Genomic DNA, 52,222 nt, shown 5'->3' on the forward strand with positions numbered 1-52,222 from the left:
TGGCCAGCGCCGCGCCGCGCCCGAACGCCTCGATCTCGCTGATCTGGCCGGCGGCCGGCAACGTGGTCCGCTCGTTCGACGGCGGCAGCTCCAAGGGGATCGATATCGCGAATGCGGCCGGCACGCCGGTGGTGGCCGCGGCGGCCGGCACCGTGGTGTATGCCGGCAACGGGCTGCGCGGCTACGGCAACCTGCTGATCATCAAGCACGACGCGGACTTCCTGACCGCCTATGCCCACAATCGCACGTTGCTCGTGAAGGAAGGCCAGGCCGTCACGCAAGGCCAGAAGATCGCGGAAATGGGCGATACCGACAACGACCGCGTGGCGCTGCATTTCGAGCTGCGCTACGGCGGCCGCTCGATCGACCCGTCACGCTACCTGCCGGCGCGCTGAGGCGCGAATGCGGCCGACTCGCCGGCGCGTGCACGCGCGCCGGCCGCGACCCGAACGGCCGTAAGCGAAAAGAAGATTGCTCAGCGCTTGCGATAGCGGCCGCTGACGCGGCCGGACAGCGGATCGACGCGCGTCGCGAACAACACGACGGCGCCGATGCCCAGCAGGCTGAACCCCGTGGCAATCCAAAGCCAGACCATGTTTCACTTCAAATCGTTGAACTTGCGATAGTACGCGCGATTCGGCGCGGCCGCCGCGCAACCCATGATCGCGGCCCCGACTATCGCGTAGGCCCATGACGATACGGTGTAATCTCGTCGGAAACCATCACGCGCGATGTCGCGAGGAGCGCCGATGCTGCCCGATGCCGACGATTACCCTGCCCTGCTCGAGCGCTTCGCCTGGCGCATTCCCGAGCGCTACAACATCGGCGTCGACGTCTGCGATCGCTGGGCCGACGGCAGCGGCCGCCTGGCGCTGATCGACGAACGCGAGGACGGCTCCGTCACGCACTATACGTTCGACGACTTGAAGGCGGCCTCCAATCGCCTCGCCAACAGCTTCGCGCGCGCCGGCATCGGGCGCGGCGAGCGGATCGGCATCTTCATCCCGCAAGGCCCGCAAACCGCCATCGCCCACCTGGCCGCCTACAAGGCCGGCGCGATCGCGGTGCCGCTGTTCGCGCTGTTCGGCGCCGACGCGCTCGAATTCCGCCTGGCCGACAGCGGTGCCAGCGCGCTGGTCACCGACCGCGCCGGCGCCGCCAAGATCGCGCCGCTGCGCGCGGCGCTGCCGGCGCTGCACACGGTCTACTGCATCGACAGCGGCAGCGACGACGCGCCCGAAGGCACGCTGCCCTTCGAGGCGGCGCTGGCCGCCGAATCCGAGCACTACACGCCGGTCGACACGCTCGCCGAGGACCCGGCCGTGATCATCTACACCTCGGGCACCACCGGCAAGCCGAAGGGCGCACTGCACGCGCAGCGCGTGCTGCTCGGCCACCTGCCCGGCGTGGAGATGTCGCAAAACGGCTTTCCACGCGGCGCGCGCGTGTTCTGGACGCCGGCCGACTGGGCCTGGATCGGCGGCCTGCTCGATGTGCTGCTGCCGGCCTGGCATCACGGCGTGACGGTGCTCGCGCGCCGCTTCGAGAAGTTCGACGGCGAGGCCGCCTTCGCGCTGATGGCGCGCCACGGCGTGACGCACGCCTTCCTGCCGCCGACCGCGCTGAAGCTGATGCGAAGCGCGCAGCGGCCACCGCAAGCGCAGGCGCTGCGGCTCGTCTCGGTCGCCAGCGGCGGCGAGTCGCTCGGCGCCGGCCTGCTCGACTGGGGCCGCGAGGTGTTCGGCGTGACCATCAACGAGTTCTACGGCCAGACCGAGTGCAACATGGTGCTGTCCTCGTGCAGCCGGCTGTTCGCGCCGCGCGCCGGCGCGATCGGCAAGGCCGCGCCGGGCCATCGCGTCGAGATCGTCGACGCGGCGGGGCAGCCGGTGCCGGCCGGCGTGGAAGGCAATATCGGCATCCGCGCGCCCGATCCGGTGATGTTCCTCGGCTACTGGCGCAACCCCGGCGCGACCCGCGACAAGTTCGCCGGCGACTACCTGCTCAGCGGCGACCGCGGCGTCGCCGACCCTGACGGCTTCATCCGCTTCGTCGGCCGCGACGACGACGTGATCACCAGCGCCGGCTACCGGATCGGTCCCGGGCCGATCGAGGACTGCCTGCTCAAGCATCCGGCGGTGCGCATGGCGGCCGTGGTCGGCGTGCCCGATGCGACGCGCACCGAGATCGTCAAGGCCTTCGTGGTGCTGCAGCCCGGCGCCGAGGCCGGCGCGGCGCTGGTCGGCGAATTGCAGCAGCATGTGCGCACCCGCCTGGCGGCCCATGAATACCCGCGCGCGATCGCCTTCGTCGACAGCCTGCCGATGACGGCGACCGGGAAAATCATCCGGCGCGCGCTGCGCGAGTCGTGAGCCGGACGGGCGAGACGGCGGATCGGCTAGAATCGCGGCTGATCCCGTGGCCCGCGATCCCCGCGATCCGGCACCGATGGCGTCCCGACGGCGGCGAAACGTTCCCAGGCTCCCGGGTTCGTATCTTCGAGCACCGCGAGGCGCGCCACCGCCACGGCCATTGCCCCCAGCCTCCATCACCATGAGTTCACCGAATCCTCCCGCGGCCGGCGCAGCGCCGAGCGCGCTCTATACCCAACTGCTCGGCGAGACCGCCAAGATCGACTGGTGCGACCTCGAGCGCTTCTTCGCGCAGGGCAAGCTGTTGTCGGTCGCGCGCGAGCTCGACCTGGTCAGCGTGGCCGAGGCGATCGCCGCCGACCAGGCCGAGCAGGTCGCGAGCTGGCTCGCCGCCGGCCACGTCGCGCGCATGCCGAGCGAGACCGCCCAGGACTACGCGAGCCGCAATCCCGAGCTGTGGGCGGTGGTGGTATCGCCCTGGGTCTGCGTGCAGGAACGCGCCTGAGCCGCGCGATGCCCGCCTCCCCGCCTTCCCCCTCGCACGCCGCTGCCACGCACGCCGGCGCCGCGCCTGAGCGGCCGCCGATCAGCCATCGCGGCGTGCTCGGCCTGGCGGTGCCGATCGTGCTCGCCAACCTGACCCAGCCGATCCTCGGCGCGGTCGACACGGCCGTGGCCGGCCATCTCGACGGCCCGCAGGTGCTGGGCGGCGTCGCGCTGGGCAGCGTGTTCTTCGGCTTCGTCTACTGGGGTTTCGGCTTCCTGAGGATGGGCACCACCGGGCTGGTGGCGCAGGCCTTCGGCGCGGGCGACCTGGCCGGCGTGCGGCTCAACCTGCTGCGCGCGCTGGCGCTCGCGGCCGCGCTCGGCCTGGCCGTGCTCGCGCTGCAGGGGCCGCTGAGCTCGATCGGGCTCGGCCTGCTGGGCGGCAGCGAAGCGGTCCGGGCCAATGCGCAGGCCTATGTGGCGGCACGCATCTGGGCCGCGCCGTTCGCGCTCGCCAACTACGCGATCCTCGGCTACCTGCTCGGCCTGCAGCGCGTGCGGCTGGGCCTGCTGTTGCAGGCCCTCATCAACCTGGTGAACATCGCCGCGGTGCTGCTCTATGTCTATCGACTCGACGGCGGTGTCGCCGGGATCGGCGCGGCCACCGCCACCGCCGACCTGGCCGGCTTCGTGTTCGGCGCCGCGCTGCTGGCCTGGCGCCGCACGCGCGGGCTGGGGCTGCCCAGCCGCGCCGAATTCTTCGAGCGCACGGCCCTGAAGCGGCTGGTGGCGCTCAACCGCGATATCTTCGTGCGCACGCTGTGCCTGCTGTCGGCCTTCGGCTGGTTTGCCCATCTCGGCGCGCGGCTGGGCGACGCGACGCTGGCCGCGAACGCGCTGCTGCTCAATTTCCAGACCTTCATGGCCTATGCGCTGGACGGCTTCGCGCACGCGGCCGAGGCGCTGGTGGGCGCGGCGGCCGGCGCGCGCGATCGCGCCGGCTTCCGGGCCGCGGTGCGCGTGACGCTGCAATGGGCGATCGGCTGCGCGCTGGCCTTCTCGCTGGCCTATGCGCTGGGCGGCGGCTGGATCGTCGCGCAACTGACCGACCAGCCGGCCGTGCGCGAGATCGCCGGCCACTTCCTGCCCTGGGCGGCCGTGATGCCGCTGATCTCGGTGTGGGGCTTCCTGCTGGACGGCGTGTTCATCGGCGCCACCGAAACGCGCACGCTGATGGTGGCGATGGCGATCTCGTTCGCGGTGTTCGTCGCCGCCACCTTCGCGCTGGCCGGCCCGCTCGGCAACCACGGCCTGTGGCTGGCGCTGTCGATCTTCATGATCGCGCGCGGCGTGACGCTTTCGCTGCGGATGCCGGCGCTGGCGCGTCGTATCGGCGGCTAGACGCGCCAGCGCCGAAGCCTGGAGCTTCGACTCACCGGCCCGCGCATCGGCACTTCGGCCGGGTCGGCCGGCTTACTGCGATGCCGGCGCGGCCGGCGCTTCCAGCATCGAGGGCGGCGTCATGTCGGTCGGCACGCCGTGATAGTCGGCCGGATCCTGCGGCGGCGGCTTGTGATGATTCGCGCCGGAAGGATTGGGATCGCCCACGCAGCCGGCGAGCATCGCCGCGACCAGCGCGGCCAGAATGAAACGGGACATCCGTCACCTCGAAAAAGTCGGAACGGCACGATGCAGCCGCATCGCGCGATCGACGGAGTCTAGCGGAAAGCAGCGGCCGGCGTCGGACCCTGCCCGCCCGCGCCGGCGGATTGACTATCATGAAGACATGGCGCTGAGCATTTCCAGGAGGGCTGCCATGAACGTCGAATCGATCGCCGGCCTCGTCGGCCTGGGTATCGGCCTGATCATCCTGATCGGGCTGTCCATCTTCGAATCGCGCGAATACCGCCGCGAGCATCATGGCGAGGGCCGGATCCATCACTGGCTCGCCGCGCATCACCTGCTCGACTGGCGGCACCGCCACTGATCTAAATCGCGCCCGCCGCCCGGCAATCGGCGCACCACAAAAAACAACGGCACGACGATCGTCTCGTCGTGCCGTTGCTTGCGGCTTGCCGCCGCTCGCGCGGACCGGCTGGCGAACGCTCAGGCCAGGAAGTGGCGGGCGTAGCGCGCGTTGATGTCCGACAGGCGGAACAGCGTCAGGAAATCGGCGCAGTTGAAGTCGGGATCCCAGGCCGGCGCGCCGCAGATCTTCGCGCCCAGGCGCAGATAACCCTTGATCAGCGGAGGCGGTGCGACCTTGGTGCCGGTCTGCAGCTCGTCCACCGGCAGCGGCGTGTGCGCAAAGGCGTGGTACTCGGGCGCCGTCAGCGAACCGCCGAGCGACTGGTAGAGGTTGGCCGCGTAGTGGCCGCCGTCGGCCATCGACACGCTCGCGCAGCCGAGCATGGTCTCGTAGCCGTTCTGCATCATGTAGGTGCCCAGGCCGCCCCAGAGCGCCATGATCACGGCGCCGCTGCGGTAGTCGCGATGCACGCAGGAGCGGCCCACCTCGACCATCTTCGAGCGCAGGTGCGCCAGGCGCGACAGGTCGAACTCACCTTCGGCGTAGAGGCGGCCGATGCGAGCGGCCTGGTGCGGCGGCAGCACGCGATAGGTGCCCACCACCTTCAGCGTGTCCAGGTCGCGCACCAGCAGGTGGTCGCAGTAGGCATCGAAGGGATCGACGTCGAGACCGGCCGGGCCGCTGACCGCGGCGCCCATCTCGTCGGCGAACACGCTGTAGCGCAGGCGCTGCGCCTCGCGCAGTTCGTCCTCGGTACGCGCCCAGGCGGCGCGCAGGCGGAATTCGGAGGTGACCGTTTCGGCCGCGCGCGGCAAACGGCGACGCGACTGGTCAAGCGGGAGCGAAGCAAATGGGAGCGTAGGCGTCGGCAGATCTCGCATCAGGCTTTCCTGGTCGTAAGGAATGGAACGACATGGTCGCCAATGTAGTAACCGGCCGTGACGCTTGCGTGGCGAATCGGTGTCAATTGGGTGACATGTCGTCCAAATGACTTTAGCAGAAAGTCGGAAGAAAGATACTTTGGCTCTCTCAGACCAGCTCGGGCGATAGTGCGGCACGCAGGCTGGCCTGTCCGCCGCCCTCGCGGGAACGACTCTGCAGCCAGATCAGGCCGCCCTTTTTCAGCGACCAGCTGTCGTCGCTGCCGGCCAGCAGGCGCGCGGCGACCGCGCCGAGCGTCGGCTGGTGGCCGACCACCACCACCGTGGGCGCGATGCCCTCGGGCCAGCCGGCGGCGGCCAGCACTTCGGCCACGCCGCCGCCCGGCGCCAGCTCGCGCACGGTGCGGTACTGGTCGGTCAGCGCCTCGACCGTCTGCACGGTGCGCACGGCCGGGCTGGCCAGGATCACCGCGCTGCTCTCGAGCCGCAGCTTGAGCCATTTCGCGACCGCCTGCGCATCGCGGCGCCCGCGCGCGGTGAGCTGGCGTGCCAGGTCGCTGGCGGCGTAGTCCTCGGCTTCGGCATGACGCCACAGAATCAGGTGCATCGCGATGCCTCCTTGCGGGGTTGCCAAAGGTCCATGCTAGCGCGGCTTCGATGACATCTGTACGAGGGATTGACCCGAGTGCGCCGATGATGCACAATCTCTGGCTCGTCGGAGCGTAGCGCAGCCTGGTAGCGCATCTGATTTGGGATCAGAGGGTCGTAGGTTCGAATCCTATCGCTCCGACCAAAGGAATCAAGGGGTTACATGCCACAAGCGTGTAACCCCTTTTTCTTTTCCGACTTCGTGTAGGCGCTGTGTAGGCATTTCCATTCAACTCAAATGCCACTCGCCACAACATCATCCCCTGTAGCGTCGCGCGCGATTTGGCACCGAGCCGACCGAGCGCTTCGCAGGCTATTTGGCCCGCCCGGCTGCCGCCTCAATCTCCTCCGTATCCCAATGACCCCGTCGCATCGCCTCGGCCAGCATTCCAAGCGTCAGTGGCATCCGCTCGGGGCCGCGCGCACGCTTTGAGAACAGCCCGACGAAGAATCCAGCGACATCAAGGCTCTCCGGCCCAAAATATCGGCTGTAGGGGAACTCCTTGACAGAGATATCAAACCGCTCCACCCACTTATCGATAAATTCGACAGCATCCAGGCCAGTCATGCGCAGGTCCGCGTCGAGCGTCGTTTCGGGCCGAAGCGTCAGCTTCCCGCCTAAAAGCGGTCGCCCCAGCTCCTCGCGGGCGAAGTCTTCGAGTTGCTGCCAGTTGGGATCCACCATGTCAAAGCACCCGATCTTCCGGTTTCACAATGTGGTTATCGGTGGATACGGAACGCTCCATGATCAAAAAGACGTCCCGAGCCAATAGGACAGTCCCGACGACCGGTACCGCTCGGCCGACGAATGCGCCGGCACTCCTCGTCATTGCAATGCGGACTCCAAGGGCTCCGCCCTTCGTCAACGTTGGCAAACGCCGCGCGAGCCGTAATGGGAGCAGTTTCCGCGCAGCGAGGGATGCGACTGACGTTCCTTCTACCGCGCCACCGACTTTCCCCGAGACGGGGACGTCGTTCTGGCCGAGCAAGATGGCCGCAGCCGACGCGAGATCGTCCAGCCCGAGTTGTTTGCGGGTTTCGTTCAACGCGATCCAGACGAATACTTCCGGGGGTGAAAGATTCTGTCGATGGTCGTATGTGTATCGGTTTTCGCTCATTGACCTTCTCTGAAACAGCGGGACGTTGCTCTCTCAACGTGTGCCAAAACTCCCGCGAAGCCGATACTTTAACGCACCGCCCAGAACAAACCGCCGCTGCAACCCGCATCCCAATTCGTGATCTTCTGCAGTGGCCTATCCTTTGCCGGCACGCGCCCACAAAGCGAATCGGCGAAAGCCTGGTCCTCTATGTCGACGAACGTCACCTCGACGGGCTCGTCGCGCAGTACGGCCACAACGGCCTCACGCCGGCAAGATAGGCGACCGAGTACCGTCGCAGCATATCGGCGGTGACCTTGGCAGCAGACCCCAGCCGGCCGCTGCCACGCCCTCTCATCGATCCGGTTTCATCCGAATCAATATTCGCCTTTCAAAACAGATGCGGATCGACTTCCGACATCCATCAATTTGAAAGAAAGAATCTTTCCAAATCGCCGCTGAAGCCCGCCGTTCCAAGCGCGAATATTATGTTTTTCATCGCGAATTGATACGTTATATCATCTCGATCCCGAACATTAAGAACTCGCTGCCGGTGCGCGCCGTGCCGCACACCAGTGCCCGCCATCCATGACCACACCGACTCCGATCTCGCGTGCCGTGCTGCTCGCTTTCCTTGCATTCGCCTCTCTCGATGCCAACGCGCAGAGCCCGACCGGCACCGTCGACAATGGCACGCTCCCGGACGCGGCAAACACGGCGCCGGCCACCGAGCAGAAACTCTCCGTCGTCAACGTGACGGCGAAGCGGCTCGACGATGCACGCAATGGCCTGCTACCGGAAACCGGCAGCAGCGTCTACCGCATCACGAGCGAGGACATCGATGCGATGCCGCAAGGCGCGGACACCCCGCTCAACCGCGTGCTGTTGCAGGCGCCGGGGGTGGCCAACGATTCATACGGACAACTGCACGTTCGCGGCGATCACGCGGACCTGCAGTACCGTATCAATGGCATCCTGATCCCTGAACCGATCAGTGGCTTCGGCCAGGCGCTCGACACACGCATCATCGACCACGTGAACCTGCTGACGGGCGCCCTGCCGGCTGAATACGGCTACCGCACCGCCGGCATCGTCGACATCCATACGAAATCGGGCGACGAGCTCGGCAATGGCGGGTCGATCGACGTGTTCGGCGGAAGCCACCAAACGCTGAAGACCAGCGCCGACGTGTACGGCACGAAGGGCGCTCTGAGCTATTACTTCACGGGCTCGCTGGGCGTGAACAATCTCGGCATCGAATCGCCCACCTCGTCATCCAGCCCGCTTCACGACCACACGCGCCAGGGCGATGCGTTCGGGTACCTGTCCTACGTGCTCACCCCACAAACGCGTTTGAGCCTGATGTTCGGCACCACCTCGAATCAGTTCGAGATTCCGAACACGCCCGGACTGACGCCCAATTTCTCGCTGGCAGGCAACTCGGGCTTCAATTCGGCCAACCTGAATGAAACGCAGTCCGAACTGAACAACTTCGCCGTGGTCGCCCTGCAAGGCACCAACGGCGCGGCGCTCGACTACCAGGTCGCATTCTTCACGCGCTACACACGCACCCAGTTCAACCCCGACCCGATCGGCGACTTGCTCTACAACGGGGTGGCCTCCCAGGATTTTCACAGCGACGTGGCCAACGGCATTCAGGCCGACACCACCTACCGCCTGAGCGATCACCATACGCTGCGCGCGGGCCTGTTCCTGCAGCAGGAGCACGCGCAATTCCGCGACAATGTCTCGGTGTTCCCCGCCGACGACGACGGCAATCAAACCTCCGACGTACCCTTCTCCGTTGCCAACGCGAGCGGCAAGACCGGCTACCTGTATAGCGCGTACCTGCAGGACGAGTGGAAGATCAATTCGCGCCTGACGATCAACTACGGCGTGCGATACGACGGCATGGACCAGTACGTCACCGCCAACCAGTTGAGCCCGCGCATCGGCCTGGTGTTCAAGGTCGCCGATGGCACCACGCTGCACGCCGGGTATTCTCGCTACTTCACGCCCCCCTCGTTCGAACTCGTGTCGAGCTCGACGATCGGCAGCTACGCAGGCACCACCAATGCCAGCGCCGTCACACAAAACGACCCGGTGCAGCCGGAGCGCGACGATTATTTCGATCTTGGCGTGATCCAGCAGGTGGGTTCGGACCTCACGCTCGGTATCGACGGCTACTACAAGAAGGCCCATAACCTGCTGGACGAAGGACAGTTCGGCAGCGCGCTGATCTACACGCCGTTCAACTACGAGTACGGCCGCGTGTACGGACTCGAGCTCACGGCAAACTACAGGCATCGCAACCTGTCCGCCTATCTGAACGTGGCCTTGAGCCGCGCAATGGGCAAGAACGTCACGTCGGCGCAGTTCAATTTCGATCCCGACGAACTGGCTTACATCTCGAACCATTGGGTCAACCTCGATCACGACCAGCGTGTGACGATCTCGTTCGGCAGCGCCTATACATGGCACCAGACGACCTTTTCGTTCGACGGCATTGTCGGCAGCGGCCTGCGCGAGGGCTTCGCGAACACCGGCAAGCTGCCGTGGTACGAGCAAGTGGATCTGTCGGTGTTGCAGCGCATGAACCTGCCGTGGATCGGCAAGGTGGATGGACGTGTCGTGCTGGTCAATGCGTTCGGCGATTCGTATGCGTTGCGCGACGGGTCGGGCATCGGGGTCTTCGCGCCGCAGTACGGCCCGTACCGTGCCGTCTACGCAGGCTTCACCAAGTACTTCTGACGCGACAAGCCGGCCGTTTCGATGCGGCGGCATTCCTTGCGATTGTTCCGGGACGCAAGCTTCCCGGATCCGGTCCCATGCGAGCGGCGCTCGGCGTGATCGAGCGGGCTCGCTGACTCCAGCGCAGCCACCCGGCTGACCTGTCCTCAGGGCAGCGGTGCTGCTCCCGCCACGTCACGGGCCGTTGCGGCCCGCCTCCCCCCGCGGATCAGTTCGACCCTGTCGACGCTCGGCATGGCCAGGTCCGATTCGTTCGACCGACCGATTTAAGCGCTATGCTGTCACGCCGCCAGGAGCGCCGCCGCGCCCCGGCGCTTGATCCATGCCCCCCAGGACCTTCCATGCCGGACACCGCTCCCCGCGCCGCTCGCATCACCCCGCTGCTGGCCCTGCTCCCCTTCCTGCGCCCCTACGCGGGACGCTGGGCGCTGGCCTTCCTGGCCCTGGTGACCTCGGCCGGCGCGACGCTGGGGCTGCCGGTGGCGTTCCGCTACCTGATCGACCGCGGCTTCGCGAGCGGCGAGCGCGTGCATATCGACCGCTACTTCATCGCGCTGTTCGTGGTCTCGCTGATCCTCGCCGCCGCCACGGCTCTGCGCTTCTACTGGGTCTCCTGGCTCGGCGAGCGCGTCACGGCCGACCTGCGCCGCGCCGTGTACGACCACGTGATGCGCATGAGCCCGCAGTTCTTCGAGACCACCCAGACCGGCGAGGTGCTGTCGCGCCTCACCACAGACACCACCCTGATCCAGGCGGTCGTGGGCAGCAGCCTGTCGCTCGGCCTGCGCAACCTGCTGCTGGCGGTCGGCGGGGTGGCGATGCTGGTCACCACCAGCCCGGTGCTGTCGGCCTACATCATCGCCACCCTGGTCGTGGTGGTGGTGCCGATCATCACCTTCGGGAGGCGCGTGCGCAAGCTCTCGCGCGCCAGCCAGGACAAGGTGGCCAATGCCAGCGCGCTGGCCGGCGAGGTGCTCAACGCGATGCCTACGGTGCAGTCCTACACGCAGGAGATCCACGAGGCGCAGCGCTTCGGCGCGGCGGTGGAGAGCGCCTTCGATACCGCGCTCACGCGGATCCGGGCGCGCGCCTCGCTGACCGCCGTGGTGATCGTGTTCGTGTTCGCCGCCATCGTGTTCGTGCTGTGGCTCGGCGCGCAGGCGGTGCTGGCCGGGCGCATGACGGCCGGCCAGCTCTCGCAGTTCATCCTCTATGCCGTGTTCACGGCCGGCGCGGTGGGCGCCATCGCCGAGGTATGGGGCGACCTGCAGCGCGCCGCCGGCGCCACCGAGCGGCTGCTGCAGTTGCTGGCGGCGCGCTCGCCGGTCGAGCAGGCGGCCGAGACGACGGCGCTGCCCGCGCGCGGCGCCGGCATCCGCTTCGACGCGATCGGCTTCTCCTATCCCTCGCGCCCGGGCACCGCCACGCTGGCCGACTTCACGCTCGAGGTGCGCCCCGGCGAGCATGTCGCGCTGGTCGGGCCGTCGGGCGCCGGCAAGACCACCCTGTTCCAGTTGCTGCTGCGCTTCTACGATCCGCAGTCGGGCCGCATCCTGATCAACGGCGTGCCGACCAGCCAGGTGCCGCTGGTCGACTTGCGCCGGGCGATCGGCATCGTGCTGCAGGAATCGGTGATCTTCTCGGGCAGCGTGCTCGACAACATCCGCTACGGCCGGCCCGACGCGAGCCTGGCCGAGGTGCAACGCGCCGCCGGCATGGCTGCCGCCGCCGGCTTCATCGAGCAGTTGCCGGAAGGCTATGACACCTTCCTCGGCGAGCGCGGCGTGCGCCTGTCCGGCGGGCAGCGCCAGCGCATCGCGATCGCGCGCGCGATCCTCAAGGATCCGCCGATCCTGCTGCTGGACGAGGCCACCAGCGCGCTCGACGCGGCCAGCGAGCGCCTGGTCCAGACCGCGCTGGACAACGCCGCGCAGAATCGCACCACCCTGGTGATCGCGCATCGGCTCGCCACGGTCCAGCAGGCCGACCGGATCGTGGTGCTCGACCACGGCCGCATCGTCGCCCAGGGCCGGCATGCCCAGCTGCTCCAGCACTCGCCGCTCTACGCGCAACTGGCGGCGCTGCAGTTCGGCGCGACGCCGCTGGACGAGAACCGCGAGCCACCGCCGGCCGAAACGGCGCCCGCATGAATCCGCGGCGCCAACGCGCCCGGCGATTCAGGGCGTCTGGATCCCCCGCGCATTGACGCGGATCCGGTACAGCGAACTCGAGGCCGCGATGAACATCTCGTCGCGATTCACGCCGCCGAAGGTCAGGTTGGCGACCTTCTCCGGCACCGCGATCAAGGCCAGCTTCGTACCATCCGGATGAAACACCTGGATGCCGATCGCGCTGCTGGTGAACACCCAGCCCCGGCTGTCCAGGCGGAAGCCGTCGGCGAGCCCCTCGCCCTCGGCGATGGTGGCGAAGATGCGCGGCCTGACCAGCGAGCGCCCGTTCACCACCTCGAACACGCGGATGTTGTGGAAGCCCTTGTCCTCGTAGGGAACCATCGAGGTGTCCGATACGTAGAGCAGCGACTCGTCCGGCGAGAAGGCCAGCCCGTTCGGGCAGATCAGCAGGTCGGTCATCACGTCGAGGGTGCCGTCGCGCGGATCGAAGCGGAACACGTAGCGGCCCGGCAGCTCCTGCTCGGCCTGGTGGCCCTCGTAGTCGGACAGGATGCCGTAGGGCGGATCGCTGAACCAGATGGTGCCGTCGCGCTTGACCACCACGTCGTTGGGCGAATTGAGGCGGCGGCCGTGATAGTTGTCCACCACGATCTCGTCGTGCGTCTCGCTCAGGTCGCGCCCGAAGCGCGTGCGCACCAGCGCGCGCTGGCCATGCGAGCAATGCAGCAGGCTGCCGTCGGCCTCGCGGAAATGGCCGTTGGTGTATTCGACCTGGTCGCGCCACACGCTCGCGCCCGTCTCGGGATGCCAGCGCATCATGCGGTTGTTGGGGATGTCGCTCCACAGCACCGAGCCGTCCTCGTGCATCCAGACCGCGCCCTCGGACCAGATGCAGCCGCTGGCCAGTTGCTCCAGCTCGGCGCCCGGCGCGAGCAGGTCGCGCGCACGTTCGTCGTAGATCTCAATGACTTCCTGTTTCATCGGCTTTCCTAGAGAGATTTGCGTTTTTCGGTCAGGGCCACCACCGCCACGATGATGATGCCGGTCAGCACGGTGCGCAGCCCGGCGCTGGCGCCGGCCGAATTCAGCAGCGCGACCAGCAGGAACATGAACAGCGCCGCGCCCCACACGCCGCCCAGCGAAGCCCGGCCGCCCGACACCGAGGTGCCGCCGATCACCACCACCGCCACCGTCAGCAGCAGGTACTCGTTGCCCTGGTCCAGCGAATTGCCGCCCGAGAAGGTCGCGATCAGGCAGCCGGTCAGCCCGGCCAGCGCGCCGCAGATCACGTAGGTCAGCCAGACGTGGAAATCGGTCCTGACGCCGGCCAGCCGCGCGGCATTGGTGTTCTGGCCGAGCGCGGCGAGCGCGCGGCCGTACAGCGTGCGCGTGAGCAGCAGCCAGGCCAGCAGCGTGAGCGCGATCGCGAAGATCGAGAACAGCGGCAGCCAGCCGATGCGCACCACCATCATCTGCGCCAGCAGCGCGGGCGGCGGCGTGCGCACGCCGCGCCCGTAGGCGATCGCGCAGGACAGCACGATCAGCGCGCTCGACAGCGTGGCGATGATGGGCGGAATCCGCAGGAAGCGGATCAGCACGAAGTTGAAGCCGCCCACCACCGCCCCCGACAGCAGCGCCACCGCGATGCCCGGCACGATCATGCCGTTGGCGCCGTTCATCACGCTCATCGACAGCGCCCCCGACAGCGCGATCACCGAGGGAATCGACAGGTCGATGTTGCCGGGGCCGCTGGTGATCACCAGCATCTGCCCCAGCGAGACCAGCACGGTGAAGGTCGAGAAGCTCAGCGCGGTGCTCAGCAGCGGGCCCAGGCTCGGGCCGCCCTTGCCGGCGTTGAACAGGGCGGTGGCGACCAGCACCAGCGCGGTGGCGATCCAGGCGCTGAGCCAATGCCGGCCGCCCGGCGCGCGCGGCATCTTGCGTTGCACGGTATTCATGCCGGCCTCCCCGGGCGCGCGACCACGGTGCGCAGGCTCAGGGCGACGATCAGGATCACGCCCTGCATCGCCACCTGCCAGTCCGACGACACCTCGTAGAAGTTCAGGAACGAGGTGGCCAGGGTCATGCTGAGCGCGCCGAACACGCTGCCCAGCGCGAACACCTTGCCGCCGACGAATTCCCCGCCGCCCAGGATCACGCCGGCGATCGAGATCAGCGTGAAGCCGGAAGCCTGGTTGGCGTCCGCCGAGGTGGTCTGGCCCAGCATCAGCAGGCCGGCGACGATGCCGAACAGGCCCGCCAGCGCATACACGCCCATCCGGATCGCCAGCGCCGAATGACCGCTGCGCTGGATCACGCGCGGATTGCCGCCGAGGCCGCGCACGATGGTGCCGAACACGCTGACGTTGAAGATGAAATAAGCGATCAGCGCGCCGACGATGGCTACCAGCACCGGCAGCGGAATCAGCGGCGAATGCCAGGACAGCAGGTCGACCAGGGCCTGGGGCGCCTCGCCGCCGGGGCTGGGCACCAGCAGCAGCGCGCAGCCGAGCCAGACGAAGGACATGCCGAGCGTCACCACGATCGCCGACAGCCGGCGCAGCTCGATCAGCGCGCCGCACAGCGCGTAGGCGGCGATCGCCAGCAGGTAGAGCAGGATCGCGAGCCAGGGCGAGGACGGCAGCACGATCGCGCCGATCGCCGCGTTCATCGACACGAAGGGGCCGATCGACAGGTCCAGGTCGCCGATCGAGATGAACATCATCTGCGCGAGCGTGGCGAAGATCAGCGGGATCGCCGAGCCCAGCAGCAGGGTCAGCCCCATGTAGGACAGCGACATCGGCTGGTTCCTGACGATCAGCGCCAGCAGCACCACGAAGGTCAGGGCCGACAGCAGCCGCGACGCGGGAAAGTGAATGCGTTTCATGCGGCCGCCTTGAAGGAAAGACGCAGCACCTCGGCCTCGCTCAGCTCGTCGGCCGAGATCTCGCCGACGATTTCGCCCTCGTTCATCACGTAGATGCGGTCGCAGTGGTACAGCTCCTCGAACTCGGTGGTGTACCAGAGGAAGGTGCGCCCCTCGTCGGCCTGCGCGCGGACGATGCCGTAGACCTCGTGCTTGGTGCCGATGTCGACGCCGCGCATCGGGTCGTCCATCAGGATCACCGAGGCGTCGGTGCCGAGCGCGCGCGCGAACAGGATCTTCTGCTGGTTGCCGCCCGACAGCGAGTCGATCGGCAGGCTCGTGTCGGGCGTCTTCACCTTCAGCGTGTTCACCCATCGCGCCACGCGCCGCTCCTCCTCGCGAAACGAGATCAGGCCGCCGCGCACGCAGTCGCCGAGCCAGGACAGGCTCATGTTGCGCGCGATCGACCACAGCCCGAACACGCCGTCTCCCTGCCGGTCGCCGGCCACGAAGGCGGTGCGCGCCTGCCGCCGGTTGCCCTGCCGGTCGGCGCGGCCTTCGCGCAGCGCGTGGATCAGCTTGAGCAGGCGTGTCTGGCCGTGCCCGGCCAGGCCGGCGAGGCCCACCACCTCGCCCTCGAAGGCCTCCAGCGCGGCGCCGCGTTCGCCGAGCCGCGCCTTGATGCGCGGCACGCCCGAGGCGGCCGCCGCGCGGCTCGCGCGGGCGCCGCGCTCGACATGCCCGAGCTCGTGCCCCATCGCCGCGACCAGCCGCTCCACGCTGGTCTCGGCGGTCGCGCTCTCGTAGACGAGCCTGCCCTCGCGCATCACCACCACGCGATCGCTGCGCTCCATCACCTCGTGCATCTTGTGCGAGATCAGGATGCAGATGCCGCCGCCCTGCACGAAGCTGCGCAGGTAGTCGAGCAGTTGCGTGGCCGAGTATTCGTCGAGCGAGGAGGTCGGCTCGTCGAGGATCACCAGCCTGAGCGGGTAGTCGCCCGGCGTGAAGGCCATCGCGATCTCCACCATCTGGCGCTTGGTGATCGGCAGCGATTCGATCAACTGGCCGGGCGCGAGGCCATGGCGCGGGAAGATCCGGTCGAGCGTCTCGATCAACTGCCGGCCGGCGGCCACGCGCCAGCGCAGGCCCTTGCTGCGTGCCGCGCGCAGGCGCATGTTCTCGGCCAGGCTCAGGTTCGGGCACAGCGACAGCTCCTGGAACACGCAGCGGATGCCGTGCCGCATCGCCTCGTGGGTGTTCCATTGCGCTCCGATCTGCTGGCCGTCCACGTACAGCGTGCCCGCGTCGTTGCGGAACACGCCGGCCAGGATGTTCATCAGGGTCGACTTGCCGGCGCCGTTGTGCCCCATCACCCCGACGCACTCGCCGGGATGGAACGACAGCGTGGCGGCGTCGAGCGCGCGCACCACGCCGAAGGTCTTGCCCAATGCCTCGGTGCGGATGAATGCCGTTTGCGCAAGGGAAACCATGCGTTCTCCATTCGCTGGACCGGCGCCGCGCGCGGCGCGCGCAGGCCGATCCTCGGTCGCGGACCGATCAGTTGGCGGCGTGCTGCCTGACGTAGTCGAGCACTTCCTGGCGCGTGAAGGTCTGGTCGTAGACGCCGCCCTTGGGCGTGGCCGCCAGCGATTTCTCCAGGTCGCCCTGCGAGACCACCGCGATCGGCAGGCTCACCTCCTTGGGCAGCTTGTTGCCGGCCAGCAGTTGCTGCGCGTACCAGAACGCGAAGGTCGCCACGCCCGGCACGATCGAGGCCGACTGCGTCTCGTAGCCGTTCTTGTCGTGCTCGCTCTTCCAGAGCGCCAGCTCGTCGTAGCGATTGCCCATGTAGATCACCGGCAGCTTGCGCCCCGCGTCGAGGAAGGCGCGCGCGGTGCCGGCGCCGTCGCCGCCCTGGGTGGTGACGGCCACCACCTCGGGCAGGGTCGGCAGCAGCCCGGCCACCGCCTTCTGCGCGACGGTCTGCGTGTAGTCGCCGTTGACCGAGCCCACCACCTTGAATTCGGGGTATTGCTTGAGGCCGTCCGTAACGCCTTCGTGGATCTGGTTGTCCACCACGAAGCCGGCCAGCCCGCGCACCTCGAGCAGGTTGCCCTTGAGCTTGCGATTGTGGAAGTAGTCGAGCTCCATGCGGCCCATGCGCTTGAAGTCGATGCTGATGCGATAGGCGCAGGGCTCGGTGACGGTGCCGTCGAACGAGACCACCACGATGCCGGCGCTGCAGGCCTGGCGGACCGCGCCGTTGACGGCGCTCGGCGAGGCCGCGTCGATCACGATCGCCTGGTAGCCCTGGAGGATCAGGTTGCGGATCTGCTGGGATTGCTCGGTGGCCTGGTTCTGCACCGTGGTGAAGCTCGGCGCGGCCGCCACCAGTTTGTCGGCCACTGCCTGCTTGCTGACCTTGTCCCAATCCTGCAGCATCTGCTGGCGCCACGAATTGCTCGCGAACGAGTTCGAGAAGGCGATCTTCATGCTGCCGGTCGGCTTGCTCTGGGCCAGCGCCGCGCCACCGAACAGCATTGCGCCCGCGCCGAACAGGCAGGCGACCCATCGAGTCCTGTTGATTCCCATCGTCCGTCTCCGATATGTCGGGAAACGTGCGCGGGCCCGATTCGATGCCCGCTCGTTTCCGCTTTGCTTGCGTTTCAGAACATGTTCAGCATCGCTCGTCATCGCCGGCCGACGAAGTCGGGTCGACATGACGATCATGGACAGGAAGGTCGTTTGCCGCTGTCTCCACCATTTGCCCTTCCTGTCACGGCCATTCACCGTGGGGCATCGCATCCGGCAGGCTTGCAATCGAATCCGCCTTCACGCGGATTCGATTGGACATCAACCGAGAATTAATCGGTTACCGGTATCCGATTCGGGTGAGCCGAATGTAGCATGGGGTCAATGTGCGGACAAGACGGGATTTGCATGGCGCCTGGAGAATCTTTCCGAAAGGTCGAAAGCCGGTGGGCGCAAGCTTTCGGACTGCTATGGACAGCACGCGGGATGCGGCTGTTGTCCGAGCTTGCCCGCGTCGCGGCGCTTCGCTCGGGGAGCGCGTCGCGATGATCGCGGACGCCGATCGACGCGACGAGACGGAACGGTCCGGCCCGGTGTCAGGCGCGGGCGAAAGCGGCCGGCGATGGCGCGCGGCCACCGCCTGGGGCCCCGGCCTGCTGGCCGCGATCGCCGATACCGACGCGGGCAACATCGTCGTCGCCGCGCAATGCGGCATGCAATGGGGCTACCGGCTGCTGCCCGTGGTGCTGCTGTCGATCCCGGTGCTCCATGTCGTGCAGGAACTCGCGGCGCGGCTCGGCATCGCCACCGGCCATGGCCCTTGCGGGCTGATCGGCAAACACTTCGGGCGCGGCTGGGCGATCCTGGCAGCCGCCATGCTGGCGCTGGTCACCGCCGCCACGCTGATCACCGAGCTGACGGCCGTGGCCGGCATCGGCGAGATCCATGGCGTGGCGCGAGGGATCAGCGTGGCCATGGCCGCTGCCCTGATGACGCTGCTGGTGCTGTCGCGATCCTGGCGGCGCGTGGAGCGAATCGCCCTGGCGATCGGCTCGCTCGAGCTGGCGTTCTTCTACCTGGCCTGGCACAGCCATCCCGCGCTGGGCACGCTGGCCCGGCAGGCGATCGACTGGCATCCGGCCGGCCCCGGATTCGGCTGGGCGGCGGTGGCGCTGCTCGGCGCGATCTTCAGCCCGTCGATGCTCTTCTATCAACAATCGGCGATGAAGGGACGGTTCCGGCGCTGGGACGCCCTGCGCCAGCAGCGCCGGGAAACCCTCGTCGGCGCGGTGCTGACGCAATCGCTGACCGGCGCGGTGCTGGTGGCCAGCGCGGCCGTCGCGCAAGGCACGGGCGGCATTCGCCCGCTCGATTCGATCGCCGACATCAGCGCGATGCTGGCCTCGGCGCTGGGCCCGGTCGTCGGGCAGGCGGTGTTCGGCGCGGGCGTGCTGGCTGCCTCGATGGTGGCCGCGATCGTCGCCTCGCTGGCGATGCTGTCCGGTACCCGGGAATGTTTTGGACTCCACGGCAAACCGCGCAGCCCGGCGCCGGTCGCGCTGTACCTGGCCTGCCTCGCGGCCTGCGCCTGGTTCGTATGGCGTGCCCCCGATCTCGTCTCGCTGACGATGGACATCCAGGTCGCGACGGCCCTGACGCTGCCCCTGATCTTCGCCGTCCTCGCCCGGCTGGCGGTGACCGCCCTGCCGCCCGCGCTGCGCCTGTCGTGGCCGAGACGACTCGTGATCCTGACGATCCCCGCCCTGACCTGCCTGCTGGCCGTCATGGCCTGCCTGGCGCCCTGAGGCCGCGAATCGGCACGGCCCGCGTGCCGCGAACCCGATGCGGGTCGATCAGCGACGCCCCGGCGCGTGCTCCGCCAGCTCGGCCTCCACGAAATCGACGAAGGCCCGCACCTTGGCATTGAGCGCGGCGCGCTCGGCCACGCAGGCATAGATCTCCATCGGCTCGGATTCGGCCCAGGCGCGGCTGCGCGAGCGCGCCTCGAACAAGGGCAGCAGCTTGCCGGCGTCGATCAGCGGCTGCGCGACGAAGCTGGCGAGCCGCGCGATACCGCCGCCGCTGACGGCGATCTGCGCGAGCATGTCGATGTCGTCGCAGATGAAGGCCGGGTTCACGGTCGCCTCGAAACGCCGCCCGTCGCGCACGAAGCCCCATGGCAGGAAACGTCCGTCGGTCGGGTAGCGCAGCACCAGGCAGGCGTGTTCCTCGAGATCCTCGGGCGCGGCCGGCACGCCGGCGCGCGCCAGGTAGGCGGGCGAGGCGCAGAACACGAAGGGACGCGAGGCGATGCGCCGGGCCACCAGTCGCTCGTCGAGCTGCGCGGCGATCCGCAGGCTGAGATCGATGCCTTCGAGCCGGTGATCGATACGGCGGTCGGTGCTGATCAGCTCGACCGCGATGCGCGGATAGGCGGCCTGGAAGGCCGGCATCAGCGGCGCCAGCAGGTGGCGCCCGAAGGCGGCCGTGGTCGCCACGCAAAGCGGGCCGCGCGGCGCCAGCGCCTCGGTGGCCGCCGCCTGCGCCAGGTCGAGATCGCGCGGGATATGGCGGACCTTCTCGTAGTAGTGCGTGCCGCTTTCGGTCAGCGCCATGCTGCGCGTGGTGCGCGAGAGCAGGCGCACGCCGAGGTGGGCCTCGAGGCGCGCCAGGTTCTGGCTCACGGCCGCCGCGCTCATGCCGAGCGCGCGCGCCGCCGCCGCGATGCTGCCGTTCTCCACCACGCGGATGTAGCAATGGATCAGGCCGAGGAGATTGATCGCCATGCGCTTGTCGTCCCGGGAATCGATTCGTAATTTTCCCTTACGGATGAATCCGCTACAAGCCGGCTAGTGGCGCTGCCGCGCGCTTGCTACGCTGGCGCTTCCCTGAAACCCGACACGACGAGACCGCTTCGATGATTCCCGGCACGACTCCCGACATCGCACCCAAGACCTATCGTTTCCGCTTCCCCCGCCGTTCCACGCCCTACGTGTTCGCGCTCTACATGGCGACCATCATGGCCTTCCTGATGTGCCTGGTGATCACCTTCGCCGAATTCGGCCTGGACGCGCATTACATGGAAAACGTGAAGAATGCCTATCGGGTGGCGATGCCCTCGGCCTTCGTCTGCGTGCTGATCGTGAGGCCGCTGGTGGCGCGGCTGGTGGGCTGGACCGTGCATCCGCATTGAGGCGGTACCCCTCGCCCGATATCCCGTCCCATCAGCCGCTGCTGGCATAATTCGCCTGCAACCGCGCAATATCGATGGGACGTGACGAGACATGAACAGACAGGAAATGGGCGATCGAATCGCCGCTCGCCTCAGGCAGCATCTCGAGGCCTCGCGCCGGCAATGGCAGGCATCCACGCCGCTCAATCATTTCCACGTCGACGAGATACTGCCCGACGAAGTGGCAATGCGGATCCGCGAGGCGTTCCCGGCATCCTCGTCGATGATGCTGCGCAAGAGCCTGCGCGAGTTGAAATACGTCACGTCGCAGATGAACGAGCACGCCCCGTTGCTGGAGGAAATCACCTTCGCGTTCCAGCAGCCGGCGGTGGTCGAGGTGATCACCGAAATCACCGGCCTGCGCTCGCTGCAACCGGACGAGCATCTCTATGCCGGCGGCATCTCGATGATGGGGCACGGCCACTTCCTCAATCCGCACCTGGACAATTCGCACGACAAGGACCGGCAGCGCTACCGCGTGCTCAATCTGCTCTATTACGTTTCACCGGACTGGACCCTCGAGAAGGGCGGCAATCTCGAACTCTGGCCGAACGGCACCAAGGCCGAGCCGGTGACCGTGGTGAGTCGCTTCAACCGGCTGGCCGTGATGGTGACGAACCAGTATTCATGGCACTCGGTCTCGAAGAATCTCAGCGACGAGGCACGCTGCTGTGTCTCGAACTACTACTTCTCCGATCATCCGGTCGGCGACGACGACTACTTCCACCCGACCTCGTTCCGCGGCCGCCCCGACGAGCCGCTGCGCGACGTGGTGCTGCAAGCCGATGCGGCCCTGCGAGGAATGGTGCGCGCGGTGGTGCCCAAGGGCGTGGCCAGGACCAAGCACGTCTACAAGAAAGACTGACGCTCCCGGGCGATGGCCGCGATGGTTTTCATGCCATCGCGGCCCCCGCGAACGCGGCGCGCCGCAACGCCGCGATACCCGGGCTCAGGCCGCCTTGCCGCGATAGAGCCCGATGATCGAGGAGAAGTCCAGCCCACCCGAGCCCGCGGCGCTGTGCGCCTGGTACAACTGCTGCGCGAGCGAGCCGAGAAAGGCCGGCTGCCGTACCGACTTCGCGGCATCGGTGGCGAGCCCCAGGTCCTTCAGCATCAGGTCGGTGCCGAAACCGCCGGCATAAGCGCGCGAGGCCGGCGCCGTCTCCACCACGCCCGGGAACGGGTTGTAGGTGTCCGAGCTCCAGCAGCGCCCGGTCGAACGGTCGACGATGCCGGCCAGCACCTTCGGATCGATGCCGAGCGCCTCGCCCAGCGCCATCGCCTCCGAGACGCCCGCCATGCTGATGCCGAGGATCAGGTTGTTGCAGATCTTCGCCACCTGCCCCATCGACACGCCGCCGCAATCGATGATGTTGCGGCCCATCGCCGCCAGCAGCGGCTTCAAGGCCTCGAACTGCGCCCCTTGCGCGCCGACCATGAAGGTCAGCGTGCCGGCCGCCGCGCCGCCCGTGCCGCCCGATACCGGCGCGTCGACGAAGCGGTTGCCGCGCGCCTCGGCCGCCTGCGCCATGGCCTTGACGGTGGCCGGGTCGATCGTGCTGCAGTCGACGATCGTCACGCCCGGCGCGATGCCGGCCAGCACCCCGTCCTCGGCGCCGATCACGTGCCGCACGTGGGCCGCCGCCGGCAGCATGGTGATCACGCATTCGACGTCGCCGGCCGCTTCGCGGGGCGAGCCCGCGGCGCGCGCGCCGGCATCGACCAGCGCCTGGACCGCCGCCGCGTCGAGGTCGAACACGCGCAGCGCGTGCCCGGCCTTCAGCAGGTTGCGCGCCATCGGCGCGCCCATGTTGCCGAGCCCGATGAATCCGATCTTCATGATGTGCCTTCCTCGTGCCGGGCTCAGCGCAGGCTGATGGTGGTGTTGACGCCGTCGTTGACGGTGGCGTCGTCGAACCAGCGCGCGGTGACGGTCTTGGTCTGCGTGTAGAACTGCACCACCTGCTTGCCGTAGGGGCCGAGGTCGCCGAGCTTGGAGCCGCGCGAGCCGGTGAAGCTGAAGTACGGCACCGGCACCGGGATCGGGATGTTGATGCCGACCTGGCCGATGTCGATCTCGCTCTGGAACTTGCGCGCCGCCGCCCCGCTCTGCGTGAACAGGCCCACGCCGTTGCCGAACGGATTGGCGTTGACCAGGGCGATGGCCTCGTCGAGCGTGTCGACCGCGATCACCGCCAGCACCGGCCCGAAGATCTCCTCGGTATAGATGCGCATGTCGGTCTTCACGTCGGCGAACAGCGTCGGCCCGATGAAGTTGCCGGCCTCGTAGCCGGGCACCTTCACGTCGCGGCCGTCGAGCAGCAGGCTCGCGCCCTCGCTCAGGCCGGATTCGATCAGCTCCAGAATGCGCGCCTTGGCCGCCTTCGAGACCACCGGCCCGACATCGGTGCCGGCCTCGTGCCCGGCGTTCACCTTCAGCGTGCGCGCCTTGGCGGCCAGGTCGTGCACCCAGTCGCGCGCCGCGCCCACCAGCACCACCACCGAGGTGGCCATGCAGCGCTGGCCGGCCGCGCCGAAGCCGGCGCCCACCAGCGCGTTGAGGGTCTGCTCGCGATTCGCGTCGGGCAGCACCACCGCGTGGTTCTTGGCGCCCATCATCGACTGCGCGCGCTTGCCGTGCTCGCTGGCGAGCCGGTAGACGTGCGTGCCCACGCCGGTCGAGCCGACGAAGGACACCGCCTTCACGTGCCGGTGCGTGCAGAGCGCATCGACCGCCTGCTTGCCGCCGTGCACCACGTTGAGCACGCCCTTGGGCACGCCGGCCTCGATCGCCAGCCGGACCAGCTCCATGGTCGACAGCGGATCCTGCTCGGAGGGCTTCAGCACGAAGGTGTTGCCGCAGACGATCGCCATCGGGAACATCCACAGCGGGATCATGGCCGGGAAGTTGAACGGCGTGATGCCGGCGCATACGCCGATCGGCTGGCGCAGCGTGTAGGTGTCGACGCTGCCGGCCACGTTCTCGGCGAACTCGCCGAGTTGCAGCGTGCCGATCGAGCAGGCGTGCTCGACCACCTCGAGACCGCGGAAGATGTCGCCCTCGGCATCGGGCAGGGTCTTGCCCTGCTCGGCCGTCAGCACCTTCGCGATGCGCGGCATGTGCTCGCGCACCAGCGCCTGGAAGCGCAGCATCACGCGCACGCGGGCGCCCAGCGGCGTGTTCTTCCAGCTCGCGAAGGCCGCCTGCGCGGCCTCGATCGCCGCGTCGATCTCCTCGGCCGTGGCGAAGGGCACGCGCGCCAGCACCTGCTGCGTGGCCGGGTTGACGATATCGCGCCATTGCGTGCTGCGCGATTCGACGAACTCGCCGTCGATCAGCAGGGGCACGGTCTGCACGGCTGCTACGGGTTCCTGAATGACTGCGTTCATGCTCGACTCTCTCGGGTTGTCGGCGCGTCGGTTCGCGCCGGATGAGGGTTGTGCCGGGCCGGTATGCGCCGGCCGCGGCACGCTTATTCCTTGCCGTCGCGCAGGCAGGCGGCGCAGGCCAGCGCGATCACGCCCAACGCGATCATGTAGGCCACCACGTAGCGCGGGTCGCCCGCGCCCATCGCCAGCAGCGCGGTGGCGATCATCGGCGCGATGCCGCCGCCGAGCACGCCGGCGGCCTGCACGGACACCGAAATACCGCTGTAGCGCACCTGCGGCGGGAATTGCGCGGCGAAGAACTGCGATTCGGGCGCATAGAGGATCGGGAACACCACGCCGACGCCGAGCACCATCGCCCACCAGACCGTGACCGCGTGGCGCGTTTCCAGCATCAGGAAGAACGGCGCCGAGAACAGGCACATCAGCACCAGGCCGATCATGAACAGGCGCTTCTGCCCGACGAAATCGCTGACATAGCCGGCCAGCGGCATGGTGACGATCGACAGCGCCGCGCCGGCCGTGATCGCGTGCAGGATCTGCGGCTTGGGAATCGCCAGCTGGTTGGCGGCATAGGACAGCGCGAAGGCCACCACCAGGTAGAACCAGGTGTTCTCGGCGGTGCGCGCGCCGATGATCGCCAGCAGCGCGCGCGGATGGCGCGCGATCACCGTCACCACCGGCGACTTCACGCGCGCGTCGTCCTGCTTGAGCCGCTCGAAATCGGGCGACTCGGGCACCCGCGCGCGGATGTACCAGCCCACCACCAGCAGCACGAAGCTGGCCAGGAAGGGCACGCGCCAGCCCCAGGACAGCAGCGCCGGCTCGGGCAGGGTCGCGACCACCGCCATCGCGCTGGACGAGAGGATCAGGCCGAAGCCCACGCCGGTCTGCGGCAGGCTGCCGAACAGGCCCTTCTTGCCCGGCGGCGCGTGCTCGACCGCCATCAGCGCCGCCCCGCCCCACTCGCCGCCCACCGCCATGCCCTGGATGAAGCGCATCGCCACCAGCAGCCCCGCCGCCCAGTAGCCGATGCTCTGGAACGAGGGGATCAGGCCGATCGCCATGCTGGGGATGCCCATCATCAGCAGGGTGGCCATCAGCATCGACTTGCGGCCGATGCGGTCGCCGAAATGCCCGAACACGATGCCGCCCATCGGTCGGCCGATGAAGCCCACGCCGTAGGTGGCGAAGGCGGCCATGGTGCCGAGCAGCGGGTCCAGCGTCGGGAAGAAGATCTTGTTGAACACCAGCGCGGCGGCGGTGCCGTAGAGGAAGAAGTCGTACCACTCGATGGTGGTACCCGCCATGCTGGCCCAGCCAGCCACGACGTAGTCCTTCGCGGTCCGGCGCGTGGCCGGTGGCGCCGCGACGGCGCTCGAATGCAGGTCCATGGTGTCTCCGGTCTTTTGTCCAATCAGGGGAATCCCTATTGGGCGTCGCGCTTGGCGGCGACGTCCGGCCGAGTATAGTTCTTTGATTTTCCACACGAAATAACGCTAAAAGCCCATCCGTTATGCAAAAATCCACAAGCGAAATGCGCCGGATCAATTGGGACGACCTGCGCTATTTCCTGGCGGTGGCGCGGCTGCAGACGGCCAGCGCCGCGGCCAGGCGGCTCGGCGTCGATCACACCACGGTGGCGCGCCGCGTGCGCGAGCTGGAAGCGTCGCTGGAGGCGGTGCTGTTCGAGAAATCGCGGGCGGGGGGCTTCGTGCTGACCTCGGAAGGCCAGCGCCTGCTGGCCTATGCCGACGAGATCGAGACTGCCGTGCAGTCGGCCAGCGAGCAGTTCAAGGGCGGCGCGAACCTGCTCTCGGGGCATGTGCGGATCGGCTCGACCGAGGGTTTCGGCTCCTTCTTCCTGGCGCCGCAACTGGCCCACTTCGCGCGCGCGCATCCGGAGATATCGATCGACCTGCTGCCGGTGCCGCACTTCGTCAGCCTGTCCAAGCGCGAGGCCGACATCGCGATCCTGCTGGAGCGGCCCGAGCGCGGCCAGTACGTGCACACCAAGCTGTGCGACTACCGGCTCCAGCTCTACGGCACGCGCGACTACCTGCGACGCCACCCGGTCTCGCCGCGGCTGGCCGAGCTGCGCGAGCACGCCTTCCTCAACTACGTCACCGACCTGGTGTTCAGCCCCGAGCTGCTCTACCTGGAGCGGACCATCCCGGGCGCCGGGGCCAACCTGTCGACCACCAGCATCGTCGCGCAATACCACGCGGCCCTGCAGGGCACGGCACTGGCCATCCTGCCCTGCTTCATGGCCGCGAACGACGAGCGGCTGGTGCCGGTGTTCCCGGGCGAGGTGGCGATCACGCGCCACTTCTGGCTGTGCTGCCGCGAGGACATCCGCAACCTGCGGCGCATCTCGGCGCTGTGGGACTTCCTGCGCGAGTCGGCCGTGCTGAACCGCGAGTTCCTGCTCGGGGAGGCGCCGGCGATGCGCTTCGCGACGCTGTGAGCGGCCTTCAGCGGGTTGTGTGTGTCATCGGTCGGCTCGGCTGATGCAAGGCGGGCGCCATCGCATCGGCTGAGGCCGCCGACGTCGACGAAGCCATTGACGTCACCTCGACGGCGGCCGCCGCCATCGCCTCGCGCGTCATCGACAGGCCCGCTACCAGTTCCGCCATGCGCTCGGCCGCCGACACCACGCCGTGGATCTTGCCGACGCCCTGCCCCGCATAGAGCGACAGCTTCTCGGCCATGCGCGGCTTGTCGATCGCGCGCGCGCCGCCGCCCATGAAGCGCAGCAGGTTCCAGCGGTCGCGATTCGGGATCACGCGATGCGGCGTGCCGTATTTCCATCCGTAGGAATAGCCGGTGCGGTACTCGGTATCGTCGACGCCGGCCTCGACGATCTTCTGCCGGTACAGCGGATGCGCGTTCGATTCGTGGGTCGCCACGAAGGCCGTGCCGACCAGCACGCCGGCGGCGCCGAGATCCATCGCGGTACGCACGTCCTCGCGCGTGACGATGCCGCCGGCGGCCAGCACCGGCCGGCCGCCGGCGATCTCGACGATGGCCGGCAGCAGCGAGAGCAGACCGACCGTGCCGCGGTTGAGATGGCCGCCGCTCTCGCTGCCCTGCGCCACCAGGATGTCGGCGCCGTGCCGGATCGCCAGGCGCGCCAGCGCGACGGTGCCGACCTGCACCATCACCAGCATGCCGGCCGCCTTGGCGCGCTCGATCATGGCGGGATGGTCCTCGGCGTAGAACAGCGAGAGCAGGCGCGGCCGTTCCTCGAGCAGCACGCGGAACTGCGCCTCGAACACCTCGGGGCCGCCGAACGAGGGCACCAGGTTGACGCCGAACGGCGCGTCGCTCAGCGCGCGCGTCTCGCGGATCCACTGGCGCAGCAGGCGCGGCGGCAGGCGCAGGCCGCCCAGCGTGCCCATCCCGCCCGCCTTGGCCACCGCGGCCACCAGCGCGGGCCCGGAGATCGCCGCCATGCCGGCCAGGAACACCGGATGGGACACGCCGCAGAGATCGGCCAGGCGCGGGCCGGGAAGATTGGCTTCGAACGGAATCATGATCAGAGCTCCACGTGTTTGCCGAGCATGCGGCGCAAGGCGTCGTTGCGCAGTACGAAGTGATTCTTGAGGGCGCCGAACGCATGCAGGGCCAGGCCGGCGAAAAAGGCGGTGGCCCCGATCCTCAGCAGCCAGTCGAGCACCGCGTGGACGCCCGCGCTGGCGGCGAACGGCAGCGGCAGGGCCCAGCCGCCCGGCAGGACGCTCGCCTCGCCCGCCGCCGCGCGCGTCAGCCAGAGCGCGAGCGGCAGCAGCACCATCGCCAGCGCGAGCGCCACCGCCACGCCGCGGCTGGCGATCAGCTCGACCGGATTCGGCGTGCCCACCGGCAGCGGATGCCAGGCACCGAGGCGCTGCCGCAGACGGTAGATCGACACCAGGAACAGCAGCAGGCCGAGCAGGTTCTGCCAGCGCGCGAGTTCGCCCTGCAGCGACACATCGATGGCTTGCCGGCGCGCCAGGCCGAGCAGCACGATCGCCAGCAGCAGCGCGACGACCAGCCAGTGAAGGACCAGGGTGATGGGTGAAAAGGCGAGGCCGTTGTCGCGAATCTGCATGTGCGTCTCCTGAGGGGATGACGATGCCGGCACACGGCCGGCGCGCTCGGATGCGAGGCTCGGCGCCGCGGCGGGGGATCTCGTCTCCATGCTCGTCTGCGTTCGATGCGGAAGGGAATCTCACGGTCCGACGCGGGCGCGGCCACGGTGGCAGGACACGCCGATGGCATCGGTATCCAGACGATAGGTCGATCGCGCTGCCGCTACAAACGATCGTTTCTGATAGCGGCAATCGAATCCGGAGATAGCGCGCAGCCGGGCGCCACCCCACCCGTCATGGGGTTTTTCCACTTTTCAAATAAAAATAATTATCATTTGCATCTACGAACGAAAACGCCACCTGGCGAGGAGAGCGCCATGCAGACCACCATCGTCGAAGCCGAACCGTCCCGCCCCGACCACGACGCGCTGGCGCGCTGGCGCCGCTCGATCACCTGGGGCAACCGCGCCTTCGACGAGCGCGACTATCCGACCGCGATCGCCCATTACGACGCGGCGGTCTCGACGGCCGAATCGATGTACGGCCGCCTCGACGACGCCGAAGCCGGCACGGCCGCCTGGGTGGTGGCCCATCACAACCTCGCGGATACCTACGAGCGGCTGGGGCGCGACTGCGACCAATGCCGCCATCTGTGCGCCGCGCATGCGCGCCTGTGCGACACCATGAACCGCGGCGGCCTGCCGATCCGCTGGCAAGCCGCCGCCCAGCGGCATTGCCGCCGCACCTATGCCGAGCTCACCCATTTCGCGGCGCGCCACCCCGACGACGAGGCCGCCCGCGAAGCCTGCCAGCTCGGCGCGGCCGGCGCCATCCAGGGGCTGCCGCGCCAATGACCTTCCCGCGGCGCGCCGTGCCCGGCCGCGCCGCCGTCCCGCATCCATCCAACGGAGCCTTCGATGCCCTACGCCCTGCCCCCGCTGCCCTATGCCTATGACGCGCTCGAGCCGCATATCGACGCGCAGACCATGGAGATCCACTACACCCGGCATCACCAGACCTACGTGAACAACGTCAACGCCGCGCTGGAAGGCGCGGGCCTGCCCTTCCCGCCGGTCGAGGAACTGGTCGCCGGCATCGAATCGCTGCCCGAGACGGTGCGCGGCGCGGTGCGCAACAACGGCGGCGGCCATGCCAACCACAGCCTGTTCTGGAGCGTGATGACGCCCGGCGGCGGCGGCCAGCCGCAAGGCCGGCTCGGCACCGCGATCGACGCCGACCTGGGCAGCTTCGATTCGTTCAAGGACGCCTTCACCAAGGCCGCGCTGACGCGCTTCGGCAGCGGCTGGGCCTGGCTCAGCGTGAGCCCGCAGAAGAAGCTGGTGGTGGAGAGCAGCGGCAACCAGGACAGCCCGCTGATGCACGGCAATACGCCGATCCTCGGCCTCGACGTCTGGGAACACGCCTACTACCTGAAGTACCAGAACCGCCGGCCGGAATACATCGCGGCCTTCTACCAGGTGATCAACTGGCCCGAGGTCGCGCGCCGCCACGAAGCGGCGCTGGCCGCGCTGGGCTGATCACGCGCCGCTGGCGCCTGGTACCTGGTACCCGGCACCCGGCGCCGGTGCGCGCCGCCGCGCTCCGGTTCGCGACCGGGACGCGGCGCTTGCCATGCCTGGCTGGATGTTGTATGTAATCCAAATCATCCAGACAGCATCGCGCCCATGAGAAAGTCCAGACAGGAAGCGGCCGAAACCCGCCAGCGCATCGTCGAGGCCGCCTCGCGGCGGTTTCGCGAGAACGGCATCGAGAACACCGCGCTGGCCGACCTGATGGCCGAGGCCGGCCTCACCCACGGCGGCTTCTACAAGCACTTCGCCTCGAAGGACCAGGTGGTGGTGGAGTCGCTGCAACTGGCCACCGAGAACGCCCGCAACACCATGTCGGCCACCCTGGAGGGCGCGCCCGGCAAGCGCGGCGTGAATGCCACCATCGACAGCTACCTGTCCAGGACGCACCTGGGCAATGCCTGCGACGACTGCGCCTTCGTCTCGCTGGCCAGCGAGCTCGCGCGCGGCAGCGAGGAAGTGCGCGAGGCCACCTCGGCCGGGGTGGTCGCGCTGATCGAGCTGTTCGCGCGCCACCTCACCGACCTGACGCCGGCCGCGGCCCGCAAGCGAGCCTCGGTGATCGTCTCGACCATGATCGGCGCGCTGACGGTCGCGCGCCTCGTCAACGACGAGGCGCTCGCGACATCGGTGCTGCGGGAGGCGCGCAAGGCGCTCCAGCAGTAGGCAGGCCGCCGGCCGTTCAGCCGGCCGGCTTCGCGGCCGGGGCCAGCGCGTTGGTCGACACCGGCGCCAGCTTCGCGGCCGGCGGCAACGAGGCCGCGGCAGCCGGCGATGCCGCCGTGCTCGCCGCCCCGGCAGCCCCCGTCGCCCATCCCCCGCCCAGGGCACGGAACACCGACACGGCCGCCCGCGCCGAATCGGCACGCGTGGCGTCGAGATCGTCACGTGCGCCAAGCAGTTGCCGGTCGGCGTCGAGCACGTCGGTCAACGTGATCGCGCCGGCCTTGTAGGCCCGCTCCGACAGATCCCGCGCCCGCGTGAGCGACTTCACCTCGGCATCGAGCTCGGCCTGCCGCAACTGCGTCTGGCTCAGCGCCACGAAGGCGTTCTCGACATCCTCGGCGGCCTTCAGCACGGTCTGCCGATAACTGGCCAGCGCCTCGGCGTTCGCGCCGCGCGCCGAGGCCACCTCGGCGTCCACCTTGCCGAAATCGAACAGCCGCCAGCGCAGCCCGGCCGTCACGCCCGGCTGGAACGCGCGCGCCGTGAACAACTGCCCCGCGCTGATGCTGTCGAAGCCGAGCAGGCCCGAGATCGACAGCTTCGGGTAGTAGTCCGACAGCGCCTCGCCGATGCGCTCGTTGGAAGCCGCCAGGCGTCGCTCGGCCGCGATCACGTCGGGGCGACGGCGCAGCACGTCGGTGGGCGTGGCGCTCGCGTCCACCGAGGGAATCCCCGGGATCTCGCCGGGCAGCGCCAACTGGCTCGCATAGGTGCCCGGCTGCGCGCCCATCAGGATGTCGAGCCGGTTCAACTGCGCGACCAGGTTGGTCTGCAAGGTCGGCACCAGCGCGCGGGCCTGCCGCAGCAAGGCATCGGCCTGCGCGATCTCGCGCTCGTCGGCGGCCCCCGCGCGACGGCGCGCCTTCACCAGTTCGAGCAGGTGCGCATCGGTCTGCACCTGGTCGTTGGCGACCGCGAGCCGGGCCTGGTAGCCACGCACCTGCAGGTAGGCATCGGCCGCGTCGGCGGCCACCGTCACGCGCGTGCCGAGCCGATCCGCCTCGGCCGCCTGTGCCTCGTTGGCGGCCGCGGCCGCGTTGCGGCGCAGCCCGCCCGCGAGATCGATCTCCCAGCTCGCCGCCGCGCCCAGCGTGTATTCGCGCTGGTTGCGGTCGTAGCCGGGGAAGGCCTTGGCCAGCGAGCCGGTCGGGCTCAGCTCGCTCTGGTGCTGCTCGCTGGCCGAGCCGTCCAGGTCGAAGGTCGGCAGCAGCTCGGCGCCGGCCGCCGAGGCGGCGGCACGAGCCTGACGAACCCGCGCGAAGGCGGCAGCCAGGTCGAGGTTCTGCGCCAGCGCGCGATCGACGATCGACACCAGCATCGGATCCTGGAACCCGGTCCACCAGGTATCGAGCGAGGGCGCCGGCGCGGCGGCCGCGCCCGGCGCTTGCGACGCCGCCGATGTCGAAGCCGGCACGTGCTGGAACGGCGCCAGCTCGGCCGCGGGCGGCTTGTAGTCGGGGCCGACCGCGCAGCCGGCCAGCGCGAACACGAAGGCGCAGGCCGCGGCGAGTGCCGGGAAACTGGCCGAAAGACGGGCCGGAAGGCGCGCGACGCCGACGCTCGCGCGTGCGCCCGCCTCGGCGGAGGATGTCATCGACTTCATCATGCTTGCTCCTCGCGACCTTGCCAGGCCTCTTTCTTCTTCAGGCCGAAGCGGCGGATGAACACATAGAACGCCGGGGTGAACAGCAGGCCGAAGCCCGTCACGCCCAGCATGCCGAACAGCACGGCAGTGCCCAGCGACTGCCGCATCTCGGCGCCCGCGCCGCTGGCCACCGCCAGCGGCGCGACGCCGAGGATGAAGGCGAACGAGGTCATCAGGATCGGGCGCAGGCGCGTGCGGGCCGCGTGCACGGCGGCCTCGGCCGCGTCGGAACCTTCCTCCTCCTTCTGCCGCGCGAACTCGACGATCAGGATCGCGTTCTTGGCGGCCAGCCCCACCAGCACCACGAAGCCGATCTGCGCCAGGATGTCGATCGGCATGCCGCGCAGCGACAGCCCCGTGACCGAGGCCAGGATGCACATCGGCACGATCAGCACGATCGCCAGCGGCAGCTTCCAGCTCTCGTACTGGGCGACCAGCACCAGGAACACGAACAGCGCGGCGGCGCCGAACACCACCAGGGTGGGCGTGCCCTTTTGCTGCTGCTGGTAGGCCAGGTCGGTCCACTCGAAGGAGATGCCCTGCGGCAGCACCTCGTGGGCGAGCTCCTCCATGCGATGCAGCGCGGTGCCGGTGGCCACGCCCGGCGCGGCGGCACCCTGCACCTCGGCGGCCGGATAGAGGTCGTAGCGCGGCACGCGATACGGGATCGTGCGGTCCTCGAAGGTCGCCACCGAGCCGATCGGCACCATCTCGCCGGCCTGGTTGCGGGTCTTCAGGCGCGAGATGTCCTCCCCGCTGCGGCGGAAGCTGTCGTCGGCCTGCACGATCACCTCGTAGGTCCGGCCCAGGTAGTTGAAGTCGTTCACGTACTGCGAGCCCAGGTAGACCTGCAGCGTCGAGAACACGTCGGTGGGCGTGACGCCCAGCTTCTGCGCCTTGACGCGGTCGATGTCGGCGAACACCGAGGGCGAACCCGCGTTGTAGAGCGTGAACACGCCGGCGAAATGCGGATCCTTGTTGGCCGCCGCCACCAGCGACTTGGCCGCCTTGACCAGCGCGTCCGGCCCCAGGCCCGCGCGATCCTCCAGCATCAGCTTGAAGCCGCCCGCGCTGCCCAGGCCCTGCACCGGCGGCGGCGGGATGGTCAGCACATAGGCGTCCTTGATCACCGACAAACGCTTGCGCAGGTCGGCCAGCACGGTCTCGGCGGTCACGCCCGGCAGCGAGTGGTTGTAGAGCGAGGGCAGGCCCGTGAACACCGTGCCCGAGTTCGAGGCGACCGTCAGCGTGGTCGCGTCGAGCCCGACGAAGGGCGCGGCGTGTTCGATGCCGCGCGTGGACAGCGCGATGTCGGTGACCTGGCGCACCACCTGCTCGGTGCGCTCGAGCGACGCGCCCGGCGGCAACTGGATCACGGTGATCAGGTAGCCCTGGTCCTGCTCGGGGATGAAGCCGGTGGGGGTGCGGGAGAACTCGATGCCCGCCACCGCGATCAGCGCGACGTAGACCGCCAGCACCACGGCCAGGCCGCGCACCAGGCGGCGCGTGACGTTGCCGTAGCCGAACGAGATCCGTTCGAAGCCGCGATTGAAGCGCGCGAAACCGGCATCCAGGAAGCGCGCGACGCGTCCGCCACCGCCAGCCTCGTGGCCGTGGTGCGACTTGAACAGCACCGCGCACAGCGCCGGGCTCAGCGTCAGCGAGACGAAGCAGGAGATCACCGTCGAGGCCGCGATGGTCACCGCGAACTGCCGGAAGAACAGGCCCGAGATGCCGCTCAGGAAAGCCGAGGGCACGAACACCGCGCACAGCGTCAGCGCGATCGACAGCAGCGCGCCGCCCACCTCGTCCATGGTGCGGTGCGCCGCCTCGACGGCCGACATGCCGGCGCGCATGTTGCGCTCGACGTTCTCCACCACCACGATCGCGTCGTCGACCACGATCCCCACCGCCAGCACCAGCCCGAACAGCGAGAGGTTGTTCAGCGAGATGCCGAAGGTGGCCAGCACGATGAAGGAGCCCAGCAGCGAGACCGGGATCGCCACCACCGGGATGATGGTGGCGCGCCAGTTCTGCAGGAACACGAACACCACGCCCACCACCAGCAGGATCGCCACGAAGATGGTGGTGATCACCTCGTCCACCGACTTGCCGATGAAGATGGTCGGATCGTAGATGATCTGGTAGTCGACGCCGGCCGGGAACTCCTTCTTGAGCCCTTCCATGGCCGCCAGCACCTCGTGCTCGACGGCCAGCGAGTTCGCGCCGGGCTCGGCGTAGATCAGCATCGCGGTGGCGTCGTCGCGGTCCTTGAACGAGGTCGCGCCGTAGTCGGCCGCGCCCACCTCGACGCGCCCGATATCGCGCAGGTGCGTGACCCGCCCCTGCGGGTCCGACTTCAGCACGATGTCGCCGAACTGCTCGGGCGTGGCCAGCCGGCCCAGTGCCTCGACGTTGATCTGGTAGGCGGCGCCGCGCGCCACCGGCGGCTGGTTCAGGATCCCGGCCGAGACCTGCACGTTCTGCGCGCGCAGCGCGGCCAATATCTCGCTGGCGGTCAGGTCGTGCGCGGCGGCGCGATCGGGGTCGATCCAGATGCGCATCGCATATTCGCGCGCGCCCTGGATCTGCACGTCGCCCACGCCCTGCAGGCGCGCCAGCGTGTCCTTCACGTGCAGGGTCGCGTAGTTCGACAGGTAGAGCGTGTCGTGCGAGTGGTTCGGCGAGTACAGGTGCACCGCCAGCAGGATGCTCGGCGTCGACTTGCGCACCTGCACGCCCAGCCGCTGCACGTCCTCGGGCAGGCGCGGCAGCGCGTCCTGCACGCGGTTCTGGGTGAGCATCTGCGCGACGTTCAGGTCGGTGCCGATGCGGAACGTGACGGTCACCGTGAGCTGGCCGTTGCCGGTCGACTGGCTGCTCATGTAGAGCATGTTCTCGACGCCGTTGATCTGCTGCTCGAGCGGCGTGGCCACGGTGCGCGCGATGGTGTCGGCCGAGGCGCCGGGATAGGAGGTCGTGACCTGCACGGTGGGCGGCACGATCTCCGGATACTGCGCGACCGGCAGCACGAACATCGCACCCAGGCCGATCAGCGTCAGGAAGGCGCTGACCACCGTGGCGAAGCGTGGGCGGTCGATGAAGAAATGAGCGATACGCATGGAATCGGCGCTCCCTTATTGCGGCTGCGCCGCGTAGCGGATCGTGCCGTCGTGGGTCTTCACCTTCGAGCCGGGCGCCGCGAACGGCAGGCCGTCGATGATCACGCGGTCGCTGTCGGCCAGGCCCGAGCGGATCACGCGCAGGCCGCCGCGCACGTCGCCGGTCTCCACCTGCTTGGGCACCACGGTGCCGTCGGCGGCCACCGTCAGCACCAGGTGCTCGGACTGGTTGGGCAGCACCGAGGCGTCGGGCACCAGCAGGGTGGGCGCCGGATGCGTGACGGCCACCCGCACGCGGGAGAACTCGCCGGGCGTGAAATGGCCGTCGGCATTGGGCACCGTGGCGCGTGCGTGGATCGTGCCGCTGGAGCGGTCGAGCACGTTGTCGACGAAGTCGAGCGTGCCCTGCCGGTCGTAGGCGGTCGAGCCGCCCGAGGCCAGCTCGACGCGGTCGGCCGGCAGGCCCGAAACCTTGCCGCGATAGCGCTGGAAGGCCTCGTAGTCGGACTCGCTCATGTCGAAGTCGAGGTAGATCGGGTCGAGCGAGACGATGGTGGTCAACAGCGTGGTCGGGCTGGTCGCGTAGCGGCTGCCGGCGATCAGGTTGCCCACCGAGACCTGGTGCCGCCCGATGCGGCCGGTGAAGGGCGCGACGATGCGGCAATGGTCGAGATCGAAGCGCGCGTCGCGCACCTGGGCGTCGGCGTCGTCGAGCGCGGCCTGCGCGGCGTGCAGCTCGGAGGTGCGCTGCTCGGTGTTCTGGCGCGTGCCCGCCTCGCTGTGCTCCAGGTCCTGCGCGCGCGTCAGCTCCTGTTTGGCCAGCACCAGCCGCGCGGCGGCGCTCTGCTGCTGCGCCTTGGCCTGGCTGTAGCGGATTTCGTAGGGAACCGAATCGATGGTGAACAGCAGGTCGCCCTTGTGCACCACGTCGCCGTCGCGGAAGTGGATGCCGGTCAGGGTGCCGCCCACCTGGGCGCGCAGCTCGACCTGGTCGACCGCCGAGAACTGGCCGAGGAAACCGAGCCGCGTATCGAGATCGCGCACCAGCGGCCGGCTCACCGTCACCTCGTGCGGCGGCATCGGCGCCGCGGCGGCGGTGCCGGCACTGCCCGTCTGCGCGTGATGGAACCAGAGCCCGCCGCCGATCACCACGATCCCGGCGGCGATCGCCAGGGCCCTGGCGCGCCCCTTCGGCCCGCCGTTGCGGCCGCCGCGCAGGCTCGTGCCGTCTTCGTCCAGTCTTGTCTTCGTATCCACTGCTTCACCCTGGAAAGCGTTGCGCCCGGTCGGTCCCGCAAGTGGGACGAACCGGGCGATGTCGGCGCCTCTTACCCTCACCCGGCTGCCGGCCTGAATGGATGTCTATCGACATCCAAGGATCGTTAGATTACCGATATCATCTAAATGATCAAGCCTGCCAGAATCACCGCTGGCCGCGCGGCGCCCGTCGATCGGGCGCAATCGCTTGCGGGATGGGGCTTTCGGGGATTGTTGGCGCCTGTCGGCTACTGAATTCAGGCGCAACGCACAGAGTGGATCGGGCAAAAATGCCCGGATTTCGTAAGGAAAATCGAAGCTTCGCGCGGCAAGCAGTGATCGATCGAAGCGGCGGCCTAAGCGCCCGGCGCCTGCAACGCCAGCGCCAGCTTCTTGAGCATCTGCTGCCAGCCGACGCCCAGCCCTTCCTTAGACAGATCGGGCGGCACGCGCTCGTGGGTGAGCACCAGTTCGCATTGCGCGTCGCGTTCGAACAGCTCGATGGTGACGAGCGTTTCCTGCTGCGCCATGTACGAGGACGTCCAGGTGAAGACCAGCTTCGATGGACGCTCGATGATCCGGTATTCGCCGGTGTGCACGTAATCCAGGCGCGCGGAGCGCATGAAGATGGCGAAGCGCCCGCCGACCCGCGGGTCCAGCATCACCTCGCAATGCCTGACCGTGCCGGGCAGCATCCAGCGGCACATGCCGTCGGCATCGAGCCAGGCGTCGAAGACCGCCTCGCGCGAGGCAGCCAGCGTGCGCCGCACGGTGACCGTTGCCCCGCTCACTTGCCGCCCCGCCGGGACCGGCTCGCGAGGTGCTGCTCGAGTGCGTCGAGCCGATCGTTCCAGAAGCCGGCGTAGTGATTGATCCAGTCCTGGGCTTCCTGCAGGTTGGCCGCGTCGAGCTGGCAGGAATGCTCGCGTCCATTCACCTCGCGCCGGATCAGTCCGGCCTTTTCCAGCGTCTTGATGTGCTTGGAAATGGCATTGAGGCTCATCTCGTAAGGCTCGGCGAGTTCGCCGACGAGCAGGCTGCCATGCCGCAATCGTTCGAGGATCGAGCGGCGCGTCGGATCGGCCAGCGCGCCGAAGACGGCATCGAGACGCTGGGGGGAAGGCTCGGGTCGGTTCATGGGAAGCAAATCATCGAGACGATATATATTCAACCGATTGGTTGACCATCAACCATCGGGTTGAATATACTCCAAACCACATTCGAAGGAGAACGCCGATGCCCACTTTGCTGCAAGTCGATTCCAGCCCGATGGGCGATGCGTCCATGTCGCGACGCCTGACGCAGGCGTATGTCCGCAGCTGGCAGCGCGCGCACCCCGGCGGCCGGGTTCGTTGCCGCGATCTGGCGCGTACCGCGATGCCGGTGGTCGATGCCGCCTGGGTGGCGGCGAACTTCACGCCAAAGGCGCTGCGCAGCCCGCAGCAGGAAGCGCTGCTGGCCTTGTCGACGACCCTGACGACGGAATTGCTCGATGCCGACGAATACGTGCTCGGCATTCCGATGCACAACTGGGGACCGTCCGCGAGCTTCAAGCTCTGGGTCGACCAGATCGTCAGGCAGGAAGAGACGCTGAAGGCGACGCCGCAAGGGCCGACCGGGGCGCTCGCCGGCAAGCGGGCGACCTTCATCATCGCGGCGGGGGCGTCGTACCGGCCGGACCTGCCGGCCGCCTCGGGCGATTTCATCGAGCCCTGGCTGCGCCGGCTGTTCGCCTACCTGGGTATCGAGGACATGCGCTTCGTGATGGCGGACCGGGTGGTGGGCGTGATCCGGGGCGAGGTCGATCCGGACACGTTCCTGGCGCCGCATCTCGAGACCGTGCGCGCCCTGTTCGAGCCGGCCGAGGAGCCGCTGCCGGGCCGGGATCGCTGACGGGAAGGATTCACACGACGGCCCTCCCCTCGCGAGGCGGCAAGGCCTAGCGCCTGCGCATCGCGACCACCACCACCAGCCCGGCCAGCACGAAGCCCGCGGCGACGCCGGGAATCGGCGCCGGCCCGAGCCGGTTGACGAGCACGCCGCCGATCAGCGCGCCGAGCCCGACTCCCGCGTTGAACACCGCGACATTGGCCGGTGTGGCCGCCTCGGCGCCGCCCTCGATGCGCGCGGCCTGCTCGAACACCGAGGTCTGCAGCAGCACCGGCAGCCCGCCATAGGCCGCGCCCCAGCCCGCCAGCAAGGCGATGACGGCGGCCTCGCTGGCCACCGCCAGGTGCATGGCGGCCAGGCTCGCGGCCAGCAGGGACGTCACCAGCACGAGGCCGGTGCGCGGCGCGCGCCGCGCCAGCGGCCCCACCGCGAAGTTGCCGAGCACGCCGGCGGCGCCATATACCAGCAGCATCATGCCGACGCGGCCCGGCGCGAGATGCGCGGCCTGCTCGAGATAGGGCGTGACATAGGTGTAGCCGAGGAAGTTGCCGGTCACGATCAGCCCGGTGCTGGCCAGCAGGCCGAGCAGCGGGCCGTCGCGCAGCACCGCCGGCATCGCGCCGCGGATCGAGGCCTTCGCGACCCGCAGGCGCGGCACCGAGCCCAGCACGGCGAGGAACACCACGAGGCTCAGGATCGTCAGCGCGGCGAACACCGCGCGCCAGCCGGCATGCTCGCCGAGCAGGGTGCCGGCGGGGATGCCCAGCACGGTCGCGAGCGACACGCCGCCGAACACGATCGAGGTGGCGCGCACCGCGTGCTTCGGCGCGACCAGCTGCACCGCGGTGACCACCGCCGTCGACCAGAACACGGCGATCGCGGCGGCCACCAGGATCCGCCCGGCCAGCACGACCGGATAACCGGGCGCGAGATAGGTGAGCAGGTTGCCGGCCGCGCAGACCGCCAGCAGCGCGGCCATCAGCAGCTTGCGGTCGAGCCCGCCCAGCAGGCCCGTGAGCGGCATGGCCACCAGCGCCACCACGAAGGCGAAGCAACTGACCAGGTAGCCGGCCTCGCCGAGCGAGACGCCCAGGCCCGCCGCCATCGCGGGCAGCACGCCGACCGGCATCAGCTCGGTACTGACGAGGCAGAAGCAGCCGAGGCCCAGCGCCAGCACCGCGACGGCGGCGCGTGCCGGCGACAGGCGCGCGGCCTGGGACGAAGCCGGCGGCGCGCCGCCGGACAGTGAATGCGCGGATGAGGAGTCCAAGGGGATGATCCGGGGAAAGATGGTTGAAGTGGGCGCCACGGCCGGCGGCCCGCAGATCCTTCAGTGATCCGAATCGTCGAGAAACGGGTTGGAGCGGGACGAAAGCCCGATATCGCGGCCAGGCGTCGTGACGGGAGCTATTGTCGAACTCGGGCAGCGTGCTGACGAGCCCATGCGACTCACAAGACTTGTGAGTCCAGCGGAACAATCCCGGCTCGGCACGGGCCGCCGCTTGCGATAGCATCGGGGCTCCCCCACCCGCCCCGACCACGGAGGTTCCTCATGAGCGCAATCGATCCCCGGCTGCTGGAAGGCGTGGACGTGCTGGCCGCGGTGGTCGACACGCGCAGCTTCGGCGCCGCCGCCGAGGTGCTCGACGTGTCGAAGTCGGTGGTCAGCCGCGCGATCGTGCGCCTCGAGAAGCGGCTCGGCATCCGCGTGTTCGAGCGCACCACCCGCTCGATCCGGCTCACCGACGAGGGCCGCGAGTTCTACGAGCAGGTGATGCCGCTGGTGGGCAGCCTGGCCGAGATCACGCGCAGCGCGGCCGGCAACGCGGGCAAGGTGCGCGGCCGGCTGCGCGTCAATATCGATCCGCTGTTCGCGCGCTTCGTGGTGGGCCCGCGCCTGGGCCCCTTCTTCGATGCGCATCCGGAACTCGAGCTGGAGCTGCACAGCCGCGAAGACCTCGGCGACCTGATCGCCGACGGCTTCGACCTGGCGCTGCGCTTCGGCCATCCGCAGCCCTCCTCGCTGGTGGCGCGCAAGCTGTTCGACACGCGCGTGTTCGCGATGGCCTCGCCGGCCTACCTGCAGCGCTTCGGCCATCCCGCCGAGCCGCGCGATCTCGAGAGCGGCGAGCACCGCTGCATCCTCTATCGCGAGCCGGTGACGGGGCGGCCGTTTCCCTGGGAATTCCACCAGCGCCGCAAGAAGCTGGTGATCAAGCCGCGCGGCGTGCTCACGCTCAACGATCCGGGCACGCTCTACAGCACCTGCCTGGCCGGGCTCGGCATCGGCCAGTTGTTCGAGCTCGGGGTGGAGGACAGCATCGCCGCCGGCCGGCTGGTGCCGCTCTTTCCCGCCTGGTCGGACTACCGCTTCCCGCTCCATGCCTATTACCCGTCGAGGCATCATGTGCCGGCCAAGACGCGCGCCCTGCTCGACTTCGTGGCGGGCCTGACCGGCTGAAGCGGGCTGCCCGCTTGACTTCAAGTCGACTTGAGGCGCCATAGTGCATCGCTTCGCGCCATCCGGCGCTCCGCGAGGACAGCGTCATGCCCACTTCTTCCCCTCCCAGCCAGGCCGAACTCTGGAACGGCAGCTCGGGCCTTGCCTGGGTCGATACCCAGCCGATCCTCGACGCGATGTTCGAGCCGCTCGAACAGCGGCTCACCGAGGCGGCCACGGCCGATGCGTCGGCGCGCCCGCGCCGCGTGCTCGACGTCGGCTGCGGCACCGGCGCCACCACGCTGGCGCTGGCCGCGATGGCCGAAACCGGCGCCGAAGGCGACCGGAACGGCGCCTTCGGCGACTGCCTCGGCATCGACATCTCCGCGCCGATGCTGGCCCTGGCCCGCGCACGTGCCGACCAGCGCGGCCTGCGCGCCGCCCGCTTCGTGCGGGCCGACGCGCAGACCCACGATTTCGCGCCGGCCGGCTTCGAGCTGATCCAGTCGCGCTTCGGCGTGATGTTCTTCGACGATCCGCGCGCGGCCTTCGCGAACCTGCGCCGCGCGGCGGCACCCGGCGCGCGGCTGCGCTTCATCGCCTGGCGCCCGGCCGACGAGAATCCCTTCATGACCACCGCCGAGCACGCGGCCGCGCGGCTGCTGCCGGCGCTGCCCGCGCGCGATCCGGCCCGGCCGGGGCAGTTCGCGTTCGGCGACCCCGAGCGGATGATCGGCATCCTGCATGGCGCGGGCTGGGAACGCATCGAGATCGCGCCGCTCGACGCCGCCTGCGCCCTGCCCGAACGCGACCTGCCCACCTACGCGCTGCGGCTCGGGCCGGTCGGCCAGCAGTTGCGCGAGGCCGATGCGCGAACCCGCGCGCAGGTGATCGAGACAGTGTGCGCGGCCTTCGCGCCCTTCCTCGACGGCGCCATGCTGCGCTACCAGGCGGCGTGCTGGTGGGTCGAGGCGCGCGCCCCGCGCTGAACCCGGCGCGTCGGCGCGCGCAAGGAAAACGGCCGCCCGAAGGCGGCCGTTCGACTCGACACCCACGCTCACCTATCGTCGGATCACGCCCAGCAACAGCGTGACGATGAAGATGATCACGAAGATGAAGAACAGGATCTTCGCGATCTCGGCGGCCCCGGCCGCAATACCGCCGAAGCCGAACACCGCCGCGATGATGGCGATGATGAAAAAGATCACTGCGTAACGAAGCATGTCTACCTCCGGATTGGACTGCGAATAAGCCATGTCGCGCACGGCCGGGCCGTGGCGATCTCGTTCGATGTTGCCGGCGCGCCTGAGCCGCGCGCCGCGCCGCTCAGATCGGCACGCGCCGGCGCAGCTCGGCCGGCAGGATCTTCATGCCCTGCCGGTACTTGGTCACGGTGCGCCGTGCCAGCACCACGCCGCGCCCGGCCAGGCGCTGCGCCAGCGCCACGTCGGAGAGCGGCTCGCCAGCCGGCTCGGTCGAGATCATTTCGCGGATCAGCACCTTGGCCGCCGCCGCCGAGCAGGCACCGCGCCCCGCCGCCTCGAGCTTGCGCGGGAAGAAGTGCTTGAACTCGAACACGCCGTGCGGGGTGGCCATGTACTTGTTGCCGGTGGCGCGCGAGATGGTCGATTCGTGCAGGTCGAGCTCCTCGGCGATATCGCGCAGCACCAGCGGCTTGAGCGCGATCGCGCCGTAGCGGAAGAAATCGCGCTGCCGCGCGACGATGCATTCGCCCACGCGCTGGATCGTGTCGAAGCGCTTCTGCGCGTTGCGGATCAGCCAGCGCGCTTCCTGCAACTGCTGCCCCAGCGGCGACTGGGTCGACTCGCTGGACTTGGCGAACAGCTCGGCATAGAGCTTGTGGATCCGCGCGCGCGGCATCACCGCCGGGTTCACCGTCACCACCCAGCGGCCGCTCACCTGGCGCACGATCACGTCCGGCACCACGTAGTCGCCGCTCGCGCCGCCGAAATGGTTGCCGGGGCGCGGATCGAGCTTGCGCACCAGCGCGCAGGCCGCGCGCAGCGTGCGCGTATCGCAGCCGAGGCGTCGCTGGATCTCGGCGGTCTCGCGGCGCGCGAGCCGCTCCAGGTGATGCTCGGCGATCGCCTTGGCGCATTCGACGTCGGGGCGCCCGGCAGGCATCGCGGCGAGCTGCAGCGTCAGGCATTCCGACAGCGAACGCGCGGCCAGCCCCGGCTTGTCGAGCGACTGCACGCAGCGCAGCGCGATGGACAGGTCCTGCTCGTTGAAGCAGTTCTCCGAGTCGGCGATGGTCTCGGCCAGTTCGGCGAGCGACTGGCGCAGGTAACCGTCGTCGTCGAGCGCGTCAATGATGGTGCGGGCAGCCGCGCGGTCGCGCGGATTGAGCGGGTACAGGCAAAGCGCCGCATGCAGGTGCTCGTGCAAGGAAGGCTCCACCACCAGCCGTTCCGAAGGCTCGAGATCGAAGGCCTCGCCCGAGCGGCGCAGCGAGCTGCCGCGCATCAAGGGCTCGGCGGTGTATGAGGGCTCGCCGTCGGGCGGCCCCGCCTCGGCCGCGATCAGGGTCGGCGGCTCGGTGGTTTCCGCCGACTCGGCCGCCTGGGTGGCCTCGTCGAACGGCGTGCGCGTGTCCTCGTCGCCCGAAATCTGGACGTCCTCGAGAAAGGGGTTGGTGTCCAGCGCTTGACGCAGTTCCTGCTGGAATTCGAGCGACGACAGTTGCAAGAGCCGCAGCGACTGTTGAAGTCGCGGCGTCAGTGTCAGGTGTTGTCGCATCTGTAGCGCGAGCGTTGCGGGCATCCGGATGCTCCTCGTCGTTGATTGGGACTGTCCCGACTTTTGCAACATCCGTACCAGGCTGGCAAAGCCTTGCGCCACGGGGCTCGGGCACGCGCGAGGGCGGCCCTCGCCGCGCGGCCGGAGCATTTTTTACAAGCAGCTTCGCAAGATTTGGTCCGGACGAATCGGCCCCGGGCACGGGCTTCGCTGCCCTTTCGCGCGCTGCGAACCGAAGGCATCCTCTAGACGCGGCCGGGAGCCCGCGAGCCCCTGCCCTCGGTCGATGCAGCGCCATGCGATGCCCCGGCCGCCCCCCTGAACCGCATCCGCCACGCGCCTTCCAGATACCGCCGGGTACGCATCGTGCTCATTCCCATCGCCCGCCGGCGCATCGTGCGGGACCGGCGAGGGGGGCGCCAATCAGGCCGCATTCGCCGTGCAAGTAACCACTGGTCGCGCAAGCTCGTGCCGGACCGTGCACGCAGCGCAGCTCATATGAACGACAGAATCAGAGAGGAAAGTATGAAAGGACTACGTACCCTGGCCGTGATGGTGTCCGCGGTGGCCATGCTCAGCGCATGCGGCGGCGATGACGGCAACGACGTCGGCACCATCATCGGCGTCTCGAAGCCGCAGGCGCGCTTCATCAACGCGGTGCCGCTCGGCCCCAATCTCGACTACTACCTGAACGGCCAGGTCAACACCGCCAACATCGCCTACAAGGGCGTGACGCGCTACGCCGACCTCGGCACCGGCAACCAGACCGCCTCGTACGACGCCAACGGCACCACCGTCACGCTGGGTTCGCAGGGCTTCTCGACCGCCAACGGCCATCACTACACCACCATCGCGCTGCCGAGCACCTCGGCGCCGATCTCGGTGATCGACGACCCTTACGCCAAGGGCCTGCTGTCGGACAAGGCGCGTGTGCGCGGCTTCAATGCCTCGCCGAACGCGCAGAACGTCGACGTCTACGTGGTGCCGGCCGGCAAGACCGACATCAGCGCGATCGCCCCGACCATGCCGGGCCTGGCCTACCAGGGCGCGGTGCCGGCCAGCGGGCAGGATTCGATCTACATCGAGGGCGCCAGCGTCCAGGTGGTGGTCACCTCCACCGGCTCGAAGACGCCGATCCTGACCACCGCGCCGGTCACGCTCTCCGACAACGCCGACTGGCTGGTGCTGACGATTCCGGCGGGCGGCATCAAGGACGTGGTGCCGAACGACATCCACGTGCTGGTGGCGCAGGGCAACGATGCCGATACCTCGGCGCAGGAACTGGGTCCGCAAGGGCAATAAGCCTCGCCGCCGCGCGTCGCGCCACGCGACGCGCGCAGCGCAATACGACGACGCCCCGCTTCGAGCGGGGCGTCGTGCCATTGGGAGTGGTACCGCGGGAGTGAGCCGCGCCGGCGCCGGTCTCAGCTCGAGGGCGGGCTCGCGGGTTCGAGCCGGATCACGCGCTCGGTGCGCGCGCCGTAGGTGCGGCCCGCATCGACGATGCCGGCCTGGCTGACCTGCCAGCCGAGCCGCGTCTCGACGGCCGGCTGCGAGCCGCCGCGACGGCTGGCGAAACCGGCCAGGCCGTCGTCGGGCGTGCTCACGCTGTCGTCGAGCGAGGCGTTCGAATGGATCACGTTATCGCGCCAGTGCGGCGCGTCGCGATGGGCGTCGAAGCTCTTGCCGTCGACGTCGACGCAACTGTCGGAGGCGCCCATGTTGGCGTTGTCGAGCGTCGCGATGCGGCTCGCGGCGCGACGCACCGGATCGCCGTGCTCGAGCAGCGCATAACGCGCGCGATCGATCGGCGGCAGCCCGGTCGGCATCTTCGAGGCGATCCGCTCGGGCGTGAGCCTGCGATCGGCCGCCGCCGGCTTGCCGGCTGCTTCGGTTTCCGAATGATTCTGTTCCATCGTCTCCTCCAGGTCGAAACACCGGGCGAGCGCCGGGCACGAAGCCCGGCGCTCGCCAATCGAACCGCCCGACGCGCGAGGACGCGGCCGGACTAGAACTGGTAATTGATCGACAGGTCGAACGTGGCGTTTGCCGAGCTCTGCGTGACGGGACTGTGGCGCGCGCTGCCGACCAACTGCTGGATCGCGCCGTCCGCGGTCATGAACCAGTGCTTGCGGAAGTACCAGACCATCGTGATGCCGCCGCCGTAGGACCTCAGGCCTGCCTTGGCAGAATACTCCGGAATACCCGAGCGCGCCGAGGCGGCGGGGTTCACGCCGAACCAGCTGTTCATGTAGCGCGAGTCGGCGAAGGTCACGTTCGGCCCGGCGAACCAGAAGAAGTGCTCGGAGCTGCCCGGCAGCGGCATGTAGGCGGCGAAGTCGGCCACCCAGCCGTTCGCGCCGCCGATGCTGCGCTGCACATCGCCGCGCAGCACCAGCGGGAAGCGCTTGGAGAGCACGTAGTCGGCCGACAGCTTGATCTTGGCCGCCGGATTGATGTTGTCGAGGCCGTGCAGGTGGCCGAGGTCGTCGGCCGAGCGCCGCCCGAGGTCGTAGCCGATCGACAGCGTGGCGCGCCAGTTCTGGCCGCGCAGGAAGTTCACGCCGAGCCCCTCGCCGGTCGACAGGAAGAACAGGTCGCGGTAGCGGATGTCGATGCTCGGGCCCGCCATCGCGCGGTACTGGTCCGAGCCGTCGTAGCGCGGCCGGAAGGTCGAGGCGATGCCGATGCTGGTCTGCCAGGTGTCCTTCGGATTCGGATTGAACAGCTTCTCGAGCGGCACGCCGGCCGAGTACTGCCATTCGCTCAGGGGGCCCGGCGTCTGCGCGCGGGCCGTGACGCTGGCCGCGCAGCACAAGGCCAGCAGGGTGAGCCGTGAGGGCACGATCGCGCGGCGCGGCATCGGGCGGGCGCGGCGCGGGGGAACGGAAACGGCACGGCATCGAATCATCAGCTCATCCTCTTGGTGTTGTCAGTTCTACTGGAAGAGTCCCGACGCAAGCCCGCGCACGCCGTGCATCGCCGCGTCAGGAACGCGGCGCGGCGCGCGCAAGCCGGCGGTCGCACCGCGGCTGCGCATGTTGCCCTCGCTCATGTTACCCGCGCCGCATGCATCCTGCCTCGCGAAGCCGGGCCACCCGCTCGGGCGGCTCGCGCGAGGGCGGATCGCCCGCCGGCGGATGCTGCGGCGTCGGCGGATCGGGCGGCCCGTCGTCGCCCTCGTCGGGCTGCGGATCGGGATCGTCGATCTTGGGATACGGCGGCTCGGGTCGATGCAGCGAGATGCCGGTTGGCCAGCCGGCGAAGCCCGATGCACCGGACATGGCGAACCCGGGCGGCGAAGCTGACACAGGCTCCACGGTCGGTCCTCCCAATGCGAGTCAGCGGCAAATACTGCAATTCGTATGCCAGGCGGCTGGACGACGATCCGGGCCGGCCGCCACCGCGCCGGAACCGGGTCCGGCCGCCGTTCATCGCGCGCCCTGGGCATTCCTTACATCCGGCACTGAAAATTTTTCAGACGCCCGGCGCGCGCCACGGCCCGCCGCGCCGCCCGCGGCGGACGGCACGGATCGGCACGCGGCTTGCTCGATCGACAGCATGACCACCCGGAGGGCAAGCGATGCGATCCTTTACCCGATCCCCATTCCCGAGCTCGGCCGAAGTCGAGCACCGGCCGCCGCAGCGGGTTCACGACCATGGACAAGTCCAGGCCGCCGGCAAGGACCAGCCCCCGCCGCGCCAGCAGCCCGCGCGTCCCGCCGAGGAGCGGCGCATCGACCGCGCGCTCGAGGACACCTTCCCGGCCAGCGACCCGCCGGCCACCGGCGGCGTGACCCGCATCGATCCGGCCACGCCCGCCCACCAGCCGCCTGATCGCGGCGAACCGGGCTCGCCCTGAACGGGCGAGCGCTCATTGCAGCAGTTCCTTGCACCAGGAGGTCGAAGATGAACCTGCATCCCGAGACCCAGGGCGCCACCCGCGCCCCCGAGCGCATCATCGGCCGACCCGCCGATTCCAGCGGCCCCGGCCCCGAGGTGATGGCCGCCTCGACGCTGGACGGCAATCGCGTCTATGCCACCGACGGCGTCCAGGTCGGCCATATCAAGGACATCATGCTGGACGTGCGCGGCGGCCGCATCGCCTACGCGGTGCTGTCGAGCGGCGGCCTGCTCGGCATCGGCGACAAGCTGCTGGCCGTGCCCTGGCACGAGCTGACGCTCGACACCGATCGCAAGTGCTTCGTGCTGCCGGTCACCTCGCAGCAGGTACGCGAGGCGCCGGGCTTCGATCGCCATCACTGGCCGAGCTTCGCCGATGCCGAATGGGTGCGCACCCGCGAGCCGGCCGGCGCCGCGGCCACCGGCTGGGATCCCGCCGATCTCGGCCGCTTCGACGTCGATACCGGCCTGGACGAACCTCCGCACGAAAGCTCGCCGAACCGGCCCGAATCGCGATCCGAACCACGCGACGACCGCCATTGATCTGCTACGGTCGTCACGTTTTCAGGAGCGTCCAGCCAGGACGCTCTCTTTTTTTGGTGCTCAGTTTTTTCGTGTCCGGACGGCGTTCGGCGGCCGCGGCATCAATGCGCCAGCCCGCCTCGCGCACGCGCCGCTTGGCTGGCGACGGCCTCGCCCGCCACGGCGGCCGGCGCGACTTCCTCGGGCGGCGGCAGCACGGCCGCGAGCCCGAGTGCATCGATCCACAGCTCGCGCGACCAGCCCAGCGTGTGCAGGGCCAGCGGATCGGCCTGCGCCTCGAGCGCCTCGACGGCGTCCTTCAGCACCTGCGCGACCGGCCCGGTGACACGTTCGGCCGCGATCGCCAGCAGCTTGCGATGCAACTGGTCGCGCGTCTCGACCAGCAGCACGCACTCGGTGGCGACCCGCTCGGCGGCCGCGCGATCCCCGCCCTGCACCGCGTAGGCGATCACCTCGAGCAGGGACTTGCCGAGCGCGGCGGCGGCGGTGCGCACGCGCGAGCTGGCCTCGACGTCGAGGCCCAGCGCGTCGAAGACATCGGCCAGCACCTGGGCGCGGCGATGCGCGGCCTCGCGATGCAGCCGCCATTCGGCGGCCAGTTCCTCGTGCGTGGTAGCGGCCAGCGCGGCGTCGTAGACGGCCATCGCGCGCAGCGTGGTTTCATGCGCCTGATCCAGCAGTTGATGCAATCCCTCGCGATCGACACGCGTCGTCATCCCATGTCCTCCCTTCCAGTCCATCGAGCGCCGCCGGCCCGGCCGGCGGCATGAACGGCACCCTCAGCGCCCCACCTCGCGCGCCAGCGTGCGCGCCGCCGCCAGATGCTTGCGCAGCATCGGCAGGCTGTCCTGCGCGAAGCCGCGCAACTCGGTCGAATGGCCGCCGCGCGCCTCGGCCGAGAACAGCCGGATCGCCTGGCGGTGCGCGGCCGGCCCCGCGATCGCCAGGTAGGCGACATCGAAATCGTGGCCGCGCTTGTTGCGCAGCGCGTCGATGTCGGGATCGACGATCATCGCCGCCTGCGCGGGCACGCCGACCTTCGCGGCGATCGTGCGCAGCGCCTCGTTGGCGCGGCCGTGGTCGTCCAGCATCATCTTGGCGAACTCGCGCACCGCGGGCGACGCCGATTGCTCGATCGCCAACTGGCTGGCCTGCACCTCGCGCTTGCCGGCGATCGCGGCCTTGTCGACGAATTCCGGATCGATGCCTTGCGGGCGCTTGGCGATCTCGCTGTCGCCGACCGGCGAGGCCGGCTTGACGATCTCCGCGCCGACGCGCGGATCGGCGGCGGGCGGCTCGTGCGGCGCCGGGTTCGGGTTGGTCTGCGCCGACGCCGCGCAGGCCGCGCCCAGCGCGACGGCGAGCGCCACCATTCGCCGGCCCTGGCGGCCGGCTGTCCTGGTTCGTTTCATCCTCGCTCTCCTCGATGAGATGGGATCGGCCCTGCCTGCCGCCTCGGGGGCCGCACGCAGCCCGCTCCGGCCCGCAGCGGAACCGGCCGCTACCGCTGACTTACTTCGGCCGGCTCACTTCGGCTGGCTTACTTCGGGTGGATGGTCAGTTGGTCCTGCACCGCGCGCACGCCGTCCACGCTCTTCACCGCGGCCACCGCGAGCGGGCGCTGCGATTCGTCGGGCACGCTGCCGGTGAGCGTCACGTGGCCCTGGCGCGTGCTGACGTGCACGTCGTCCGAGGACAGCCCGCTGGCCTGCACCAGCGCGGCCTTGGCCTTGGTGGTGACGGCCATGTCGCGCATCTTGGCCCCCGCCGAATGGGTGGCCGAGGCGACCGTGTCGCCCGTGTCCGCGCCGGCGTCGAACGGCACGCTCGCGCAGAACGCGGTGGCGGCCGTCAGCGCGACGGCCAGCAAGCCGCGCGGTCCGCGCGAACGCGCGAGACGACGCGGAGTCGACGAGATCCTGTCTGCGTTGCGGTGCTTCATGCCTGGGCTCCTTGCATCGAGCCGGCCCGGTGCCGGCGACAAGGCAGGAGCCGCAAGCACCATGCCCGGGCCGCGCGCCTTGTCGCGCAAGGCCCGAGCGGCGACGCGGCACTTTTCGTCAAGCCGTTTGAAAGATTTACGAACTCGTCGGGCCGATCGGCAAGCCCGGCTCGAGAGATCGATGCGGCGCCCCGATATCAATCGCAGTGCGAAGCAAAAAGGTGACAGACGGGGGGAACGGTGAAAGGCGCGCCGCGCTCAGTCGCGCGAAGGCGAGGTCAGCGAACGCTCCGGCGCCTGGGTGGCGCGCAGGATCTCGCGCGCCAGGACCTGGATGTCGACCGGCTTGCACAGATAGCCGTTGAAGCCGGCCGCCAGCACGCGGCGCTCGTCGGCCTGCCCGGCATGCGCGGTCACCGCCAGCATCGGCGCGTTGATGGCGGTGCGCGCGCCGCCGCGCAGCGCATCGAGCAGCCAGAAGCCGTCGCCGTCGGGCATCGCCAGGTCGGACAGCACCACGGTCGGCCGCGCGCCGTCGATCTTGGCCAGCGCGTCGCGCCCCGAGGAGGCCACCACCACCGCCGCGCCGAGCGTGGCCAGCGCCGCGGCCAGGCTGGTGCGCGAGGTCTCGTCGTCGTCGACCAGCATCACGCGCTGGCCGTCCAGGTTGATGCGCTCGCGCGACAGCGCGTCGTCGTCGCGCCGGCCGCTCCAGGCGATCGCGCCCGAGGGCTGCCAGCCGGCCGGCAGCGCGACCTCGAAGGTGGTGCCGAGGTCGCGCCCGGCGCTGGCGACGCGCACCGCGCCGCCGTGCAGCTCGGCGATGTGGCGCACGATCGACAGCCCGAGCCCGAGCCCGCGCTTGGGCGAGGCCGGCGAGTTCTCGGCGCGGCGGAACGCCTCGAACACATGCGGCAGGAAATCCGCGACCACGCCCTGCCCGGTGTCGGCCACCGTCAGCAGCACGCGCGACTCGTCGCGGGTCAAGCCGATCGTCACGCGACCGCCGCGCGGCGTGAACTTGAAGGCGTTGGACAGCAGGTTGGAGAGCATCTGCTTGAGACGCTCGGCGTCGCCCGAGACCACGCAGGCCTCCAGCGCGCAGTGGGTCTCCAGCGTGATGCCGTCATGGCCGGCGGTGGTGTCGAACGAGCCGGCCACGTCGCCGACCACGCGTACCAGGTCGACCGGCATCGGCTCGAGCCGCAGCTTGCCGGTGGCCAGCGAGGAGGCATCGAGGATATCGGCCACCATGCGCGACAGCGAGCGGGCGCTGCGGTCGATCGCGTCGATCGCCTGCCGCTGCAGCGCGCCGTCGATCGGGTTGCGCATCACCTCGACCCAGCCGTAGATCACGTTCAGCGGCGTGCGCAGCTCGTGCGAGACGATCGCCAGCAGTTCGTCCTTGAGCCGGTTCGAGGTGTCGGCCTGGCGTCGCGCGTCGCGCGCGCCGCGCAGCCGGTGATGGCTGCGCTGCTCGCGGCGGCGCTGCACGCGCGTGTCGCGCAGCGTCAGCGACAGCGCCACGCAGCGCTGCGCTTCGTCGAATACCGGCGAGGCGGCCAGCGTCGCGCGAAACCGCTTGCCGTCGACGCGCAGGCACAGCAGGTCGAGGCCGCCGATCGCCTCGCGCACCTCGCCCACCTCGGCGGCGATCGGGTGCAGGCCCAGCCAGCGCGGCGCGACCAGCATGTCGATATCGTGGCCGAGCGCGTCGGCCTCGGGATACCCGAACATGCGTTGCGCGGCCGGGTTCCAGCTGGTGATGCGCCGATCGGCGCCGACGCCGATGATGGCGTCGGGCGAGGCGTCCACCAGCCGGCGCAGCATGCCGTTGGCCAGTGCCCGCTCGTGCTCGGCGCTGACGTCGCGCAGCACCGCCACCGCGCCGCCGCGCCCGCCGTCAGCGCCGAGCA

The 52,222-nt window shown here is 69.2% G+C and carries 51 protein-coding genes and 1 tRNA gene; 21 read left to right on the forward strand and 31 right to left on the reverse strand.

Going from position 1 to position 52,222, the window contains the following annotated elements:
• The 4 genes from F3J10_RS11845 to F3J10_RS11860 form a co-directional block, all read left to right on the forward strand.
• On the forward strand, window positions 1–395 hold a 395-nt coding region (locus tag F3J10_RS11845), incomplete at its 5' end, for a peptidoglycan DD-metalloendopeptidase family protein (RefSeq protein WP_167242162.1).
• A 354-nt stretch (window positions 396–749) separates the two neighbouring features.
• Window positions 750–2,372, forward strand: coding sequence for an acyl-CoA synthetase (locus F3J10_RS11850; RefSeq protein WP_025102304.1), 1,623 nt, complete (start codon window positions 750–752; stop codon window positions 2,370–2,372).
• Between the two features lie 181 nt (window positions 2,373–2,553).
• Window positions 2,554–2,877, forward strand: a complete 324-nt coding sequence (locus F3J10_RS11855; protein WP_025102303.1) for a DUF2288 domain-containing protein — start codon at window positions 2,554–2,556, stop codon at window positions 2,875–2,877.
• Between the two features lie 8 nt (window positions 2,878–2,885).
• Window positions 2,886–4,259 (forward strand): MATE family efflux transporter, encoded by a 1,374-nt coding sequence (locus F3J10_RS11860; protein WP_167242163.1) that lies wholly within the window; start codon window positions 2,886–2,888, stop codon window positions 4,257–4,259.
• A 72-nt stretch (window positions 4,260–4,331) separates the two neighbouring features.
• Here the strand turns inward: F3J10_RS11860 and F3J10_RS11865 are convergent, their stop codons facing one another.
• The gene (locus tag F3J10_RS11865) at window positions 4,332–4,517 is read right to left on the reverse strand and encodes a hypothetical protein (RefSeq protein WP_036032011.1); all 186 of its coding nucleotides are present in this window, start codon (window positions 4,515–4,517) and stop codon (window positions 4,332–4,334) included.
• Window positions 4,518–4,674: 157 nt separating this feature from the next.
• Here F3J10_RS11865 and F3J10_RS11870 point away from each other — a divergent pair, with 157 nt between their 5' ends.
• Window positions 4,675–4,845, forward strand: a complete 171-nt coding sequence (locus tag F3J10_RS11870; RefSeq protein WP_013697423.1) for a hypothetical protein — start codon at window positions 4,675–4,677, stop codon at window positions 4,843–4,845.
• A gap of 119 nt (window positions 4,846–4,964) precedes the next feature.
• On the opposite strand, the gene F3J10_RS11875 is transcribed toward F3J10_RS11870, so the two are convergent.
• Complete coding sequence (locus tag F3J10_RS11875; RefSeq protein WP_025101580.1) at window positions 4,965–5,768, reverse strand: GNAT family N-acyltransferase; 804 nt, start codon at window positions 5,766–5,768, stop codon at window positions 4,965–4,967.
• Between the two features lie 148 nt (window positions 5,769–5,916).
• Window positions 5,917–6,375: a phosphohistidine phosphatase SixA gene (gene sixA, locus F3J10_RS11880; RefSeq protein ID WP_124093971.1), complete on the reverse strand. Its 459-nt coding sequence runs from the start codon at window positions 6,373–6,375 to the stop codon at window positions 5,917–5,919.
• A 109-nt stretch (window positions 6,376–6,484) separates the two neighbouring features.
• Between sixA and F3J10_RS11885 the strand changes: the two genes are divergently transcribed.
• A tRNA-Pro gene (locus F3J10_RS11885) sits at window positions 6,485–6,561 on the forward strand.
• A 168-nt stretch (window positions 6,562–6,729) separates the two neighbouring features.
• On the opposite strand, the gene F3J10_RS11890 is transcribed toward F3J10_RS11885, so the two are convergent.
• Together F3J10_RS11890 and F3J10_RS11895 are read right to left on the reverse strand one after the other, a co-directional pair.
• Complete coding sequence (locus F3J10_RS11890; RefSeq protein WP_036032016.1) at window positions 6,730–7,101, reverse strand: DUF1493 family protein; 372 nt, start codon at window positions 7,099–7,101, stop codon at window positions 6,730–6,732.
• A gap of 1 nt (window position 7,102) precedes the next feature.
• A complete protein-coding gene (locus F3J10_RS11895) occupies window positions 7,103–7,534 on the reverse strand; it encodes an STM2901 family protein (RefSeq protein WP_167242164.1) in 432 nt (143 codons plus the stop codon).
• A gap of 567 nt (window positions 7,535–8,101) precedes the next feature.
• Between F3J10_RS11895 and F3J10_RS11900 the strand changes: the two genes are divergently transcribed.
• Entirely contained in the window at window positions 8,102–10,264 is a 2,163-nt protein-coding gene (locus tag F3J10_RS11900; RefSeq protein ID WP_025101583.1) for a TonB-dependent receptor, read from the forward strand.
• A 341-nt stretch (window positions 10,265–10,605) separates the two neighbouring features.
• Window positions 10,606–12,414, forward strand: coding sequence for an ABC transporter transmembrane domain-containing protein (locus F3J10_RS11905; protein ID WP_167242165.1), 1,809 nt, complete (start codon window positions 10,606–10,608; stop codon window positions 12,412–12,414).
• A 27-nt stretch (window positions 12,415–12,441) separates the two neighbouring features.
• Here the strand turns inward: F3J10_RS11905 and F3J10_RS11910 are convergent, their stop codons facing one another.
• The 5 genes from F3J10_RS11910 to F3J10_RS11930 all read right to left on the reverse strand — a co-directional run bounded on the left by F3J10_RS11910 (window position 12,442) and on the right by F3J10_RS11930 (window position 17,857).
• Window positions 12,442–13,377: an SMP-30/gluconolactonase/LRE family protein gene (locus tag F3J10_RS11910; protein WP_167242166.1), complete on the reverse strand. Its 936-nt coding sequence runs from the start codon at window positions 13,375–13,377 to the stop codon at window positions 12,442–12,444.
• An 8-nt stretch (window positions 13,378–13,385) separates the two neighbouring features.
• Window positions 13,386–14,354, reverse strand: coding sequence for an ABC transporter permease (locus F3J10_RS11915; protein ID WP_167242167.1), 969 nt, complete (start codon window positions 14,352–14,354; stop codon window positions 13,386–13,388).
• Window positions 14,351–15,283, reverse strand: a complete 933-nt coding sequence (locus F3J10_RS11920; RefSeq protein ID WP_025101587.1) for an ABC transporter permease — start codon at window positions 15,281–15,283, stop codon at window positions 14,351–14,353. The genes F3J10_RS11915 and F3J10_RS11920 overlap by 4 nt, the downstream gene beginning before the upstream one ends.
• Entirely contained in the window at window positions 15,280–16,755 is a 1,476-nt protein-coding gene (locus F3J10_RS11925) for a sugar ABC transporter ATP-binding protein (protein ID WP_167242168.1), read from the reverse strand. The genes F3J10_RS11920 and F3J10_RS11925 overlap by 4 nt, the downstream gene beginning before the upstream one ends.
• A 67-nt stretch (window positions 16,756–16,822) precedes the next feature.
• Window positions 16,823–17,857 carry an ABC transporter substrate-binding protein gene (locus F3J10_RS11930; RefSeq protein WP_345791202.1) on the reverse strand — a complete coding sequence of 345 codons (1,035 nt, stop codon included), beginning with the start codon at window positions 17,855–17,857 and terminating at the stop codon, window positions 16,823–16,825.
• Window positions 17,858–18,342: 485 nt separating this feature from the next.
• Here F3J10_RS11930 and F3J10_RS11935 point away from each other — a divergent pair, with 485 nt between their 5' ends.
• Window positions 18,343–19,602 (forward strand): divalent metal cation transporter, encoded by a 1,260-nt coding sequence (locus tag F3J10_RS11935; protein WP_167242169.1) that lies wholly within the window; start codon window positions 18,343–18,345, stop codon window positions 19,600–19,602.
• Between the two features lie 48 nt (window positions 19,603–19,650).
• Here F3J10_RS11935 and F3J10_RS11940 read toward each other — a convergent pair whose 3' ends face one another.
• On the reverse strand, window positions 19,651–20,583 hold the full coding sequence (locus tag F3J10_RS11940; RefSeq protein ID WP_166911630.1) for a LysR family transcriptional regulator: 933 nt from the start codon (window positions 20,581–20,583) through the stop codon (window positions 19,651–19,653).
• 131 nt (window positions 20,584–20,714) lie between these two features.
• On the opposite strand from F3J10_RS11940, the gene F3J10_RS11945 reads away from it, so the two are divergent.
• Complete coding sequence (locus F3J10_RS11945) at window positions 20,715–20,990, forward strand: DUF2798 domain-containing protein (protein ID WP_166911632.1); 276 nt, start codon at window positions 20,715–20,717, stop codon at window positions 20,988–20,990.
• 91 nt (window positions 20,991–21,081) lie between these two features.
• Window positions 21,082–21,894, forward strand: a complete 813-nt coding sequence (locus F3J10_RS11950) for a 2OG-Fe(II) oxygenase (protein ID WP_167242170.1) — start codon at window positions 21,082–21,084, stop codon at window positions 21,892–21,894.
• An 84-nt stretch (window positions 21,895–21,978) separates the two neighbouring features.
• Here F3J10_RS11950 and mmsB read toward each other — a convergent pair whose 3' ends face one another.
• From mmsB to F3J10_RS11965, 3 genes are all read right to left on the reverse strand, one after another.
• Complete coding sequence (gene mmsB / locus F3J10_RS11955; RefSeq protein ID WP_167242171.1) at window positions 21,979–22,869, reverse strand: 3-hydroxyisobutyrate dehydrogenase; 891 nt, start codon at window positions 22,867–22,869, stop codon at window positions 21,979–21,981.
• Between the two features lie 23 nt (window positions 22,870–22,892).
• Complete coding sequence (locus F3J10_RS11960; RefSeq protein ID WP_166911636.1) at window positions 22,893–24,419, reverse strand: CoA-acylating methylmalonate-semialdehyde dehydrogenase; 1,527 nt, start codon at window positions 24,417–24,419, stop codon at window positions 22,893–22,895.
• Between the two features lie 83 nt (window positions 24,420–24,502).
• Window positions 24,503–25,810 (reverse strand): MFS transporter, encoded by a 1,308-nt coding sequence (locus F3J10_RS11965; RefSeq protein WP_025099613.1) that lies wholly within the window; start codon window positions 25,808–25,810, stop codon window positions 24,503–24,505.
• Window positions 25,811–25,932: 122 nt separating this feature from the next.
• Here F3J10_RS11965 and F3J10_RS11970 point away from each other — a divergent pair, with 122 nt between their 5' ends.
• Window positions 25,933–26,883: a LysR family transcriptional regulator gene (locus F3J10_RS11970; protein WP_167242172.1), complete on the forward strand. Its 951-nt coding sequence runs from the start codon at window positions 25,933–25,935 to the stop codon at window positions 26,881–26,883.
• Between the two features lie 7 nt (window positions 26,884–26,890).
• Here the strand turns inward: F3J10_RS11970 and F3J10_RS11975 are convergent, their stop codons facing one another.
• Window positions 26,891–27,952, reverse strand: coding sequence for a nitronate monooxygenase (locus tag F3J10_RS11975; protein WP_167242173.1), 1,062 nt, complete (start codon window positions 27,950–27,952; stop codon window positions 26,891–26,893).
• 2 nt (window positions 27,953–27,954) lie between these two features.
• Window positions 27,955–28,509, reverse strand: coding sequence for a cytochrome b/b6 domain-containing protein (locus tag F3J10_RS11980; RefSeq protein WP_167242174.1), 555 nt, complete (start codon window positions 28,507–28,509; stop codon window positions 27,955–27,957).
• 357 nt (window positions 28,510–28,866) lie between these two features.
• Between F3J10_RS11980 and F3J10_RS11985 the strand changes: the two genes are divergently transcribed.
• The 3 genes from F3J10_RS11985 to F3J10_RS11995 all read left to right on the forward strand — a co-directional run bounded on the left by F3J10_RS11985 (window position 28,867) and on the right by F3J10_RS11995 (window position 30,744).
• The gene (locus tag F3J10_RS11985; RefSeq protein WP_025099617.1) at window positions 28,867–29,343 is read left to right on the forward strand and encodes a hypothetical protein; all 477 of its coding nucleotides are present in this window, start codon (window positions 28,867–28,869) and stop codon (window positions 29,341–29,343) included.
• Window positions 29,344–29,406: 63 nt separating this feature from the next.
• Window positions 29,407–30,027: a superoxide dismutase gene (locus tag F3J10_RS11990; protein ID WP_167242175.1), complete on the forward strand. Its 621-nt coding sequence runs from the start codon at window positions 29,407–29,409 to the stop codon at window positions 30,025–30,027.
• A 147-nt stretch (window positions 30,028–30,174) separates the two neighbouring features.
• The gene (locus tag F3J10_RS11995) at window positions 30,175–30,744 is read left to right on the forward strand and encodes a TetR/AcrR family transcriptional regulator (RefSeq protein WP_166911646.1); all 570 of its coding nucleotides are present in this window, start codon (window positions 30,175–30,177) and stop codon (window positions 30,742–30,744) included.
• A gap of 16 nt (window positions 30,745–30,760) precedes the next feature.
• Here the strand turns inward: F3J10_RS11995 and F3J10_RS12000 are convergent, their stop codons facing one another.
• The 5 genes from F3J10_RS12000 to F3J10_RS12020 form a co-directional block, all read right to left on the reverse strand.
• Window positions 30,761–32,398: an efflux transporter outer membrane subunit gene (locus tag F3J10_RS12000; protein ID WP_240155529.1), complete on the reverse strand. Its 1,638-nt coding sequence runs from the start codon at window positions 32,396–32,398 to the stop codon at window positions 30,761–30,763.
• A gap of 8 nt (window positions 32,399–32,406) precedes the next feature.
• Window positions 32,407–35,571: a multidrug efflux RND transporter permease subunit gene (locus tag F3J10_RS12005; protein WP_025099621.1), complete on the reverse strand. Its 3,165-nt coding sequence runs from the start codon at window positions 35,569–35,571 to the stop codon at window positions 32,407–32,409.
• 15 nt (window positions 35,572–35,586) lie between these two features.
• On the reverse strand, window positions 35,587–36,828 hold the full coding sequence (locus tag F3J10_RS12010; protein ID WP_166911650.1) for an efflux RND transporter periplasmic adaptor subunit: 1,242 nt from the start codon (window positions 36,826–36,828) through the stop codon (window positions 35,587–35,589).
• Between the two features lie 356 nt (window positions 36,829–37,184).
• On the reverse strand, window positions 37,185–37,619 hold the full coding sequence (locus F3J10_RS12015) for an SRPBCC domain-containing protein (protein ID WP_025099623.1): 435 nt from the start codon (window positions 37,617–37,619) through the stop codon (window positions 37,185–37,187).
• A complete protein-coding gene (locus tag F3J10_RS12020) occupies window positions 37,616–37,966 on the reverse strand; it encodes a metalloregulator ArsR/SmtB family transcription factor (protein ID WP_025099624.1) in 351 nt (116 codons plus the stop codon). Before F3J10_RS12020 ends, F3J10_RS12015 begins: the two co-directional genes overlap by 4 nt.
• A 98-nt stretch (window positions 37,967–38,064) precedes the next feature.
• Here F3J10_RS12020 and F3J10_RS12025 point away from each other — a divergent pair, with 98 nt between their 5' ends.
• Entirely contained in the window at window positions 38,065–38,721 is a 657-nt protein-coding gene (locus F3J10_RS12025) for an NAD(P)H-dependent oxidoreductase (protein WP_167233179.1), read from the forward strand.
• A gap of 46 nt (window positions 38,722–38,767) precedes the next feature.
• Here F3J10_RS12025 and F3J10_RS12030 read toward each other — a convergent pair whose 3' ends face one another.
• A complete protein-coding gene (locus tag F3J10_RS12030) occupies window positions 38,768–39,988 on the reverse strand; it encodes an MFS transporter (RefSeq protein WP_205200271.1) in 1,221 nt (406 codons plus the stop codon).
• Window positions 39,989–40,270: 282 nt separating this feature from the next.
• Here F3J10_RS12030 and F3J10_RS12035 point away from each other — a divergent pair, with 282 nt between their 5' ends.
• Complete coding sequence (locus F3J10_RS12035; RefSeq protein WP_167233178.1) at window positions 40,271–41,179, forward strand: LysR family transcriptional regulator; 909 nt, start codon at window positions 40,271–40,273, stop codon at window positions 41,177–41,179.
• Between the two features lie 86 nt (window positions 41,180–41,265).
• Window positions 41,266–42,147 (forward strand): class I SAM-dependent methyltransferase, encoded by an 882-nt coding sequence (locus F3J10_RS12040; RefSeq protein WP_167242177.1) that lies wholly within the window; start codon window positions 41,266–41,268, stop codon window positions 42,145–42,147.
• Between the two features lie 72 nt (window positions 42,148–42,219).
• On the opposite strand, the gene F3J10_RS12045 is transcribed toward F3J10_RS12040, so the two are convergent.
• Both F3J10_RS12045 and F3J10_RS12050 read right to left on the reverse strand, forming a co-directional pair.
• Entirely contained in the window at window positions 42,220–42,381 is a 162-nt protein-coding gene (locus tag F3J10_RS12045) for a DUF1328 family protein (protein ID WP_013697398.1), read from the reverse strand.
• Between the two features lie 103 nt (window positions 42,382–42,484).
• The gene (locus F3J10_RS12050; RefSeq protein ID WP_167242178.1) at window positions 42,485–43,942 is read right to left on the reverse strand and encodes an RNA polymerase factor sigma-54; all 1,458 of its coding nucleotides are present in this window, start codon (window positions 43,940–43,942) and stop codon (window positions 42,485–42,487) included.
• Between the two features lie 501 nt (window positions 43,943–44,443).
• Between F3J10_RS12050 and F3J10_RS12055 the strand changes: the two genes are divergently transcribed.
• Window positions 44,444–45,220: a DUF4397 domain-containing protein gene (locus F3J10_RS12055; protein WP_025099630.1), complete on the forward strand. Its 777-nt coding sequence runs from the start codon at window positions 44,444–44,446 to the stop codon at window positions 45,218–45,220.
• A gap of 122 nt (window positions 45,221–45,342) precedes the next feature.
• Here F3J10_RS12055 and F3J10_RS12060 read toward each other — a convergent pair whose 3' ends face one another.
• From F3J10_RS12060 to F3J10_RS12070, 3 genes are all read right to left on the reverse strand, one after another.
• On the reverse strand, window positions 45,343–45,834 hold the full coding sequence (locus tag F3J10_RS12060) for a DUF3005 domain-containing protein (protein WP_166911660.1): 492 nt from the start codon (window positions 45,832–45,834) through the stop codon (window positions 45,343–45,345).
• 92 nt (window positions 45,835–45,926) lie between these two features.
• On the reverse strand, window positions 45,927–46,781 hold the full coding sequence (locus F3J10_RS12065; RefSeq protein WP_200873220.1) for a MipA/OmpV family protein: 855 nt from the start codon (window positions 46,779–46,781) through the stop codon (window positions 45,927–45,929).
• A gap of 193 nt (window positions 46,782–46,974) precedes the next feature.
• Window positions 46,975–47,202 (reverse strand): hypothetical protein, encoded by a 228-nt coding sequence (locus F3J10_RS12070; RefSeq protein ID WP_166911662.1) that lies wholly within the window; start codon window positions 47,200–47,202, stop codon window positions 46,975–46,977.
• Between the two features lie 299 nt (window positions 47,203–47,501).
• Here F3J10_RS12070 and F3J10_RS12075 point away from each other — a divergent pair, with 299 nt between their 5' ends.
• Complete coding sequence (locus F3J10_RS12075; RefSeq protein ID WP_166911534.1) at window positions 47,502–47,780, forward strand: hypothetical protein; 279 nt, start codon at window positions 47,502–47,504, stop codon at window positions 47,778–47,780.
• A gap of 47 nt (window positions 47,781–47,827) precedes the next feature.
• Complete coding sequence (locus tag F3J10_RS12080) at window positions 47,828–48,364, forward strand: PRC-barrel domain-containing protein (protein ID WP_017921074.1); 537 nt, start codon at window positions 47,828–47,830, stop codon at window positions 48,362–48,364.
• Between the two features lie 101 nt (window positions 48,365–48,465).
• On the opposite strand, the gene F3J10_RS12085 is transcribed toward F3J10_RS12080, so the two are convergent.
• From F3J10_RS12085 to F3J10_RS12100, 4 genes are all read right to left on the reverse strand, one after another.
• The gene (locus F3J10_RS12085) at window positions 48,466–49,080 is read right to left on the reverse strand and encodes a hypothetical protein (RefSeq protein WP_167242179.1); all 615 of its coding nucleotides are present in this window, start codon (window positions 49,078–49,080) and stop codon (window positions 48,466–48,468) included.
• Between the two features lie 63 nt (window positions 49,081–49,143).
• Window positions 49,144–49,776, reverse strand: coding sequence for a DUF4142 domain-containing protein (locus F3J10_RS12090; protein ID WP_167242180.1), 633 nt, complete (start codon window positions 49,774–49,776; stop codon window positions 49,144–49,146).
• Between the two features lie 128 nt (window positions 49,777–49,904).
• Window positions 49,905–50,306 carry a BON domain-containing protein gene (locus tag F3J10_RS12095; protein ID WP_167242181.1) on the reverse strand — a complete coding sequence of 134 codons (402 nt, stop codon included), beginning with the start codon at window positions 50,304–50,306 and terminating at the stop codon, window positions 49,905–49,907.
• A gap of 258 nt (window positions 50,307–50,564) precedes the next feature.
• Window positions 50,565–52,222: ATP-binding protein (locus F3J10_RS12100; RefSeq protein ID WP_167242182.1), on the reverse strand; the 1,658-nt coding region annotated here is incomplete at its 5' end.

Source organism: Burkholderia sp. Cy-637 (assembly GCF_011753175.1).
GTDB classification, from domain to species: domain Bacteria; phylum Pseudomonadota; class Gammaproteobacteria; order Burkholderiales; family Burkholderiaceae; genus Burkholderia; species Burkholderia gladioli.

What these genes read in the sequence shown, in the direction of transcription:
- F3J10_RS11850 (WP_025102304.1), top strand. Translation starts at nt 750, where the DNA reads ATGCTGCCCGATGCCGACGATTACCCTGCCCTGCTCGAGCGCTTCGCC.
- F3J10_RS11855 (WP_025102303.1), top strand. Translation starts at nt 2,554, where the DNA reads ATGAGTTCACCGAATCCTCCCGCGGCCGGCGCAGCGCCGAGCGCGCTC.
- F3J10_RS11860 (WP_167242163.1), top strand. Translation starts at nt 2,886, where the DNA reads ATGCCCGCCTCCCCGCCTTCCCCCTCGCACGCCGCTGCCACGCACGCC.
- F3J10_RS11865 (WP_036032011.1), bottom strand. Translation starts at nt 4,517, where the DNA reads ATGTCCCGTTTCATTCTGGCCGCGCTGGTCGCGGCGATGCTCGCCGGC.
- F3J10_RS11870 (WP_013697423.1), top strand. Translation starts at nt 4,675, where the DNA reads ATGAACGTCGAATCGATCGCCGGCCTCGTCGGCCTGGGTATCGGCCTG.
- F3J10_RS11875 (WP_025101580.1), bottom strand. Translation starts at nt 5,768, where the DNA reads ATGCGAGATCTGCCGACGCCTACGCTCCCATTTGCTTCGCTCCCGCTT.
- sixA (WP_124093971.1), bottom strand. Translation starts at nt 6,375, where the DNA reads ATGCACCTGATTCTGTGGCGTCATGCCGAAGCCGAGGACTACGCCGCC.
- F3J10_RS11890 (WP_036032016.1), bottom strand. Translation starts at nt 7,101, where the DNA reads ATGGTGGATCCCAACTGGCAGCAACTCGAAGACTTCGCCCGCGAGGAG.
- F3J10_RS11895 (WP_167242164.1), bottom strand. Translation starts at nt 7,534, where the DNA reads ATGAGCGAAAACCGATACACATACGACCATCGACAGAATCTTTCACCC.
- F3J10_RS11900 (WP_025101583.1), top strand. Translation starts at nt 8,102, where the DNA reads ATGACCACACCGACTCCGATCTCGCGTGCCGTGCTGCTCGCTTTCCTT.
- F3J10_RS11905 (WP_167242165.1), top strand. Translation starts at nt 10,606, where the DNA reads ATGCCGGACACCGCTCCCCGCGCCGCTCGCATCACCCCGCTGCTGGCC.
- F3J10_RS11910 (WP_167242166.1), bottom strand. Translation starts at nt 13,377, where the DNA reads ATGAAACAGGAAGTCATTGAGATCTACGACGAACGTGCGCGCGACCTG.
- F3J10_RS11915 (WP_167242167.1), bottom strand. Translation starts at nt 14,354, where the DNA reads ATGAATACCGTGCAACGCAAGATGCCGCGCGCGCCGGGCGGCCGGCAT.
- F3J10_RS11920 (WP_025101587.1), bottom strand. Translation starts at nt 15,283, where the DNA reads ATGAAACGCATTCACTTTCCCGCGTCGCGGCTGCTGTCGGCCCTGACC.
- F3J10_RS11925 (WP_167242168.1), bottom strand. Translation starts at nt 16,755, where the DNA reads ATGGTTTCCCTTGCGCAAACGGCATTCATCCGCACCGAGGCATTGGGC.
- F3J10_RS11930 (WP_345791202.1), bottom strand. Translation starts at nt 17,857, where the DNA reads ATGGGAATCAACAGGACTCGATGGGTCGCCTGCCTGTTCGGCGCGGGC.
- F3J10_RS11935 (WP_167242169.1), top strand. Translation starts at nt 18,343, where the DNA reads ATGATCGCGGACGCCGATCGACGCGACGAGACGGAACGGTCCGGCCCG.
- F3J10_RS11940 (WP_166911630.1), bottom strand. Translation starts at nt 20,583, where the DNA reads ATGGCGATCAATCTCCTCGGCCTGATCCATTGCTACATCCGCGTGGTG.
- F3J10_RS11945 (WP_166911632.1), top strand. Translation starts at nt 20,715, where the DNA reads ATGATTCCCGGCACGACTCCCGACATCGCACCCAAGACCTATCGTTTC.
- F3J10_RS11950 (WP_167242170.1), top strand. Translation starts at nt 21,082, where the DNA reads ATGAACAGACAGGAAATGGGCGATCGAATCGCCGCTCGCCTCAGGCAG.
- mmsB (WP_167242171.1), bottom strand. Translation starts at nt 22,869, where the DNA reads ATGAAGATCGGATTCATCGGGCTCGGCAACATGGGCGCGCCGATGGCG.
- F3J10_RS11960 (WP_166911636.1), bottom strand. Translation starts at nt 24,419, where the DNA reads ATGAACGCAGTCATTCAGGAACCCGTAGCAGCCGTGCAGACCGTGCCC.
- F3J10_RS11965 (WP_025099613.1), bottom strand. Translation starts at nt 25,810, where the DNA reads ATGGACCTGCATTCGAGCGCCGTCGCGGCGCCACCGGCCACGCGCCGG.
- F3J10_RS11970 (WP_167242172.1), top strand. Translation starts at nt 25,933, where the DNA reads ATGCAAAAATCCACAAGCGAAATGCGCCGGATCAATTGGGACGACCTG.
- F3J10_RS11975 (WP_167242173.1), bottom strand. Translation starts at nt 27,952, where the DNA reads ATGATTCCGTTCGAAGCCAATCTTCCCGGCCCGCGCCTGGCCGATCTC.
- F3J10_RS11980 (WP_167242174.1), bottom strand. Translation starts at nt 28,509, where the DNA reads ATGCAGATTCGCGACAACGGCCTCGCCTTTTCACCCATCACCCTGGTC.
- F3J10_RS11985 (WP_025099617.1), top strand. Translation starts at nt 28,867, where the DNA reads ATGCAGACCACCATCGTCGAAGCCGAACCGTCCCGCCCCGACCACGAC.
- F3J10_RS11990 (WP_167242175.1), top strand. Translation starts at nt 29,407, where the DNA reads ATGCCCTACGCCCTGCCCCCGCTGCCCTATGCCTATGACGCGCTCGAG.
- F3J10_RS11995 (WP_166911646.1), top strand. Translation starts at nt 30,175, where the DNA reads ATGAGAAAGTCCAGACAGGAAGCGGCCGAAACCCGCCAGCGCATCGTC.
- F3J10_RS12000 (WP_240155529.1), bottom strand. Translation starts at nt 32,398, where the DNA reads ATGACATCCTCCGCCGAGGCGGGCGCACGCGCGAGCGTCGGCGTCGCG.
- F3J10_RS12005 (WP_025099621.1), bottom strand. Translation starts at nt 35,571, where the DNA reads ATGCGTATCGCTCATTTCTTCATCGACCGCCCACGCTTCGCCACGGTG.
- F3J10_RS12020 (WP_025099624.1), bottom strand. Translation starts at nt 37,966, where the DNA reads ATGAACCGACCCGAGCCTTCCCCCCAGCGTCTCGATGCCGTCTTCGGC.
- F3J10_RS12025 (WP_167233179.1), top strand. Translation starts at nt 38,065, where the DNA reads ATGCCCACTTTGCTGCAAGTCGATTCCAGCCCGATGGGCGATGCGTCC.
- F3J10_RS12035 (WP_167233178.1), top strand. Translation starts at nt 40,271, where the DNA reads ATGAGCGCAATCGATCCCCGGCTGCTGGAAGGCGTGGACGTGCTGGCC.
- F3J10_RS12040 (WP_167242177.1), top strand. Translation starts at nt 41,266, where the DNA reads ATGCCCACTTCTTCCCCTCCCAGCCAGGCCGAACTCTGGAACGGCAGC.
- F3J10_RS12045 (WP_013697398.1), bottom strand. Translation starts at nt 42,381, where the DNA reads ATGCTTCGTTACGCAGTGATCTTTTTCATCATCGCCATCATCGCGGCG.
- F3J10_RS12050 (WP_167242178.1), bottom strand. Translation starts at nt 43,942, where the DNA reads ATGCCCGCAACGCTCGCGCTACAGATGCGACAACACCTGACACTGACG.
- F3J10_RS12055 (WP_025099630.1), top strand. Translation starts at nt 44,444, where the DNA reads ATGAAAGGACTACGTACCCTGGCCGTGATGGTGTCCGCGGTGGCCATG.
- F3J10_RS12060 (WP_166911660.1), bottom strand. Translation starts at nt 45,834, where the DNA reads ATGGAACAGAATCATTCGGAAACCGAAGCAGCCGGCAAGCCGGCGGCG.
- F3J10_RS12065 (WP_200873220.1), bottom strand. Translation starts at nt 46,781, where the DNA reads ATGCCGCGCCGCGCGATCGTGCCCTCACGGCTCACCCTGCTGGCCTTG.
- F3J10_RS12070 (WP_166911662.1), bottom strand. Translation starts at nt 47,202, where the DNA reads ATGTCCGGTGCATCGGGCTTCGCCGGCTGGCCAACCGGCATCTCGCTG.
- F3J10_RS12075 (WP_166911534.1), top strand. Translation starts at nt 47,502, where the DNA reads ATGCGATCCTTTACCCGATCCCCATTCCCGAGCTCGGCCGAAGTCGAG.
- F3J10_RS12080 (WP_017921074.1), top strand. Translation starts at nt 47,828, where the DNA reads ATGAACCTGCATCCCGAGACCCAGGGCGCCACCCGCGCCCCCGAGCGC.
- F3J10_RS12085 (WP_167242179.1), bottom strand. Translation starts at nt 49,080, where the DNA reads ATGACGACGCGTGTCGATCGCGAGGGATTGCATCAACTGCTGGATCAG.
- F3J10_RS12090 (WP_167242180.1), bottom strand. Translation starts at nt 49,776, where the DNA reads ATGAAACGAACCAGGACAGCCGGCCGCCAGGGCCGGCGAATGGTGGCG.
- F3J10_RS12095 (WP_167242181.1), bottom strand. Translation starts at nt 50,306, where the DNA reads ATGAAGCACCGCAACGCAGACAGGATCTCGTCGACTCCGCGTCGTCTC.